Origin of the sequence: Enterobacter cloacae complex sp. 342H5 (genome assembly GCF_050030905.1) — a bacterium.
Classification (GTDB): domain Bacteria; phylum Pseudomonadota; class Gammaproteobacteria; order Enterobacterales; family Enterobacteriaceae; genus Enterobacter; species Enterobacter intestinihominis.
The window spans coordinates 3,379,177-3,435,228 of record NZ_JBLGVB010000001.1 but is presented as its reverse complement, the minus strand read 5'-3'; the positions used below and the strand labels follow the sequence as shown (position 1 = coordinate 3,435,228).

Below are 56,052 nucleotides of genomic sequence, written 5' to 3'. Positions count from 1 at the left end.
AAAACTGACAGGTAATTCGGGGTTATATTAACGGGATATTCTAAAACATTTACAATAATGTCAAAACGACAGAGTAGGTAGATATCAGAACAAAAATCAATTATTCTGTTGCCTGATTTATGTTATACACACGAAGAAAGGTTTCTCATTATTATGGCTTTAACGTTACAGAATCTTAATAATATCCGTACCCTCCGGGCGCTGGCGCGTGAATTATCCATGGATGTTCTGGAAGAAGTGCTGGAAAAAGTTCGGATTGTCACAGAAGAAAAACGCAGCGAGCAGGCTGAATTAGAGCGCCAGCGCGCTGAACAGCAGGATAAAATTAATGCTCTGCTGGAACTGATGAAGGCAGACGGTATTTCCCCGAGCGATCTGTTAGGCGGAGAACTGGCTCATGCGGGCCAGCCGGCTAAAAAACGTAAAGCGCGTGCGGCGAAATATCGTTTCATCGACGCGAACGGTGAAGAGAAAACGTGGACCGGTCAGGGACGTACGCCAAAGCCAATTGCGAACGCACTGGCAAACGGTAAATCGCTGGACGATTTCCTGATCTGATGCTTATTCGGGCGGTGTATTCCGCCCGATTATTGACTTAGCAGACGCCAAAGTCACCTTCTTCGGAGTACAGAACTACGTCCGCCGCTTTCAGGTGATATTTCTCGCCCTGCTCATTGCTGGCCTGCACGGCCACAATGTTTTCACCATTCACTTCGAGCACTTTCAGTTTCGGACCGCCCTGACGCGGTTGGACATAATCACCGACAGAAAACATAGCACCTCCTCATCATTGTCACGATCTTCACCATAGCCCACGTCCGGGGCGGGGTACAGCCTAATCTTTCAGATACCCCTTATCAGGTACGTCGGTTCCACGGCATCACTTTCAGCAGGCGCGCCATACCGCAAAAACCTGTCACTCCGGCGAACAGCAGCCCGGCGCCCACAAAACCGCTTAGCAGGAAAAAGCCGCTTGAGACGCTGTAACCCAGCACCACGCCGCAGAGAATCAGCAGCCCGGCGGCGATCTGCACCTGACGCATCAGCGGAAGCGGCTGCGATTTATCTTCAACGGTCAGCAGCCCGGCCTGCTTCCAGCCCTGAATGCCTCCCTCAACCACAAAGGCGTTCGCAGGGGACGCTGCCCGGGCAAGACGAGCATCATTGTTTGCGGTTCTTGCGCCAGACTGACAGTGGAAAATCACCGTTTCTCCCGGCGCTGCGTTAAGCCCGCCGGGTAACGAATCCAGCGGAATGGAGTGCGCCACTGGAATATGCTCGCGGGCATACTCGTCGGGGTCGCGAATATCGATAAGTTTGGCGCCTTCAGCAATAAGCGCGTTTGCCTGCTGCGGCGAAATAAGAGGAAGAGACATTGTGTTTCCTTACGGTCAATTTCAGAACAGTAGAGCATTTAAGGCAGGGTTTCAGCCAGTGTAAAGAGGGTAAAGGCAGGTAAAAGCGCGAGAGACGAATGGCAGTTACCCGTAAACTGGCTACGCTTAGAGAAGTGTCTTTTATAATTTTCAATTGGTTAGCTTGCACGGAGTTATTTATGGGTTTTTGGCGCGTTGTTTTTACGATTATTCTCCCGCCGCTGGGCGTGCTGCTTGGCAAGGGACTGGGCTGGGCGTTTATCCTGAACATCCTTCTGACCATCCTGGGTTACTTCCCGGGTCTTATCCACGCGTTTTGGGTTCAGACGAAAAGCTAGGTACGCCACAATAGATCACTGTAGATCCGGGTCAGCGCGCCCTCGGGGCCAAACTGCTGTTTGATCCAGCGCGTGACCTGACCGGTCGCCGCATGCTGCGTGGCGAGCAGCATGCGCGAATCCTGGCGCGGATTATTGATTCGCCGCGTTACCAGCAGCCCGTCCTCCATCGCCTCACGCGTCATATACTCCGGTAAAAATCCAATACCCTCCCCCAGGATCTGACACTGACACTTGGTGTTAAAGTCCGGTACCAGAATCGCCTCCTGACCGTGAAGCAGCCAGCCGACCTTCTTGTTGATGGTATGCGCGGTGTCCTCGACCATGATATTGGGATACAGACGCAGCTGACTTTCGGAAATGGGCTCCGGGGCGAACGCCAGCGGATGCGTGGGCGCGATGGCAAATACCCAGCGGATCGCGCCTATCTCGGTGTAATCGATGCCTCCGCCATCCAGCAGCGTATCCGGCGCGCCAATGGCGATGTTGGCCTGATTATTAATGATGGAATCCCAGACGCCGTTATACACCTCGGTCGTCACCGTGATTTGGCAGGTAGGAAACTGTTTTTTCAGCACCTGGAGCAAACGCGCGGTATGGCGTGGCGTATACAAAAGCTGATTAATGCAGATGCGCACCCGCGTCTCAATGCCCTGCGAAATGGTATCAATCCCGCGCTTGATGGCATGAAAGTCATTCAGCAGGTCGGTCGCTTTACGATAAAAATAAAAACCGGATTCGGTCAGCTCAATGCTGCGCGTGTTGCGTACAAACAGCACCACGTCCAGCCCGGTCTCCATACGTTTGATGGTGTAACTGATGGCGGAAGTGGTCACGCCCAGCTCGGCAGCCGCTTTGCTAAAACTGCCAAAACGTGCCGCGGTGGTGAAGGCCAGCAAATTCTCTTCGGTAAAGATGGAATTCATATTATGGCTCCTGGTTACCATCAGTTTTGAACATATTTTAACACCGGCGTTACATCATAGTTGATGTCGGTCACAGTTCTGGGTTTTTACGTAGAGCCGCGCTGTGTAAGGCTTTTTCATTCATAAGGATAATGCAGCCCGAGGCGCGTAAAAGCGGTAAAACATAAGAAAAAGGTTGCACAGACGCACGTTTTTGCCGGACTGTTGAATTTAACTCAACAATGAATTGCGTGTCGATGAATCATTTTTAAGCGGATTCTTTTATGACCAGGCTGTTGCTATTCTCAGGTCATCAGAAGTGAAACATAGGGAGTCTGAATATGTCTGCAACTGCACTGGTTACAGAATTTTTGCTGGCGGCAGAAGAGGGTAATATCGACGCGCTAAAAGCCTGCCTGGAAAAAGGCGTGGATATTAACGCGACCAACCGCCAGAAAAGAACCGCCATTATTATTGCCAGCCTGAAAAAGCATTACGCCTGTGTGGAATTTTTAATTGCCGCCGGGGCGGATATTGATAAACAGGACCAGACCTGTTTTAACCCCTTCCTGATCGGCTGCCTGACCAATGATTTAACCCTGCTGCGCATTGTCCTTCCGGCGGATCCGGATCTCGACCGTCTGACGCGCTTTGGCGGCGTGGGCATTACCCCTGCCAGTGAAAAAGGGCACGTTGAAATCGTGCGCGAGCTGCTGGAAAAAACCGACATTAACGTCAACCACACCAATTTTGTCGGCTGGACGCCGTTGCTTGAGGCCATCGTGTTAAACGACGGCGGCGCAAAGCAGCAGGAAATTGTGAAGCTGCTGCTGGATCACGGCGCGAATCCGCACATGACTGATAAATACGGCAAAACCCCGCTCGAACTGGCGCGGGAAAAAGGCTTCAACGCGATCGCAGACCTGCTGCTGGCGGCAGGCGCATAGCGCATTCGGTCAGCCTTCCCCTGGCTGGCCGTGAATCAAAAAACGCATTGTTACCGACGTGCATTTAGCACGACGGCGGCCCCCTTTTATCTTAAACAGGTGAAAATAATGCCAATCAAAATCGTCATAAAAAAGAATACGTATTTCGATTCGGTTTCCTTAATGTCGGTTTCCACCAAAGCCAATAAATTACCGGGCATCGAGCAGGCGTTTGTGGCGATGGCGACGGAAATGAACAAAGGGGTATTAAAAAACCTCGGGCTATTAACGCCGGAATTAGCGGACGCGAAAAACGGCGACCTGATGATCGTTATTAAAGGCGACGCGGCGAATGAGGAAACCCTTGCCGCCATTGAAGTGTTATTTACGCGTAAAGAGAGCGCTGGCTCCCATGAAGCACGCTACGCGACGATTGCCAGCGCCAAAACCCATCGTCCGGACAGCAACCTTGCGGTGATATCCGTTAACGGCACCTTCGCCGCCCGCGAAGCGCGCCAGGCGCTGGAAAACGATCTCAACGTGATGCTGTTTTCCGATAATGTGTCGCTCGACGACGAGCTGGCGCTGAAGCAGCTGGCGCATGACAAAGGATTGCTAATGATGGGGCCGGACTGCGGCACCGCCATTATCAACGGCGCGGGGCTGTGCTTTGCCAACGCGGTACGTCGCGGGCCGATTGGCATCGTTGGCGCCTCCGGCACCGGTAGCCAGGAGCTGAGCGTGCGCATTCACGAGTTCGGCGGCGGCGTGTCGCAGCTGATCGGCACCGGCGGGCGCGATCTCAGCGAGAAGATTGGCGGCCTGATGATGCTCGACGCCATCGACATGCTGGAGGCGGACGACGCGACCCGGGTGATAGCGCTCATCTCCAAACCGCCTGCACCCGCGGTGGCAGAGAAAGTGCTGGCCCGGGCACGCGCCTGCCGCAAACCTGTGGTTGTGTGCTTCCTGGGCCGCAACGAACCGCCAGCCGATGAAGACGGCTTGCAGTTTGCTCGTGGCACCAAAGAGGCGGCCCTGAAAGCGGTGCTGCTTACCGGCATTAAAAAAGACTCCCTGGATTTACATCCGCTCAACTGGCCGCTGATCGAAGAGGTGCGCGCCCGCCTGACGCCGCGGCAGAAGTACATTCGCGGCCTGTTCTGCGGCGGCACCCTGTGCGACGAAGCGATGTTTGCCGCGCTGGAGAAGTTTGACGATGTTTACAGCAACATCCAGCCGGATCCGGCCAGGCGTCTGAAGGACATCAGCGTCAGCCAGGCCCACACCTTCCTTGATTTCGGTGACGACGATTTCACCAATGGCAAACCACACCCGATGATCGACCCGACCAACCGCATCAGCCGCCTGCTACAGGAGGCGCGCGATCCGCAGGTGGGCGTCATCGTGATGGACTTCGTGCTTGGCTTTGGCGCACACGAGGATCCGGTGGGGGTGATGATCGAGGCGATCAAAGAGGCACAGGCAATCGCGAAAGCCGACAACCGTCCGCTGGAAATTCTCGGCTACGTGCTCGGCACCGATCAGGATCCGCAGTCGCTGGCCCAGCAGTGCCAGCTGCTGACCGACGCAGGCGTCATCTGGGCCAGCAGCAGCACCAATACCGGATTACTGGCACGCGAATTTGTCTGCAAAGGGGAGAGAGCATAATGACGACCTTATTCAACCAACCGCTGAACGTGATTAACGTCGGGATTGCGATGTTCAGCGACGACCTCAAAAAACAGCACGTTCCCGTGACCCAGCTCGACTGGACGCCGCCGGGACAGGGCAATATGCAGGTGGTGGACGCGCTGGACCGGCTGGCGGAAAAACCGCTGGCGGAGAAAATTGCCGCCGCGAACAACATTGCCCTTGAGCGCATTATTCAGTCCCATCCGGTGCTGGTGGGCTATGACCAGGCCATCAACGTGGTGCCGGGCATGACTCGCACCACCATTCTGCATGCCGGTCCGCCTGTTACCTGGGAAAACATGTGTGGGGCGATGAAGGGCGCGGTCACCGGCGCGCTGGTGTTTGAAGGGCTGGCGACGGATCTGGAGGACGCCGCAAGGCTGGCGGCTTCAGGCGACATCACCTTCTCGCCGTGCCACGAGCACGACTGTGTGGGCTCTATGGCGGGCGTCACCTCCGCGTCGATGTTTATGCACATCGTTGAGAACAAAACCTACGGCAACCGCGCCTTCACCAACCTCAGCGAGCAGATGGCGAAGATCCTGCGCATGGGGGCCAACGATCAGAGCGTGATCGACCGCCTGAACTGGATGCGCGACGTGCTCGGCCCAATGCTGCGCGACGCGATGAAGATTATCGGCGAAATCGACCTGCGCCTGATGCTGGCCCAGGCGCTGCACATGGGCGACGAGTGCCACAACCGCAACAACGCGGGCACCACTCTGCTTATTCAGGCGCTGACGCCGGGGCTGATCCAGGCGGGCTATCCGGTGGCGCAGCAGCGTGAAGTGTTCGAGTTTGTCGCCAGCAGCGACTACTTCTCCGGTCCGACGTGGATGGCAATGTGTAAGGCCGCGCTGGATGCCGCCCACGGCATTGAGTACAGCACCGTCGTCACCACCATGGCGCGCAACGGCTACGAGTTCGGCCTGCGCGTCTCCGGCCTGCCGGGGCAGTGGTTCACCGGCCCGGCGCAGCAGGTGATCGGCCCGATGTTCGCGGGCTATAAGCCGGAAGACTCCGGGCTGGATATCGGCGACAGCGCCATCACCGAAACCTACGGCATCGGCGGCTTTGCGATGGCGACGGCACCGGCAATCGTGGCGCTGGTGGGCGGCACGGTGGAGGAAGCCATCGATTTCTCCCGCCAGATGCGCGAAATCACTCTCGGCGAAAACCCGAACGTCACCATTCCGCTGCTGTCGTTTATGGGCATCCCGTCCGCCATCGACATCACGAAGGTCGCGGGCAGCGGCATTCTGCCGGTCATTAATACCGCCATTGCCCATAAGGACGCCGGTATCGGCATGATTGGGGCGGGCATCGTTCACCCGCCGTTTAGCTGTTTTGAAAAGGCGCTGTTAACCTTCCGCGATCGCTACGTTCTATAAGGTATGCATCCATGAAAAACATGAAACTGGAGTGGAAAAGAGGTGACTGGGCAGCTTATTTCGGGTTGATGACCAACAACCTGACCAATTTGCTGACCATGATGGGGTTGCTCATTTTTGTCGTCGGCATCCCGAAGGAGATTGTTTATGGACGCATCGCGCCAGCCTTCGGGCTGGCGGTGCTGGTGGCGAGTCTTTGCTATACGTGGTTTGGCCTGCAAATGGCGCGCGCCACCGGACGAACGGACGTCACCGCGCTGCCGTCCGGCCCGAGCGCGCCGTCGATTTTTACCGTGACCTTCCTGGTCTTAATGCCGGTTTACCAGCAAACCGGCGATGCGGATTTCGCGATTCAGATTGGCCTGGTGTGGTGCTTTGTGGAAGCGATGATCCTCGCGGGCGGTTCCTTCCTGGGGGAAACCATCCGCAAGATGATCCCGCGTACCGTGCTGCTGTCGTGCCTGTCCGGTCTTGGCCTGCTCCTGCTGGCGATGAACCCGATGTTGCAGGCGTTCGAAGCGCCGACCGTGTCGTTTATCGTCCTGCTGCTGATCTTCATTAACTGGTTCGGTAAAAAGCCGATTTTCGCCCGCATCCCGACCGGCCTGCTGTTGTTGATTGCCGGTACTCTGCTTGCGTGGATCTCCGGCCTGCAAAGCCCGGATGCCATTAAAGCGTCCATGTCATCCTTCGGCTTTAACCCGCCGGAAGTGCATGTGGACAGCTTTATGCAGGGGTTGCCGCACGCACTGCCGTATCTGGCGTCCGCCGTACCGCTGGGGCTGGCGAACTACATCTTTGACCTGGAGAACATCGAAAGCGCCCATGCGGCGGGGGATGAATACCCGACCCGCAAGGTAATGCTGGCGAACGGTCTGGCCTCCATGCTCGGCTGCCTGATGGGCAATCCGTTCCCGGTCACGGTCTACGTCGGCCATCCTGGCTGGAAAGCGATGGGCGCCAGTATTGGCTACACCCTGGCGTCCGGCATGACCATGTTCATCGTGCCGCTGTTCGGGCTGGGGGCCTTTATGCTCGCCATCATACCGATGACCGCCATCGTGCCGATTCTGGTGTTTATCGGCGTTGTCACCGCCAACCAGGTGGTGAGGGAAACCCCGAAAGTGGAAGTGCCCGTCATCTTCATCTGCCTGTTCCCGTGGATTGCCAACTGGGCGCTGACCATGATGAACAGCGTGATGAGCGCGGCGGGGACCAGCGCGGCGAAAATTGGCACCGACGTGCTGCACAGCAAGGGGATCTACTACGAAGGCCTGATGCATCTCGGCAACGGCGCGCCGCTCGCCAGCATGCTCTGGGGCTGTATCGCCATCTTCGCCATCATCAACAAACCGCTGCGCGGGGCCGTCGCCGCCGCAGGAGGCGCGCTGCTGGCGCTGTTTGGCGTGATCCACGCGCCGGTGGTGGGCTTTGCCGAGGGCAGTTCCCTGATGTTCGTCACGGCCTACCTGATGATGGGCGGGATGTTTGTGGTGAAGCATGTTCTCGATATCTCTGTTAATCCCCCTCTCCCAGTGGGAGAGGGCCAGGGTGAGGGCGCCAGAACGCACCTTCTAAAGGAAACAAAATGAAAGAGCTTATGGTCGTTGCCATCGGCGGCAACAGCATTATCAAAGACAACGCCAGCCAGTCGATTGAGCATCAGGCGCAGGCGGTCAAAGCGGTGGCTGAGTCGGTGCTCGAAATGCTGGCCTCGGACTATGACATCGTGCTCACCCACGGCAACGGCCCTCAGGTGGGGCTGGATCTGCGCCGCGCCGAGATCGCCCACGAGCGGGAAGGGCTGCCGCTGACCCCGCTGGCAAACTGCGTGGCGGATACCCAGGGCGGCATCGGCTACCTGATCCAGCAGGCGCTCAACAACCGCCTGGCGGCGCGCGGGGAACAAAAAGCGGTCACGGTCGTCACGCAGGTGGAGGTGGATAAAAATGATCCTGGCTTTATGCACCCGACGAAACCCATCGGCGCGTTCTTCAGCGAGGCGCAGCGCGACGAACTGCAACTTGCGCACCCGGACTGGCATTTTGTCGAGGATTCAGGCCGGGGCTATCGCCGCGTGGTAGCTTCACCGCAGCCGCGGCGCATTGTCGAGGCGGATGCCATCAAGGCGCTGACGCAGAAAGGATTTGTGGTGATCGGCGCAGGCGGCGGAGGCATTCCTGTGGTGCGCAGTGACCAGGGCGATTATCAGAGCGTGGACGCGGTGATAGATAAAGATCTCTCCACCGCGCTGCTGGCGCGCGAGATCGGCGCCGACGTGCTGGTGATCACCACCGGCGTGGAGAAAGTGTGCGTTAACTTCGGCAAGCCGAACCAGCAGGCGCTGGATACCGTCAACGTGGCGCAGATGACGCGCTACAGGGATGAAGGCCACTTCCCGGCGGGCAGCATGTTGCCAAAAATCGTCGCTTCGCTGGAATTTTTACGCCATGGCGGCAGGCGCGTGATCATCACCTCGCCGGACTGCCTGCCCGCAGCGCTGCGCGGTGAAACGGGTACCCACATTGTTAACGAAGGAAGATAAGATGAGTGAGAATAAAAGCCGCCGCGAGTTTATTAGCCAGAGCGGTAAAATGGTTACCGCCTGCGCGCTGTTTGGCGCCACGGGTTCCGTCGCGTATGCTGCCGATTCAGCTAAGGCAACCTGCGTGACGGGTAAACCGATGAACATCACCGCAAAACATTACTATCTCGACAACGTGCTGCTGGAAGCCGGGTTTAACTTCGACGGCAGCGTGGCGACAAGTACCCGCACCGAGCTGAAAACGCTTGAGATCAAAGACGGGAAAATCGTCGCCCTGCGCGATAACAACAGCCACGCCGATGCGGCCCTGCCGCACTTCGACGCGGGCAAAAAGCTGATGCTCCCGGCGATGCGCGACATGCACATCCATCTGGACAAAACCTTCTATGGCGGCCCGTGGCGCTCCCTGAACCGTCCGGCGGGTACCACCATTCAGGACATGATCCGCCTGGAGCAGAAGCTGCTGCCGGAATTACAGCCTTACACGCAAGAACGCGCCGAAAAGCTGATCGATCTGATCCAGTCCAAAGGGTCCAGCATCGCCCGCAGCCACTGCAACATAGAGCCGGTTTCCGGCCTGAAAAACCTGGAAAATTTGCAGGCGGTACTGGCGCGCCGTAAGCCAGGTTTTGACTGTGAAATCGTTGCCTTCCCGCAGCACGGTCTGCTGCTCTCCAACTCTGAAAAGCTGATGCGCGAGGCGATGCAGGCGGGGGCGCATTATGTGGGCGGGCTGGACCCAACCAGCGTCGACGGCGCGATGGAGAAATCCCTCGACACCATGTTCCAGATTGCGCTGGATTATGACAAAGGGGTGGATATCCATCTGCACGAAACCAGCCCGGCGGGCGTGGCGGCGGTGAACTACATGGTAGAAACCGTGGAGAAAACGCCGGCGCTGAAGGGGAAGCTGACCATTAGCCACGCCTTCGCGCTGGCGACGCTTAACGAACAGCAGGTGGATGAGATCGCCACCCGCATGGCGGCGCAGCAGGTGACCATCGCCTCGACCGTGCCGATTGGCACCCTGCACATGCCGCTGAAGCATTTACGTGAAAAAGGCGTGTTTGTCATGACCGGTACCGACAGCGTGATTGACCACTGGTCCCCGTACGGTCTGGGGGACATGCTGGAGAAAGCCAACCTCTACGCCCAGCTCTATATTCGCCCGAACGAGCAGACGCTTTCGCGGGCGCTGGGCATCGCCACCGGCGACGTGCTGCCGCTGAACGACAAAGGTGAGCGCGTGTGGCCTAAAGCGCAGGACGACGCCAGCTTCGTGCTGGTGGATGCCTCCTGTTCCGCCGAGGCCGTGGCGCGTATCTCTCCGCGTACCGCGACGTTCCATAAGGGGAATCTGGTCTGGGGCTCTGTGGGCTAATGTGGTGCCGGGTGGCGCTGCGCTTACCCGGCCTACGGTTCGGAGATTTTGTAGGTCGGGTAAGGCGAAGCCGCCACCCGACAATGCAGTATACTGCTATGCACATTCTTAAAGAGGGATCTGCCATGGCACAAAACATCTACGACAATCCGGCGTTTTTCGAAGGCTACGCCCAGCTTCCGCGCTCGGTTCAGGGGCTGGACGGCGCGCCGGAGTGGCCTGCGCTTAAGGCGATGCTGCCGGATTTAACCGGCACATCAGTTATCGATCTTGGGTGCGGCTACGGCTGGTTCTGCCGCGTGGCGCGCGAGCTGGGCGCTTGCGACGTCACGGGCGTCGATATCTCTGAAAAGATGCTCGCCCGCGCGGCAGAACTGACGGATGACACGCAGATCCACTATCAGCGTAGCGATCTGGAATCTCTTCAGCTTCGCGAAAACAGTCTCGATCTGGTCTACAGCTCGCTGGCGCTGCACTATCTGCCGGAACTGGACGCGTTATTCGCCAGGGTGCAGCGTGCGCTTAAACCCGGCGGCAGCCTGGTCTTCTCGATGGAGCACCCGATTTATACCTGCGCCACCCGTCAGGGCTGGCTCACCGACGACAACGGTGAGCGGTTCTGGGGCGTGAACCATTATCAGGACGAAGGCAAGCGCGTCAGCAACTGGCTGGCAGAGGGGGTAATCAAATACCACCGCACGCTGGGTACCACGCTTAACGCGCTGATCAAGGCCGGATTGACGATAAGTGAAGTCAATGAGTGGGGACCAACGCAGGCGCAGGTTGACGCCTGGCCCGCGCTGGCCGAAGAGGCGGAACGCCCGATGCTGGTGCTGATCGCCGCCCGTAAGGCTTAATAGCCGACTTTATATACCCGCCCGCTCTGTACCCCTTCCACGCTGCGGCGGTAGGCCTGCGCAACGGTCGCAGCGGGAACGCTTTCAAAGCCCGGGAAGAAGCCATCATATGCTTCGACGGATTCCGTCAGCACCGTCGGGCTGATCAGGTTAATGCGGATCCCGCGCGGCAGTTCACAGGCCGCGGCGCGCACAAACCCTTCCAGCGCCGCGTTTACGGTGGTGGCATTGACGCCCTGAGCAATCGGTTCGTGCGCCACAATCCCGCTTATCAGCGTGATCGAGCCGCCTTCGTTCAGGAAGTGCTGGCCGGTCAGCGCCAGACGAACCTGCCCCAGTAGCTTATCCTGCAAGCCCCGGTTGAACTCGCCGTCGGTCATGGTTGCGAGCGGGCCGAAGTGTACCCCACCGCTGGCGGAGACAATCGCATCCACCGGGCCGATCTTTTCGAACAGCGCCTGTACGCTCGCCTGCGAGGTGATATCCACCTGATGCTCGCCCTGCGTGCGACCCACGCGGATCGTCTCGTGGCGTTGGCTTAACTCTTCTGTGACTGCACGACCGACCGTACCGCTGGCACCAATAATGACGATTTTCATAGCAGACTCCTTATGTTGTGAGCCTTCATTCTTTAATAAATAAAAACTCAGATAAACTGGGCTAACGTTAGAAGATTACTAACCAGAGGTTTGGAATATGGATAAGCTTCGCGGGATGGAGACGTTCATCGCGGTGGTGGAAAGCGGCAGCTTCACCGGCGCGGCGGCCCGGCTGGAGATGTCGGCGGTGATGGTCGGGAAGTATATAGCGCTGCTGGAATCGCAGCTCGGCACGCGGCTGCTGGAGCGCAACACCCGTCGCCAGAGCCTGACCGACGCCGGACGCGTTTATTTCGAAGAGGCCAGGCGCGTGCTGGAGCAGGTCTCGATTGCTGAAAACGCAGTTGAACGTCTGCGAGCCACGCCCGCCGGCACCCTGCGCGTGACGGCACCCACCTCGTTTGGCGGCTGCGTTATCGCGCCTCTGACGGCCACGTTTTTACAGCGCTACCCGCAAGTGCGCATCGAACTGGATCTCACCAACCGAATGGTGGATCTGGTGGAGGAAGGGGTCGATCTGGCCATTCGCATCGGGGAGATCCGAAATGAGGATCTGGTGGCGAAATACCTGTGTCCCTACAACATGACGATCTGCGCCGCGCCGGAATATCTGGCGCGTCACGGTACGCCGCAAACGCCAGCCGATCTGGTGGATCACCTGTGTCTGTCGCACACGGTATGGACGGCGCGTAACGAGTGGCGGCTGCCGGGTGTGGAAGGCGAGGTGCGCTGGAAGCGTGATGCCGTCTTACGATGCAATGACGGCTACGGCTTACGCATGGCGGCGCGAGCCGGGGCAGGACTATTGCTGCAACCGGAAGTGCTGGTGGCTGAAGAGCTGGCAAGCGGCAGGCTGGTTCGGGTTCTGGAAGCGTTTACGCCCGCGCCGAGGCCGGTGCATTTATTGTGGCGCCAGGATTTGCGTCCGCTGCCTAAGCTAACGGAATTTATTGCCCATATTCTGCTAAGATTGGGCACAATATAAAAAAAGAAGGTAAGTAAAGAATGTCTGCAAACAAACTCGCCAGCAGCGCGCAGGGCCTGCAATCCTCTGCCATCCGTGAATTATTAAAACATAGCAAAATGGCAGGCGTGATTTCGCTGGGGGGCGGTATTCCAAACCCGGATCTGTTCGATCATGAAGGTTTAAAAATTGCCGCTGATGCCGTGCTGTCTCAGCATTTTGGCGAAGCGTTCCAGTACGGCCTGACGGAAGGCGTCCCGGGGCTGCGCGAAGAGATCCAACGCATCTGTGAAGGTCGCGGCATCGCCTGTAAAGCCGATGACGTGGTCATTACATCCGGCTCTCAACAGTCGCTTGACGTGCTGGCGCGTGCGTTAATTAACCCGGGCGATACGGTCGTCGTTGAGCGTCCGACCTACCTCGCCGCGTTGCAGGTCTTTGGCCTGGCACAGGCGAATTTTGAATCCGTCGGCACCGACGGCGACGGCATGAAAGTAGATGAACTTGAAGCGCTGGTGGCAACCAAAACCATCAAAGCGGTTTATATCGTGCCAACCTTTGGTAACCCGGGCGGCGTGACGCTCTCCGAGGCGCGTCGTAAACAGCTGGTGGAATTATCGAAGCGCTATGACTTCGTGATTATCGAAGACGATCCGTACAGCGAAATCAACTATACCGAGGAAGCGTTCCGCCCGCTGATTGCTCATGCCAAAGATATCGGCAATGAGGATAACGTGGTGTACACCTCCACCTTCTCTAAAATCCTCGCGCCGGGCACCCGCGTGGGCTGGGTGCTGGTGCCGGAGTGGCTGAAGCGTGCGGTGGTGAACCTCAAGCAAACCACCGATCTGCACACCAGCACGCTGTCGCAGCTGATGACGTACGAATATCTGAAAACCGGTCGTCTGGCGAATCAGATTAAAATGATCCGCGAAGCCTATCGCCAGAAATACCAGACCTTTGCCAGTGAACTGGAAGCGGAGCTGGGCGATGTGATGTCGTTCCACAAGCCAAAGGGCGGCATGTTCCTGTGGGCGAAAATGAATAACGGCATCAATACGACGAAATGGCTGGAAAAAACGTTGAGCAACGGCGTCGTGTTTGTGCCGGGTGAGTTCTTCTACTGCAACGAGCCGGACCACACCACGCTGCGCATGTCTTTCGTTACCCCAACGGATGAGCAGCTTAAAGAAGCGGTTCGACGTCTGAAAATTTCCCTGTAGGCGGATGCGCATAATGGCAGATGCCGTTATGCGCTGTTCCCGTGTGGGGTAAGGTTATTGCGTGGCGTGGGCGAGGGTGCGGTCAAATGCATCGCCGTCTGGCGCCTGTGTGACTTCATGGATCCGACAAATTTTCCCCTCGCGCAGCGTGGCAAACATATACACCTCTAATTCTGCCTGGCGACCATCCGGATATGTCACGGCCACTCTGTGCCGGTCTGCCACACATTCGTTATGGCAACATAACGCTTCCACGGTAAACGTAATCTCGCGGATCTGCGCACGCACATGGTTCAGGTGTTTCATAAATCCCTGATAATCAAGCATGTGACCGTCCGTAACCTGCTGATAATCGGGCGTAAACACCTCTGCCGGATCTACATTGCCATTGAATAAGCGGGTTAACAGACAGGCCATTTGCTCGCGCTGCGCGGTGTTGTCGGGCTGGTTTATCAGGGATGTAATGATGGTCATGTTAGCTCCTCGTGATGTTGAGCCGCTATTATCCTTGACAGCATAAGGCGTAGTTTCTGTAATAAGTCGAAGAATAACGATTTTCGGTCAAATTCATGCTGACAACTGAGAGGCTTGTTCATCCCGGCGGCTATCACACCCCGTGGCACAGCCATCATGCCGGCCAGCTCTGGCGCATTGCTGCGGGGCTACTGGTGATTGAGACGCCGCTGGGGCGTTCGGTGGTACCCGCAAAACATATCGGCTGGATCCCGCCTGGTCAGCAGCACGCTGCCTTTTCGGAAAGTGCGATTGAAGGTTGCGCTGACCTGCTCCCCGTTGATTAGTACACCCCGATGTTAGTAATGTCTTCATAAGCCACATGAGGACATCCCCATGAAGAAGCGTTTTTCCGACGAACAGATCATCAGTATTCTCCGCGAAGCCGAAGCTGGGGTACCCGCCCGTGAACTCTGCCGCAAGCATGCCATTTCCGATGCCACGTTTTACACCTGGCGTAAGAAGTATGGCGGTATGGAGGTGCCTGAAGTTAAGCGCCTGAAGTCGCTTGAGGAAGAGAACACCAGACTCAAGAAGCTGCTTGCCGAAGCCATGCTGGATAAAGAGGCGCTTCAGGTGGCTCTTGGGCGAAAGTACTGACGACAGACCAGAAGCGGGAAGCCGTGATGTTGATGTGTGATGCGACCGGTCTGTCGCAACGTCGTGCCTGCAGGCTTACAGGTTTATCCCTGTCGACCTGCCGCTATGAGGCTCACCGTCCGGCTGCTGATGCGCATTTATCAGGGCGCATCACTGAGCTGGCACTGGAGCGCAGGCGTTTTGGCTACCGTCGTATTTGGCAGTTGCTGCGCCGTGAAGGGCTTCATGTTAATCATAAGCGCGTGTACCGGCTTTATCACCTCAGTGGCCTGGGCGTAAAACGCAGAAGACGTCGTAAAGGGCTGGCAACAGAACGTCTGCCGCTGCTCCGTCCGGCGGCGCCCAATCTGACCTGGTCGATGGATTTCGTCATGGACGCACTTTCCACCGGTCGCAGGATCAAGTGTCTTACCTGCGTCGATGATTTCACAAAGGAATGCCTGACGGTCACTGTTGCCTTTGGGATTTCAGGCGTTCAGGTCACGCGTATTCTGGACAGCATTGCACTGTTTCGAGGCTATCCGGCGACGATAAGAACTGACCAGGGGCCGGAGTTCACTTGCCGTGCACTGGATCAATGGGCCTTTGAGCATGGTGTTGAGTTGCGCTTAATCCAGCCGGGCAAGCCAACGCAGAACGGATTTATTGAGAGCTTTAACGGACGATTTCGCGATGAATGTTTGAATGAGCACTGGTTCAGCGATATCGTTCATGCCAGGAAAATTATTAATGACTGGCGGCAGGATTATAACGAATGCCGCCCGCACTCCACGCTGAATTATCAGACACCGTCTGAATTTGCAGCGGGCTGGAGAAAGGGTCATTCTGAGAATGAAGATTCCGACGTTACTAACTGAGTGTTGTATCTAATCGTGGGGGCAGGTCAACGCCTTGTTGCCAGTCAGTGGCAAACTTAGGAAGCATTTCACCAATTAAACCGATGCAGTAGGCCGAAAACATATCTGCTGTACATGGAACGATAAAGTAATCGGAGCAGTAAAGAGCAGAACGAACTAATGTATTGAATGATGGCGGCAAGTCGATGAGAACATAATCGTAGCTAATGCCCGTTGTTTCCTCAGCAGCTTTCGAGATCAAATGAGGCATCAGGAAGCGATAAATACTTGTACCAGCAATAAGATCGGTACCAACGTTGAGTGTGTCTGAAAGATTGTTAAGCCAAAAATCTCCGGCAACGATATCTAGATGGCCAGATCCCTGAGGCATAGGATATTTAGGATGATTTATGACTACTTCAGGGGTTCTGTTTTGTTGAATGTAAGGCTGCCCGAAGGCTCTAATCGTTTGACCGAAAGGAGCCTGTGCGTTTGTGTGCAATAGACGAGCAAAGTTTGCATCACTCAGTGTTGCAATTGATAAGTTACACTGCGGATCAAAGTCGATCAGTAAAACTGATTTACCTTTGGCTGCTAAAGCAACGCTAAGGTTCCATGTAAGTGTAGTTTTACCTACACCGCCTTTGTTATTAAAAAGAGATAAAGTAACCATAACGTACTGTTGCCCCTAATTTTATCGTTTAGGGAATCACTTTAACATAAGCTCTTAACCGTGGAAGGGCATACCAATGGAATTCCTCTTTGAAATACGACTGTAATCAAAGAGGAGTCAGATTCATTCTCTAGTCGGTGATTACACCACGTTGCAGGATTACTCTCCGCTGCCACTACTTATCATTTTGAGCGTGAATTTTTTATCTGCTGTGTAGTTAATGTTGAACGCGATGCCAAGACTGGAGAATGTCAGACTGTTCACCCCATCATTATCCTCTGCTCCCATGAAGAACTTTGCCCTCCGCGTTCCGTTTGGGGTGGACAAGTCGGCCCAACCAACTTGTTCCTGCTGCTTGAGCGTGATGTCCACAGTGGTGTTGTTTTCACATGAGAGCTTTACAAATACGTTGTTGGCGGCTGTTGCCCTCAGATACGAAACGCTTCCTGAACCACCAGGTGTGGTTACGCTTGTAGAGGTAATGGGGAATGCTGTTTGATGGCATATGGTACACTCCTGAGTCACAGTTGTGCCACACGCCCAAAGAAAAACGGCCTGAAACTCTAAGAGAATCAGGCCGTTATATTTGGTGGAGCTGGCGGGAGTTGAACCCGCGTCCGAAATTTCTACATCCTCGGTACTACATGCTTAGTTTGTCTTTACATTCGCACGCCAGCTGCGGACAAACACGCCACTAACGAACTAGCCTGATTAGTTTTAACGCTTCAACCCCAGGCAGGGTTTCCACGCGATCTCTTTTGGGTTTGACCTCTCTTTGATCCCCGTCTTAAGAGCGGAAGCTAGGGAGAGAGGGCTCTTAGCAGGTTATTAAGCTGCTAAAGCGTAGTTTTCGTCGTTTGCGACTATTTTTTTGCGGCTTTTAACGAGGCAAACCGCCCCTCGGCATGCACCTTGGGTTTCGCAAATCCCGTCGAATCCAGAATCAGCCCCAATAGTGTTGAACTCAGTATACCAGATTTCACTTCCTCGATACCAGCCCGAAACGCTAACTTATTGAATAGTACAATAAGCGCGCAGAATCAACGTCCTGCGTTTTTCATGATACGTGCTTTGTCGAGCTGCCACTCGCGTGCTTTCAGGTCAGTACGTTTGTCGTGCTGTTTCTTACCTTTCGCCACGCCGATTTTCACTTTGCACCAGGCATTTTTCCAGTACAAAGAGAGCGCCACCACGGTGAAGCCTTCGCGGTTGATGCGTCCGTAGAGGGATTCCAGTTCGCGCTTGTTCAGCAGCAGCTTACGGGTGCGGGTTGGATCGCAGACGTAATGTGAAGAGGCGACGGTCAGCGGCGTAAAGTTCGCGCCGAACAGGAAGGCCTCACCGTCTTTCAGGATCACGTAGCTGTCGCCGATGTTGGCTTTCCCGGCACGCAGCGATTTTACTTCCCAGCCCTGCAACGCAAGGCCGGCCTCGAATTCTTCTTCGATGAAATACTCGTGGCGAGCACGCTTGTTGAGCGCAATGGTCGCCGAACCAGGTTTATGTGCTTTTTTCTTCGTCATAAGTGTCGTAAAGCCGTCGGTAATCTGATTTTAAAAAGTCACCTCATTGCGTCCTGTGAGGTCTAACGCGCTATCTTAGCACGAGATAAGGCTTAGCGTTTTTTTAACAGGTGATAAATGTTATTATTTGTCTGTTGTGTGACCATGGAAAATGCTATGCCTCAGATTAGCCGTACTGCGCTTGTTCCCTACAGCGCGGAACAAATGTATCAGTTAGTGAACGACGTTCAGTCGTATCCGGAATTTATTCCAGGATGCACGGGTAGCCGGGTGCTGGAATCTGGCCCGACGCAGATGACTGCGGCCGTGGATGTCTCCAAAGCGGGGATCAGCAAAACGTTCACCACGCGCAATACCCTGACGAGCAATCAGAGTATTTTGATGCATCTGGTGGATGGTCCGTTTAAAAAACTGATGGGAGGGTGGAAGTTTACGCCACTGAGCGCTGACGCCTGCCGCATTGAGTTTCATCTGGATTTTGAATTTACCAATAAGCTGATCGAACTGGCGTTTGGCCGAATATTTAAAGAGCTGGCCTCGAATATGGTTCAGGCGTTCACCACGCGCGCCAAAGAGGTTTACAGTGTCGCATAAGATTGCTGTTGAGGTGGTGTATGCGCTGCCGGAGAAGCAGTATTTGCAGCGCGTGACGCTTGAAGAGGGCGCCACCGTTGAGGCGGCTATCCGGGCCTCCGGCATCCTTGAACTTCGCCGTGATATTGACCTGGCGAAGAATAAAGTCGGCATTTATAGCCGTCCGGTTAAGCTCGGTGATGTGCTGAAAGAGGGCGACAGGGTTGAAATCTATCGTCCGCTGATTGCCGACCCGAAAGAGTTGCGCCGTCAGCGAGCAGAGAAATCCGGTAAGTAGCCAAATAAACATACACAAAAAAGGTGCTCATTGAGCACCTTTTTGCGTTGCTGACGCCTGATTATTTGGTCAGGGCAGGCTTGTTGTCGATGTTGGTCAGCACACCGGCACTGCTGAAGGTCAGCGTCAGGGTTTGCTGGGTCACATCTTCATGACCAGGCTGCTGGCGGAATACATAGAACCAGGTGTTTGTGCCGAACGGATCGGACATCATCGGGGTTCCCAGGGCATAAGCGACCTGCTGTTGTGTCATACCTACGCGGATTTTGGACACATCGTTAGGAGTAAGGTAGTTCCCCTGGTTGATGTCAGGACGGTAAACCACTTTCTCCAGAGTGGAACAGCCTGCGGTCAACATCAGAAGAACCGCTGCGGCAGCGGTCAGCGTTTTACAGCGCATAGTGATTTGATTCCTTTTCGGGCCCGAGCAGTACGCGGCTCATATGTAATATGCCGATGATAATAGACCTTGCCCCACTTTGAAACTGGTCTGGCGGCGTTTTTGTTGTTCTGTATGACCCTGAGATCCCGAAAAAGTTTATGCCGCCAGCAGTTCTTTCGCATTCGCGAGCGTATTACGGGTGACTTCACTGCCCCCCAGCAGGCGTGCCAGCTCCTGCAAGCGTGAGCGTTTATCCAGCGGTTTCATGTGCGTTTCCGTCATTTCGCCATCGGTTTCCTTGCTAACGATAAAGTGGTGATGACCACAGCCGGCGACCTGCGGCAGGTGAGTCACACACATAACCTGCGTCGATTCACCCAACTGACGCAGCAGTTTGCCGACAACGGCCGCGGTCGGGCCGCTGATACCCACATCCACTTCATCGAAAATCAACGCCGGGGTTTCCATTTTACGGGCGGTAATCACCTGAATGGCCAGGGCGATACGCGATAGTTCACCGCCGGAAGCCACTTTCGAAATCGCCTGTAAAGGCTGGCCTGGGTTGGTGGTGACGCGGAATTCTACGCGGTCTGCGCCTTCCGCCGTCAGGTGATGCTCTTCAAAGCGAACATCAATAGTGAACACCCCATGCGGCATCGCCAGCGTATGCATGCTGTCGGTAATATGCTGGCTAAGCTCCAGAGCATAGTGCTGTCGCACGTCGTGCAGCCGTTTCGCCGTTTCCAGCGCCTGCTGATGATGCAGATTAACCGCCAGAGACAAGGTTTCGAGGGAATCGGCTTGATCGTCCAGCTGCTGCTGTTCCTCCAGCAGAGACTGATAGTAATTCGGCAGCTCTTCCGGGGTAACGTGATGCTTACGCGCCAGTGAAATCTGACGGGAGATGCGTTGCTCAAGCTCGAACAGACGGTTCGGGTCGAGATCCAGACGTTCACAGTAGTGGCGCAGCTCATCCCCGGCTTCTGAAATCTGAATTGCGGCCTCTTCCAGCATTTCCAGTACGCCAGAAAGCTTATTGTCCATGCCGGTCAGTTCGGTCACAAGCTGACGCACGGTATATAGTTGGCTCTGCAAATTCACGTCTTCGCCATCCGCCAGCATGTTCAGGGCATTCTGACTGATGGAAAGCAGCTGACCGCTGTTGGCCAGACGCTTGTACTCCTCGTCGATTTGCTCAAATTCACCCGCCTGAGGGTTAAATTCGTTCAGCTCTTTCAACTGATATTCCAGCAGCTCGGCGCGCGCGGTACGCTCCTGGCTTTGCTGTTGATGCTGCGCAAGTTCGCGGCAGCTTTGATGCCACTGACGATAGTGCTCCGCCATGAGTTGAGTAAGCGCGTACTCACCCGCGTAGCCATCGAGCAGGGCTTTCTGCTGTTCGGGTTTGATTAGCTGCTGGTGCGCGTGCTGACCATGGATCTGGATGAGCAGCTGGCCCAGCTCGCGAAGCTGGGAAAGGGGAACCGCTGTACCATTGATAAAACCGCGGGAGCGGCCGTCACTGCTGATAACGCGACGAAGTAAACACTCACGTCCATCTTCCAGCTGGTTCGCTTCCAGCCAGCGCAGGGCGGCAGGCGTGTCTTTTAACGAGAAGCGGGCGCAGAGATCGGCACGGGCCGCACCTGTGCGCACCATATCACCCTCTGCACGACCCCCGAGGCACAAGCCGAGGGCATCAATGGCAATGGATTTACCTGCACCGGTTTCACCGGTAATCGCCGTCATTCCGCTATGGAAGTCGATCTCAAGCTCACGAACAATGGCAAAGTTGCTGATGGTCAGTTGTGCCAGCATAATTGTTTTCCTGTATGAAAAACCATAACTGTGTTTGTATACAGTATAAACTGGTTTTATATACAGTAAAGCGCTGGATGTAAAATCAGAACAATTTTTTTGACCAGCCGAGTTTTGAGCTTAATGTATTGAAATAACTGTAATCTTTTGGATGGATAAGATTCAGGTGATAATCGCAGCGGCGAATGAGGACATCTTCTCCTTCCTGAATGGGAAGCGCAATCTGGCTGTCGCAGCTGATCTCCAGGTCGCTGCGGCGATGGGAAAAACGCAGGCGGATGGTGCTGTCGCCGTTTATCACCAGCGGACGCGCCGAGAGCGTATGCGGGAACATCGGCACCAGGGTGATCGCATCCAGCGAGGGCGTCAGGATTGGGCCTCCGGCTGAAAGCGAATAGGCAGTTGACCCCGTCGGGGTTGAAATAATCAGCCCGTCAGACCGCTGCGAGAAAGCGAAGATTTCGTCGATATAGACTTCGAACTCGATCATGTGCGCCACTTTACCAGGGTGGAGAACCACCTCGTTAATAGCGGTGCTGATGCGCTTCTGGCAGTCCTGCTGGCAGACCTGGGCTTCAAGTAAAAACCGTTTTTCACTGATATAGTGACCTTCCAGCACGTCCGCCAGCTGCTGTTGCGCATTGTCCGGGTCGAGGTCGGTCAGGAAACCAAGATTGCCACGGTTAATACCAATAACCTTAATATCATAGCGAGCCAGCGTTCGCGCCGCGCCCAGCATATTGCCGTCGCCGCCGACCACCACGGCGAGATCCGCCTGCTGGCCAATTTCCGCCAGCGTGCCGGTTCTGACGCTTTTAAGCTGCAACTCCTGGGCGATCTGCTGCTCGACCATCACTTCATAGCCTTTACCACACAGCCAGCGATACAACATTTCATGTGTCGTCAATGCGGTAGGGTGACGCGGATGGCCGACGATCCCAATACACCTGAAATGATTATTCATTTTCTGGAGGTCCTTGTGCCTGATGAATGATGACAATCTGCCTTGTTCCCTTGAATCCAGGAAACTGATCCCCATAATAAGCGAAGTTAGCGAGATGAATGCAGAAAAACGCGGAGAAATTCATGAGTAGTAAAGAACAGAAAACGCCTGAGGGGCAAGCCCCTGAAGAAATTATCACGGAACAGCACGATGAAGTTGAGGCAGTAGAGCCAGACACGTCTGCTGAGCAGGTGGACCCGCGCGATGAAAAAATTGCCAATCTGGAAGCTCAGTTGGTAGAAGCGCAGAATCGCGAACGCGATGGCGTACTGCGTATCAAAGCGGAAATGGAAAACCTGCGCCGTCGTACCGAGCTGGACGTTGAAAAGGCGCACAAATTTGCGCTGGAGAAATTCGTCAACGAACTGCTTCCGGTGATCGACAGCCTGGATCGCGCGCTGGAAGTGGCGGATAAAGCTAATCCGGATAACGCGGCGATGATTGAAGGCATCGAGCTGACGCTGAAATCCATGCTGGATGTGGTGCGTAAGTTCGGTGTTGAAGTGATTGCCGATACGGATGTACCGCTGGATCCAAACGTTCACCAGGCCATTGCGATGGTGGAATCCGAAGACGTTGCCGCGGGTAACGTGCTGGGCGTGATGCAGAAAGGGTATACCCTGAACGGTCGTACTATTCGCGCTGCGATGGTGACCGTGGCGAAAGCGAAAGCGTAATTTGCCGACCCGTAGTGCCGGGTGGCGGCTTCGCCTTACCCGGCCTACAACATTACTCGGCGATACTTTCGCGTAAAGGTTTAACGGGCAGGACCTTCACCTGCTTAATCATGTTGTCCTGAACGTCTAGAATATCAATATCATACTGCTCAATGCGCACGCGCGTGCCTGCCGCCGGGATCTCTTCCAGCGCTTCCAGGATCATTCCGTTCATCGTCCGCGCTTCGTCTTCCGGCAAATGCCAGTTAAACGCTTTATTGATTTCACGAATGTTGGCGCTGCCGTCGATAAGCACTGACCCGTCGTTTTGCGGGGTGACTTCTTCTGCAAGGGAAGGCGACATTGACGTGGTAAAGTCCCCGACAATCTCTTCCAGAATATCTTCGACCGTCACCAGCCCCTGTATGTCGCCGTATTCATCCACCACCAGACCGACTTTCTTCTTGTTTCGCTGGAACTTCACCAGCTGCGTGCTGAGTGGGGTGCCTTCCGGCACGTAGTAAATTTCGTCGGCGGCGCGCAGCATCACCTCTTTGGTGAACTCGTTTTTCTCAGTCATCAGACGATAGGCCTCGCGCACACGCAGCATGCTGATGGCATCGTCGAGAGAATCGCGATAGAGGACGATACGCCCGTGCGGGGAGTGCGTCAGCTGGCGGACAATGGCCTTCCAGTCGTCGTTAATATCAATCCCGACGATTTCATTGCGCGGCACCATAATGTCGTCAACGCTGACCTTTTCCAGATCCAGCACCGACAGGAGCATGTCCTGATTGCGACGGGAGATCTGCGAGCGGGATTCGTTCACGATGGTACGCAGTTCGTCTTTGCTGAGCGCGCTACTGATGGTGACGTCTGCCTTTATACCAACCATGCGCATCAGCACCCGTGTCACCATATTCAGCAGCCAGACCAGCGGCATCATCAGAATAAGCAGCGGTGCTAACAGGAAGCTGCTCGGGTAGGCGACTTTTTCCGGGTAAAGCGCCGCGATGGTTTTGGGTAGCACTTCCGCAAACACCAGTACCACAAACGTGAGCACACCTGTGGCAATCGCCACGCCTGCATTGCCGTACAGACGCATCCCGACGATGGTGCCCAGTGCAGAGGCGAGAATATTGACCAAGTTGTTACCGATAAGCACCAGGCTAATCAGACGGTCCGGCTTACGCAGAAGCTTTTCGACACGACGCGCGGCACGGTTACCCTGCTTGGCGCGATGACGTAACCGGTAGCGGTTCAGCGTCATCATGCCGGTTTCAGAGCCAGAGAAATAAGCGGAGATGACCACCATGATGACCAGAATGACGATCAGCGTGGTGGTAGAGATGTGTTCCAGGGGGAACTCCTTTTGTTACTTAGCCAGCAAATTGCTGTATGAAGCGGCTACCAAAATAGGCAAGCGTGAGAATGCCCGCACCCGCAACGTTGAACCAGACCACGCGACGTCCGCGCCAGCCTTCATGATAATGGCCCCATAACAGGACAATATAGACAAACCACGCGATGATGGAGAGGACCGCTTTATCGATATTCTCCACGCTGAACAGGTTCTTCATATAAAACAAGCCCGTGCACAGCGTCAGCGTCAGCAAAACCACGCCGACCTGGGTGATGTGGAACATCTTACGCTCAATCACCATCAGCGGCGGCATTTCATGGTTAAACGCCAGCTTTTTATTTTTCAGCTGGTAGTCGATCCAGGCGAGCTGCATGGCGTAAAGGGCGGCGATGATCAGCGTCGCGTAGGAGAATAGAGACAGGCCGATATGCACCAGCATCCCCGGCGTGGCTTCCAGATGGGTAATAAACTCATTGGGCATGAACGTGGCTAACGCCAGGTTGATCAGCGCAAAGGCGTAGACTATCGGCAGCAGCAGCCAGCCACGATTTTTAGACGCGACAATGGTCATGACCGTACAGATCATCAGGCTGACCAGCGAGCCGACGTTCAGCACGCTTAGATTTTGCACGCTGCCGTCGCCGGGAATGATGCGTGATTCCAGCGCAAACGCATGGCTAATCAGTGCGATCACTGCCGAAAGAATAGCCATGCGCCGCCAGCCGCTGTTTTTTTGCAGCAGGCCAGGAATGATCAGCGCGAGGCTGACAGAGTAGGCAACAAGGGCGATCAGTGCGAAAACAGGCATATAGGCGTCGACAGTTGTCTTAATAAGAAAGAGAAGCAGTATAACGTTACGTGACGCCTGCTCCAACCGTTGCATAACAACAAAGGCGCCTTCATGTTATACTCCGGCAAAATTCTGTGTATGTGTCGCCCAGGCGACCTAACGTTTCTACCCCAGGCGAGAGACAATGTTTGATAATTTAACCGATCGTTTGTCGCGCACGCTGCGCAACATCAGCGGCCGTGGACGCCTCACCGAAGAGAACATCAAGGAAACGCTGCGCGAAGTGCGCATGGCGCTGCTGGAAGCAGACGTTGCGTTGCCGGTCGTGCGTGATTTTATCAACCGCGTGAAAGAGAAAGCGGTTGGTCATGAAGTTAACAAGAGCCTGACTCCGGGTCAGGAGTTCGTCAAAATCGTCCGTAACGAGCTGGTTTCGGCGATGGGCGAAGAGAATCAGGTGCTTAACCTGGCGGCTCAGCCACCGGCCGTCGTGCTGATGGCGGGTCTGCAAGGTGCGGGTAAAACCACCAGCGTCGGTAAGCTGGGGAAATTCCTGCGCGAAAAGCACAAGAAAAAAGTGCTGGTGGTTTCGGCGGACGTGTATCGCCCGGCGGCGATCAAACAGCTGGAAACGCTGGCCGAGCAGGTTGGCGTAGACTTCTTCCCGTCCGACGTGGCGCAGAAGCCTGTTGACATCGTTAACGCGGCGCTGAAAGAGGCGAAGCTGAAATTCTACGACGTGCTGCTGGTGGATACCGCCGGTCGACTGCACGTTGACGAAGCGATGATGGACGAAATCAAGCAGGTTCATGCTTCTATCAATCCGGTAGAGACCCTGTTTGTTGTCGACGCCATGACCGGTCAGGATGCGGCGAACACCGCGAAAGCGTTTAACGAAGCCCTGCCGTTAACCGGCGTGGTGCTGACCAAAGTCGACGGCGACGCTCGCGGCGGTGCGGCGCTGTCTATTCGTCATATCACCGGTAAGCCAATTAAGTTCCTCGGCGTGGGCGAGAAAACCGAAGCGCTGGAGCCGTTCCACCCGGATCGTATTGCCTCCCGTATCCTCGGCATGGGCGACGTGCTGTCGCTGATCGAAGATATCGAAAGCAAGGTTGACCGCGCGCAGGCTGAAAAACTCGCCAGCAAGCTGAAAAAAGGTGACGGTTTCGATCTGACCGACTTCCTTGAGCAACTGCGTCAGATGAAAAACATGGGCGGTATGGCAAGCCTGATGGGTAAACTGCCGGGTATGGGGCAGATCCCGGACAACGTCAAATCCCAGATGGATGACAAAGTGCTGGTGCGTATGGAGGCAATCATCAACTCGATGACGCTGAAAGAGCGCGCGAAGCCAGAAATCATCAAAGGTTCCCGCAAGCGCCGTATCGCAGCCGGTTGCGGCATGCAGGTCCAGGACGTTAACCGCCTTCTGAAACAGTTCGACGACATGCAGCGCATGATGAAGAAAATGAAGAAAGGCGGCATGGCGAAGATGATGCGCGGCATGAAAGGCATGATGCCGCCCGGTTTTCCTGGGCGATAATCGCTTTTGAGATTGCTTTTTGCCCGAAAATGAGTAAAATTTTCGGGCTTTTAATATGACACCCGGGCTCCGTTCCTCGATGGGGCCCGGTTGTTTTATTCACACAAGAGGATGTTATGGTAACTATTCGTTTAGCACGTCACGGCGCTAAAAAGCGTCCGTTCTACCAGGTTGTTGTGACTGACAGCCGTAATGCACGCAACGGTCGCTTCATTGAGCGCGTTGGTTTCTTCAACCCACTGGCCTCTGGCGCAGAAGAAGAAACTCGTCTGGATCTGGATCGTATCGCTCACTGGGTTGGCCAGGGCGCTACTGTTTCCGATCGCGTTGCTACGCTGATCAAAGCAGCAAACAAAGCAGCTTAATCTGTCACGGTGGTCATGATGAGCAATAAAGCACCTGTTGAACCGATCGTATTGGGAAAAATGGGTTCTTGCTACGGTATCCGTGGTTGGCTCAGAGTGTTTTCCTCCACTGAAGACGCTGATAGCATTTTTGATTACCAGCCCTGGTTTATCCAGAAAGCCGGTAAGTGGGAAGAGGTCGAGCTGGAAAGCTGGCGTCACCACAATCAGGACATCATCATCAAGCTGAAAGGCATTGACGATCGAGATGCCGCGAATGCGCTGACTAATTGTGAAATTGTCGTGGATTCGTCGCAGTTGCCGCAACTGGAAGAGGGTGACTACTACTGGAAAGACCTTATGGGTTGCCAGGTAGTGACCACTGAAGGCTACAGCCTGGGGAAAGTCATCGACATGATGGAAACCGGGTCAAATGACGTTCTCGTCATTAAGGCAAACCTGAAAGATGCATTTGGCATCAAGGAGCGGTTGGTCCCGTTCCTCGATGGACAGGTTATCAAGAAAGTCGATCTCACTACTCAAACCATTGAAGTAGATTGGGATCCTGGTTTTTAAATTCTCCGGATAAACGGTAAAAGACGGCGCTATGTGGATTGGCATAATTAGCCTGTTTCCTGAAATGTTCCGCGCGATTACCGATTACGGGGTAACTGGCCGGGCAGTAAAGAATGGCCTGCTGAGCATCCAGAGCTGGAGTCCTCGTGACTTCACGCATGACCGGCACCGTACCGTGGACGATCGTCCTTACGGCGGCGGACCGGGGATGTTGATGATGGTGCAACCCTTACGGGACGCCATTCACACAGCAAAAGCCGCGGCAGGTGAAGGCGCGAAGGTGATTTATCTGTCACCTCAGGGACGCAAGCTTGATCAAGCGGGCGTGAGCGAACTGGCGACGAATCAAAAGCTGATTCTGGTCTGTGGTCGCTACGAAGGGATAGATGAGCGCGTAATTCAAACCGAGATTGACGAAGAATGGTCTATCGGCGATTACGTTCTCAGCGGTGGTGAGCTACCAGCAATGACGTTGATTGACTCCGTCGCCCGGTTTATTCCGGGGGTTCTGGGCCATGAAGCTTCGGCAACGGAAGATTCCTTTGCCGATGGATTGCTGGACTGTCCACACTATACTCGTCCTGAAGTGTTAGAAGGGATGGAAGTCCCGGCAGTGTTACTGTCTGGAAACCATGCCGAGATACGTCGCTGGCGTTTGAAGCAGTCGCTGGGCCGGACCTGGCTTAGAAGACCTGAACTTCTGGAAAACCTGGCTCTGACTGAAGAGCAAGCAAAGTTGCTGGCCGAGTTCAAAACCGAACACGCGCACCAGCAGCATGAACATGATGGGAAAGCGTAATACGCTCCCGAATATCAGTTTACCCAGGATAAGAGATTAAATTATGAGCAACATTATTAAGCAACTTGAACAAGAGCAGATGAAGCAGGACGTACCTTCCTTCCGTCCAGGTGACACCGTGGAAGTGAAAGTATGGGTTGTTGAAGGTTCCAAAAAACGTCTGCAGGCATTCGAGGGCGTGGTTATCGCTATTCGTAACCGCGGTCTGCACTCTGCATTCACTGTTCGTAAAATTTCCAACGGCGAAGGCGTTGAGCGTGTCTTCCAGACTCACTCTCCGGTAGTTGACAGCATTGCTGTTAAACGTCGTGGTGCTGTACGTAAAGCTAAACTGTACTACCTGCGTGAGCGTACTGGTAAGTCTGCTCGTATTAAAGAGCGTCTGAACTAAGATTCGCTTAAGCGACATCCTGTCAGAAAGGGCTGGCCGAAAGGCTGGCCCTTTTTTTATCTCATCGCAACTCTCGCGTTAACCCTTCCGTCATAAATCATTTACAATGTTCGCCTCTTGGGTGGAGGGTAAGTGGATAACGTACTGCATCAGCATAGCTGGAAACGCGCAGCGGCATTGACCGCGCTGTTTGCGATCCTGCTGATCGTCGTGGCGCCGCTGATCTCCGTCTCGCTGCAAAAAGATCCCATGAGCGCCATGCCGGGCATGCACCATGACATGAGCATGATGTCGATGGACGAGCATCATGGGGATATGCCGCATTCCATGCCAGTTGACCATGCGGAAGCCTGCGGTTACTGCGTGCTGTTAGCGCATGTGCCGGGCGTGATGCTGGCGCTTATCGTTCTGCTCAGCGTGGTGTTGCAGCGGCTGCGCATGAAGCCGCCTCGTCAGGCGGTCAGCCACTGGCACTTTTTCCCCTGGCTTTACCCCGATACCCGCGCGCCGCCGCGTCGGTCTGCTTTCTCCCTTTAAAACAAAATCACTCACTTTTTGCCTTAAAAAGGAAAAGTATGACTACCTGCACTCCGCGCGCGGCATGGGGAAACCTGCTGCGTCGCCTCCATTTCTATATCGGGCTGTTTGTTGGTCCGTTTATTTTCTTCGCAGCGCTGACCGGTACGCTGTATGTCGCCACGCCGCAGCTTGAAAATGCGCTGTACCATCATGCACTCCACACGGATGCCGTGGGTGAGGCGCAGCCTCTTGCTGCACAAATTGCCGCGGCCGAAAAGGCCGTAGAATCAGATCTGCGTCTGCATGCCGTTCGTCCGGGGCTGGAAGAGGGCGAAACGACCCGCGTGATGTTTGCCGACCCGGCGCTGGGTCCCTCCGAGCATCGGGCTATTTTTATTGATCCCGCCAGCCTTGAGGTTCGAGGGGATATGACCGTATACGGCACCAGCGGGATTTTACCGCTGCGTCAGACTATCGATTATCTGCATACCTCGCTGATGCTGGGCAACCTCGGGCGCCTCTATAGCGAGTTAGCCGCCTCGTGGATGTGGGTTGCTGCCCTGGGCGGGATCGCGCTGTGGTTCTATACCCGACCGAAGCGCCGTATTAATAATCGTTTCCAGAATCGTCGTCGCCTGCATGTGATCTTAGGCTGGACGTTACTGGCGGGAATGCTGCTGTTCTCAGTCACCGGGTTAACCTGGTCACAATGGGCCGGTGGCAACGTCGATAAGCTGCGTGCAGAGATGAACTGGCTGACGCCGCAGGTAAACACCACCCTTTCCGGTGCGCCGGAAATGATGGATGAACACGCCGAACATCGTGGTCATCACGGCGGAATGTCGATGCCTGAAATGCCTGTTGAACTGTCGCTTTTTGACAGCGTATTGCAGGCCGCCCGCCAGTCAGGAATTGATGCGAACAACGTTGAGATCCGTCCGGCAAGCAGGGTCGACCAGGCCTGGACGGTGACGGAAATCGATCGCCGCTGGCCGACGCAGGTTGATGCCGTTGCCGTGGACCCCCACTCTCTGAAGGTGCTGGACAGGACTCGCTTTGGGGATTTCCCGCTGATGGCTAAACTCACCCGCTGGGGCGTGGATTTCCATATGGGGATCCTGTTTGGTCTGGCAAATCAGCTGCTGCTCATCGCGTTTGGCGTTGCGCTGTGCGTGCTGATTATCTGGGGATACCGGATGTGGTGGATGCGTCGTCCTGCGACGTCAGCCGCGAACCCGGTACAGACGCTCTGTCAAAGCTGGCTGGCATTGCCGCTGTGGGGAAGGGGAGTGACGTTCATGATAAGCCTCCTGCTGGGGCTGGCGTTGCCGGTAATGGGCGTCAGTCTGGCGGTATTTATCGTGATTGACTGGCTGCGCTGGCGAGCGGCTTCAGGCGTGTCGCTCGCCGGCACATCCGCTAAATAGCCTTAAGGCGTGCTGATAACTACCGCAACACGGCGGTTTTCAGCGCGCCCTTGCGCAGTACGGTTGCTGCTAAGAGGGTATTTTTTGCCTAAACCCCGCGTAGTGAGGTTGCTGCGCGGGATGTTCGCGCCCTTCGCCCAGGCATCCGCTACAACATTGGCACGTTTTAACGAAAGCGCTTCGTTGTAGCTCTCTTCGCCATAGTTATCCGTATGGCCGTCCATCCGGGCGTGATTCAGACCGGTTGCCGCCAGACGTGAGGCCATAGTCTGGATCTGCGTTTCACTTTCCGGACGCAGTCTGGCGTCATTTTTATCAAACAGGATCTTATCCGACAGGCCCAGGGACCAGTCGCCATTCAGTTCGTTAAAGCCGTAGGACTTCATGGCCGCGATTTGCTCTGGTGTGAATTTACCCTCCGGCGTCTGGCACCCGGACATAACCAGAGATGCCAGTAACAACGGCGCGATGTATCGCTTCAACATATCGTCTTCCTTTCAGGGTATTGTTTTCGAACGCTGGTTTTTGACCAGGTACATATTGCGATCGGCTTGCTCAAGTAATGCCTCGACGGAGGCATTTTCCCACGCCAGAGCAAAGCCAATGCTGAGTGACATTGATGCTGTGTGTCCGTTATGCAGATCAAACGGACGGATAAATTGCTGCGACAGCGCAGCGCAAATATATTCGACCTCACGCGCGGTGTGGACGCCATAAAGGATCATGGCAAACTCGTCGCCGCCAAGACGGTAAGACTGATGACGTTTTTCGCCAAATTCGACCATCCTTTTTGCGGCTTCGATCAGTACGCAGTCGCCCGCGGCATGGCCCCAGGTGTCGTTAATAAACTTGAAGTTATCACCATCCAGGAAGAGCAGGGCAGAATTGGTCTTTGCCGAAGCGTCATTCATTAAGGCCGCAATGTTGTTGCGAAACGCGGCGCGGTTTGCAAGCCCCGTGAGCGGATCGTGCATGGCGGTACGCAACAGTTGAGCGTTTTTCGCCTGTAGCTTGAGCTGCCACTCTTCCATTTCATCCAGCAGGCTGTTGAAGTCTTCACCAAACTGGTGGAACTCTTCGATGCGGCCTTCCGTTACCCGGCGAGAGAAGTTGCGGTTGGTACGGACGTCATGCACAACGTCAGTGATGTTTTGCATTTCAACAACCATGCCATGATGTAGCGAGCGGGTGATGGTCAATGCGACGGCAGAGGCAAAAAGAATGCAGCCGGTGAGGACCGCAAATGAGAGCCAGATAAAGTGGCTAATCAGGCTGTCTCGTGCGGTCAGACGAATTTCGCCAATCACATTACCGTTATGTATGATGGGCTGTGCGACAGGAACAGGGAACAACCACCGGTTGACCAGCGCGCCCAGCGTGTCGGTATTATCCGCCGGGTTCCACGACCACCAGGCAAACCGTTTATGATGTGCATTAAGCACTTCCGCCACGGCAAATTGCCCCTGCTTGCCGAGGGTCGCCAGCGTTTCATTTGCCGCCACGGCATCGTTGAACACCAGAGAGGCCTCAAGGCTGTGGCTCATGGTGGCGCCGGTGAGTTCGAGGTTTTTTTGCGCGTATTGCTTTAATGTCACCACGGAAGCGAAACACAGCAGCAACCATATAAACGTCATCGTTATAATGACGCTTATCATGCTGATTCGCCGCAACGTTCTTTTAAACGTCGGACGCGGTGTTGGTGTGACTTCCTTATTCATGCTTCTTATTCCGTGCGAGCATTAATACATCCGGATTGACTCTTACGCCACTGCGCGTCAGCGCATCCAGATTTACGGAAAACCTGACCTTGTTGTGCTCTATTATCAGACAAAATGCGCTGCCAATAACGCATTCAGGATTTTGCTCTGACATTAATAGCAACGCCTGGCCCTGATATTGATTTATTATTTCCTGTTGTTTTGCCGGTGATTCGCTCCCGAAATAGAGGGCATCGCACCTTGCTGTGAGTGCTTCCCGATCGCTATGCACAATGACAGGACTATAGGGCAACGGGTTATTTACATCTTCACTGCTGAGCGCCTGTCTGTAACGGGAAGAGGCATAAATACAGAGCTTAGGCTGGCCGGAAAGTGCTGGCCATCGGGTGTAGCTTACAATACCAGAAACAATCGAACGTACCGATTTATCCGTTTCCGTGAGCGAGCCTGCCCTTGCAGGGCTCACCAAAATGAACAGCATTAGCGCCAGGGGGAGGTGAAGCAAAGCGATCAAGAATGTATTTCTCATCAGAATCCGCCAAACCGCCCCGGAAATAGATGCCCTTATGAATTTCCGGCAGAATACCATTCTTTCTCAAAGCCGTCATTATGTCAGAAATATCCCTGTCTTGACCTAAGCTAAATCTTACAGAGCACGATATTCAAAGTAATTTAGGCAGGCTCAATTAAGTCTGCTGGAATTCATACTTTTATTCATTTTTTGTTGCCAGGATTTATGTAGCCACGCAACTTTCCCTCAATTCACCCGAGGATAATTAAGCTAACGGCCAGCGCCGGGATAGCGTGCCTGGTGTGAGCGTAGACTGGCGTTAAAAGTGCATGTGTAATTTTATGTTTACGATTTTAACCTGTGATTTGGCATTTAAATGGCTTCTGTAAAATAATCTGTACGTATTTTGGATTGAAATCTTTACTTGATGTGTTATCGTTGTGTCACCTCTTCGAGGAAAACCACTATCGCAAACGAGTTTTACAGGATCGCAATCATGCAAAAAGACGCGCTGAACAACGTACATATCACTGACGAACAGGTGTTAATCACCCCGGATCAACTGAAGGCGGAATTCCCGCTGAGCGTCGCGCAGGAAGCTCAGATTGAGCACTCTCGCCAGACCATTTCTGACATTATCGCAGGCCGCGATCCGCGCCTGCTGGTGGTATGTGGTCCTTGCTCCATTCACGATCCTGAAACCGCCATTGAGTACGCTCGTCGATTTAAAGCATTAGCGGAGGAGGTCAGCGATAGCCTCTATCTGGTGATGCGCGTCTATTTTGAAAAGCCACGTACAACGGTTGGCTGGAAAGGGTTGATTAACGATCCGCACATGGATGGCTCGTTTGATGTGGAAGCGGGCCTGAAGATTGCGCGTCGCCTGCTGGTGGAGCTGGTCAGCCTGGGGCTGCCGCTGGCAACCGAAGCGCTGGATCCGAACAGCCCGCAGTACCTCGGCGATCTGTTTAGCTGGTCTGCGATTGGGGCGCGCACCACCGAGTCACAAACCCACCGCGAGATGGCGTCTGGCCTGTCTATGCCGGTTGGTTTTAAAAACGGTACCGACGGCAGCCTGGCCACGGCGATTAACGCCATGCGCGCCGCCGCCATGCCCCATCGTTTTGTCGGGATCAACCAGGCGGGCCAGGTATGCCTGCTGCAAACGCAGGGCAATCCGGACGGGCATGTGATCCTGCGCGGTGGTAAAGCGCCAAACTACAGCCCGGCGGATGTCGCGCAGTGTGAAAAAGAGATGGAACAGGCGGGACTGCGTCCGGCGCTGATGGTAGATTGCAGTCATGGTAATTCGAATAAAGATTACCGTCGCCAGCCTGCAGTTGCAGAATCTGTGATTGCACAGATTAAAGATGGTAACCGTTCAATTATCGGCCTGATGATTGAAAGTAATATTCATGAAGGCAATCAGTCATCGGAACAGCCGCGTAGCGCGATGAAGCCCGGCGTCTCCGTCACGGATGCTTGCATCAGCTGGGAAACCACTGATGCGCTACTGCGTGAGATCCACAAAGATTTGAACGGCCAGCTGGCGACGCGTCTGGCATAAGAGGATAGTTATGGTTGCTGAATTGACCGCATTACGCGATCAAATTGATGAAGTGGATAAGGCGTTGCTGGACCTGCTGGCGCGCCGCATGGCACTGGTTGCTGAGGTCGGTGAAGTTAAAAGCAAATACGGCCTGCCAATTTACGTTCCGGAGCGTGAGGCCTCTATGCTCGCCTCCCGCCGTAAAGAGGCACAGGCGCTGGGCGTTTCACCGGACTTAATTGAAGATGTCCTGCGTCGTGTGATGCGGGAATCCTATTCCAGCGAAAACGACAAGGGCTTCAAAACTCTCTGTCCGTCGCTGCGTCCGGTGGTGATTGTCGGTGGCGGCGGCCAGATGGGGCGTCTGTTTGAAAAAATGCTGACGCTTTCTGGCTATCAGGTGCGCATCCTGGAAAAAGAGGACTGGCCGCATGCGCCGGAACTCATGAAGGATGCCGGAATGGTTATCGTCAGCGTACCGATTCATGTGACGGAGCAGATTATCGCGAAACTTCCTCCGCTGCCGGAAGATTGCATTCTGGTGGATCTGGCGTCCGTTAAAAATGGCCCTCTACAGGCAATGCTGGCGGCGCACACCGGGCCCGTGCTTGGGTTACACCCGATGTTTGGCCCGGACAGCGGCAGCCTGGCGAAGCAGGTAGTGGTTTACTGCGACGGTCGTCAGCCGGAAGCGTATCAGTGGTTCCTGGAACAGATTCAGGTCTGGGGGGCACGTTTGCACCGTATCAGTGCGGTTGAGCACGATCAGAACATGGCGTTTATTCAGGCGCTGCGCCACTTTGCAACCTTCGCCTATGGTCTGCACCTGGCGGAAGAGAACGTTCAGCTTGAACAATTGCTGGCGCTTTCCTCGCCAATCTATCGTCTGGAGCTGGCGATGGTCGGGCGACTGTTTGCCCAGGATCCACAGCTTTACGCCGACATCATCATGTCGTCTGAAAATAACCTGGCGCTGATCAAGCGCTACTATCAGCGTTTTGGCGAAGCGATCACCTTGCTGGAACACGGCGATAAACAAGCGTTTATCGACAGTTTCCGTAAAGTGGAGCACTGGTTCGGTGATTACGCCACGCGATTCCAGAGTGAAAGCCGCACGCTGTTGCGCCAGGCAAATGACAGTCGCCAGTAATCTGATGATGTATATACTAAAAGCCAGCAATGCTGGCTTTTTTCATATAATGGGTGAATGTGGTTTATCAATCATTAAAATTATCTCTAATAAAAACAGTAAGTTAAAAAAGCTGTAACCATCTGGAACCGTTTCAAATACCCCGAAGTGTGGACGCAATGTGGACACTCCGGGGGGGGAGAACCTACAGCGATATCCCTCCTGAAAGCGGATTCAATGTAACGTCATTTTGCAGGTACTCTGGTGACAAATGCGCATAAGTCATCGTCTGCTGGATGTTTGCATGACCCAGTATTTGCTGTAATGAATTGATGTTACCCCCGTTCACCATGACATGACTTGCGAAGGTATGACGCAAAATATGCGTTGCCTGATTTGCAGGAATATCAGGTTTAACCATCTTCAGCACTTTGCAAAAACTCACGTAATCGACGTTGAACAGATTCCCGCTGGTATTCTTCTTTATCAGCGATTCAAGCTCAGAAGAAATCGGTACAGTGCGCTTTTTTGCGTTTTTGATTTTCAGGAATGTCACGCGCCCGTTTACTATTTGTGCCGGTTTGAGTGTTGCCAGCTCTGACCACCGCCCGCCGGTACTAATCCCCAGCAGGGCAACCAGCAGATCCTCACCTGTAAATGACTTGAGCAGCAGCGCACTTTCTGCTTTGTTAAGGAAAGCCATTTCAGGGTTAGCCTCTGCCAATGGTGGCAAACCATGAACGGGGTGCACCCCAGCAAACTCTTAAAGTTGAATCAGCTTCGTGAACATGCCTGATACAAGAAAGAGGGTATACCGAAAACGCGTGTCAGTGAGGGTAACGAATGTTATCGATTTAACTGAGTGGGTGGCAAATTATGTAATGTTGAGTTTCCAGTTGATGCTGGATGACGCCGACTGCGGTATGACAATCATGAACTGGAAAGAACTAAGCGAGAAGGGGCTGGTTTTCAGAATTAATCACGAAATTTTACACCCGCCAGGGCTGGCTGTTGGATATGAAATGACTAACGGTGTTTCGGCTGGGGCTTCGTGGCTTATAACGGAGTCTGGCAATATTCAGACGAGCTTGTTGATGATGCTAAAAAAATGGGTGGTTAAAATGAGCCATACGCGAATAATGCCAGCACCGCCGGTGCTGAAATTTGCTTTCAGTGCCGGTGGTGTTGAACAACGAGCGCGGCGAGGCGTTAGCCTCTAAGTCGATAAAATCAGAGTCAGGAAAGTAGATTGAAGTAAAAACGTCCATTATGATGACCCCAAAGGTTAGCCCAAAAGGAAATTAGGACAATGAGCGTTGGATTAATTACGGACGAGCCAGGACGTTTCTACACCTTCCAGTCAACATTACCAGCCGGTGAATACTTCGAATTTCGCCCCCGCAATCCTCCACTGAATTCAAAACCCATTGTTGATGACGAAACCGGGATGTGTATTGGCTATTCAGTCTCTCAGGCTCCCGGTTTATGGCAGATTTATGATACCGACGGCATGTTTGTCAGGCTGGAAGAAGCGCCACTAGAAGCCCCCCTGATTGACCCAACAGACATCGTATTAATTGCCTTGGGTGCATTTCGTCTTTTTCGGGCTGGTAAAGCGTTACTGGAGAGTGGAGTTAAAACCGCTGTAACTGTGAGGCTCAGTGAGGCTACTATCAGCCTCTTACGTGGTCGGCTGAAAATGGGGTTATCTGCACGAACCCTTAAAATGACCGCAACTCCTGCTAAACATATGCTTAATCCCGCGCGATATGTGCCCTTGCAACTTCAGGAAAAAGTTATTCGCTACGGCAAAAGAACGCCTGATCCTCAAAAGGCTCAAGGTCTTTTTCGTTACGAATCTGAGATATATAAACTTGTTGAGAATCGGGCGAAAAAAGGAACCTATTATTATAAAAAATATATGATAGAAGTATTGGTGCGTGAGAAAGACTGGACAATAACTCATTTTTTATACAAGTGATGGGGGGAATATGATTGAGATAATTAGCGACAGGAAAATTTTACGGATTTCCCCCTTTGGGCGTGATAATACCCCTGACATACCAGAGTATGACTGGATACATACCTATGTGGAGTACGAACTACCCGAGCTTAAAACACAATATCAGGCATCCTTTAATGTCGGAGAGCTTAATGCTCTTAAAGCTAAACTCAGGGAGTTACATAGAAGTTTAGTTGATGGCACGAAGGCTCGTGAGGTGATTTTTGATAGCACAGAAAATCAGTTAAATCTTGTGTTTTCACCATCATCAACAGGGCGTGGGGTGCTTTTAACATTAACGCTAAGGCCGGAAAATCCTGCTGAAAGCGTCGTAGTCAGTGATAGTCTTGGAATGGATGAAAGTTATTTTCCTGCAATACTTTCCGGGCTGGACGAAATCATTAATTGGACGAGTTGATTCACAATTTTAGATGTGCATGCATCAGTGGATGAGTTTGCATTCAATTTTTATTCCAGTTTTTGCCAGCCAGTGACAGCGCTGGTGCGGCTCAAAGGCGCAGGCCATGCGCGCCGCACAGGCAAGGAGCTGTATCATCAGTGCACAAACATCATTTGCAGTTGCACGTTCATCACCACTGAGACGGTCGAGAGCTTTATCGTTTCGCCGGGTGAAGTAGTACCAGCGCCGCCGCACCCGACGCAATCAGGCCAGCAACAAATCCACTGGATGTGACCAAAAGAAAGCCCTGCACATGGCAGGGCTTTTTCGATGCGTGGACGACGTGTGGACATCGTCAGAAACAAATCCTTTTGTTTCAGCCTTTTGCGTCTAAAATTAAAACAGCAATGCTGGCTTTTTTCATTTTGGGGAACTGTCATGGCTGAACCGCAGCTGCTGTTGAACTATACCGGGCATCTGCCCGAATGCCCGACGTGGAGTGCTGAAGAGAAGGCGCTCTACTGGGCGGATATTCTGGAAGGGGAGATTCATCGGTACCATCTGCCCACCGCGGAACACTCGGTGCTCTCATTCCATGAAGAAGTTGGGTGTTTTGCCCTGCGTGAACGCGGCGGATTTATCGTCGCGATGCGAAACGCCATCTGGCTGACCGATAAACACGGCCTGCTCCAGCGTAAGGTTTGCGATAACCCGTCCAACCCGCAGCTTGCACGCTTTAACGATGGAGGCACCGACCATCAGGGACGGTTTTATGCGGGCACGTTCTGGGGGCCGGGAGATTATAACGGCGCCATGTTGATGCGTATCGACAACGACCTGACACCGAAAGTGATCCAGTGCGATATTCAGGGGCATAACGGTTTAGCGTTAAGTCCTGACAAACGGTGGATGTTTACTTCTGATACGCCGAACGGTGTGATTTACCGTACGCCGCTTGATGAGCAGGGGGAACCCGGTAAGCGCGAAGAGTTTCGCCGTTTTAGCGAGGGAGAGGGTATACCCGACGGAGCGGCAATGGATGAGGAAGGCTGCTACTGGAGCGCACTGTTTGACGGCTGGCGTATCGCACGGTTTTCACCGCAAGGCGTACAGCTGGAAGAATACCGGCTGCCGGTACGCTGCCCGACAATGGTCTGCTTTGGCGGCGACGATATGAAAACGCTGTTTATCACCACCACGCGGGAAAATATGGAGGCGGAGGAGCTGGCGAAATACCCGCTTTCCGGTGCCATCTTCACCCTGCCTGTAAATGTGGCAGGGATGAAGAAAAGCCGCTTTATCGAACATTAAGCCGGATCGACCGGGACCACGTTTTCGCTCGGATAGCAGCCCAGTACTTTCATGGAGCGTGTGATCTCGCCCAGTTCGCGCAGGGCTTTCTGCATGGATGCAGACTCCAGGTTGGCCTGAACGTCGAGATAGAACATCTCTTCCCACGGGTTGCCATGTATTGGGCGGGATTCCAGCTTCGTCATGATCAGGTTGTGATTACGCAGCACCAGCAGCGCTTCAACCAGCGCACCCGCCTGCTGGCCGGTCGCCATCAGCAGGGTGGTTTTCGCCGGGACCTGGTCCGACACGTTGATGGCCTTGCGGGCAAGAACCACGAAACGGGTGATATTTTGCGTCTGGTTGGCCAGATTGCGTTCCAGCACCTGTAAGCCATACAGCGCGCCGCCCGCTTCGCTACCGAGTGCCGCGACGGCAGGAGAGTTTGCCTGCGCCACTTTTTCCATCGCCGCCGAGGTGCTTTCGGTGTACTCAATTTTCCAGTGCGGATAACGGTTCAGGAACTGGCTGCACTGCTGGAACGGCTGCGGGTGGCTGTACACCGTTTCGATCTGACTCAGATCGGTTGAGCCAGAGACCAGCACGCAGTGATCGATAGGAATAGTCAGCTCACCGACCAGCGACAGGCTGGTGTGCTGGAGCAGATCGTAAACATCGTTGATGGCGCCGGAACTGGTGTTCTCAATAGGCACCACGGCGTAATCTGCCTGGCCGGTTTCGACCTGGTTGAAGATGTCTGCAAATTTTGCACAACCGCTCTCAATGAACTCTTCGAAATGACGGGCTGCGTACTGGCGAGCCGCCAGGTGAGAATAAGAACCTTTCGGGCCGAGGAAAGCGATCCGAGCAGAGTGCGGGTTGGTTTTGTTCAGATGCTGCTGGAGCAGGGCCTGTTGCGTCAGAACGGAATCTTCAATGATGAGCTGGAACAGGCGGGTGATGTAGTGGGCATCAAGATGATGCGCTTTGCCGAGCTGTATCAACCGTTCCAGTAAATCACGCTCGCGATCGATATCGCGCACCGGCCGATGAGAATCCAGCTTGGCTTTGCCCACTTCAATGGCGAGCGCGCGGCGCTCTGCCAGCAGGGCCAGTAACTTTTCGTCGAGTGCACTGATTTTTACGCGTAAATCCAGGAGCGGGTTTTCCGGTGTCATAGTGTTGTCTGTCTCATTTTATCGTTATCAATAAAAAAGGCCTCCCGGTGTGGGAGGCCTTGTTGTTCGTCTTCGCATTCTTTATCACACGACGAAACGCCTCCCGGTCAGGGGAAGGTAAAAAAGAATGCGAAGAAAAACGGCGTCTGTTTCATTAGGTCATCCTGAAATTGATAGGGTTAAAGTACCTGTACTGTTTTGATCCTGTCAATAAAAAACGCGCCCGAAGGCGCGTTGTCGGTACACTCAATTTAAAGGATTACTCTTCTTCAACTTCTTCCGCGAAGCTGGCGTCTTTCACCGATGTTGTGGCGCGACGGGCTTCACCTTTGTGTTGCACTTTATTGAGCTGCCGTTCCAGCTTGTTGATCAAATCATTAATTGCGGTGTACATATCCTCGTGTTTAGCGCTGGCGACCAGATGGCCGTTTGGAGTATTGATAGTTGCATCAGCGACGAAACCCTGCGGCTCCTTGGACAGGATGATATGTGGATTAATCAAATGTGTTTGCCATTTATCCAGTTTGGCGAGACGGTCTGCGACGTGCTGGCGGATTGCCGGAGTAATTTCCATTTGTTTACTGGTAATGTTCATTGTCATAAATTTTACCTCTTGTCTTTCCGTCTTGGTGATTCCAGCATACCCGACCTAATGTCAAAATGTGTGATTTAGATCACGTTATTTTGTCGGTTTTTGTCAGGGAATCTTTTTTGTGAGGCAGGGCAGGAAGAGGTGAGATTTACCTTGTCGAAGCCAGCAATTGCGGTCATAGTTGACTGGATGTGTTGAAGCTAAACCGCTTCAGCGTAAGTCTGAAAGAATAAAAAAACGGCAGCCTGCGGGCTGCCGTTATGCGTTGTAGCGGTATCAGGTATTGCTGCTGTTCGCGGCAATGATTTTCGCCACTTTGTCAGCCTGAGCCGTCATCTGCATCTGGCGATACGCATTCTCCATCAGCTTCAGGCCATCACGCGTGGCCTGGGTATCCGGATAATCACGCAGCATGCCTTCTACACGGTTAACCACGGCAACCCATGCGCCACGGCGAGTGTAGTATTCCGCGACGGAGTACTCGTATTTCGCCAGACGATCTTTCAGGAACACCAGACGCTTAGTGGCATCGGTAATGTACTGGCTGTTCGGGTAGCTACGCACCAGTTTGGAGAAGTCATTGAAAGCATCACGCGCATGTTGCGGGTCACGGTCAGAACGATCCACCCCGAAGAAGCCCTGCAATGCACTGTCATCCAGCGCCATGTTAGTCAGGCCGCGCATGTACATCACGTAATCGATGTTAGGATGGGTAGGGTTCAGACGCATGAAACGATCGATCGTTGCCTGAGCCAGCGGCAGATCGGCATTTTTATAGTAGGCGTAGATCAGATCTAACTGTACCTGCTGTGAATACGGACCAAACGGATAGCGATTATCCAACGCTTCCAGTTGCGTTATCGCCTGTTTCCAGTTACCGTCCTGCAACTTTTGTTGTGCAGTCGCATAGATTTCATTCGGCGGATTGTCAGGGACCTGTTCATTCGAACCGGAGCAGCCCACCAAAGCCAGGCTCAACGTGGCCGCTGCCACCAGATATTTCATGCGCGTCATGACGTTTTGACTTTCCTCAAATGTTTGTCCGGGAGAAACTCAGTTCCTGCTCCCGATTAAGACCAGCTACAATAGCACACTATATTAAACGGCAAAGCCGTAAAACCCAACGTTAAACGAAGAAGCAGTTTATGGCACAACGAGTAGAACTCACCGCAACAGTCTCCGAAAATCAGCTCGGTCAACGCTTAGATCAGGCTTTGGCCGAATTGTTCCCTGATTATTCGCGTTCACGTATAAAAGAATGGATCCTTGACCAGCGCGTGCTGGTAAACGGCAAGATCTGGGACAAACCAAAAGAGAAAGTGTTTGGTGGGGAAGCTGTCGCCATCAATGCTGAAATCGAAGAGGAAGTCCGCTTCGAGCCGCAGGATATCCCGCTGGATATCGTCTACGAAGATGACGATATTCTGGTCATCAACAAACCGCGTGACTTTGTCGTCCATCCGGGCGCGGGTAATCCTGACGGTACGGTACTTAACGCACTCCTTCATTATTACCCGCCGATAGCTGACGTACCGCGTGCCGGTATCGTTCACCGTCTGGATAAAGACACCACGGGTCTGATGGTGGTGGCGAAGACGATCCCCGCCCAGACTCGACTGGTGGAATCTTTGCAGCTGCGCGAAATCACCCGTGAGTATGAAGCGGTGGCGATTGGTCATATGACCTCTGGCGGCACGGTGGAAGAGCCGATTAGTCGTCATCCAACCAAGCGTACGCATATGTCCGTACACCCGATGGGTAAACCGGCGGTAACCCATTACCGCATCATGGAACATTTCCGTATTCATACGCGCCTGCGTCTGCGTCTGGAAACCGGGCGTACTCACCAGATCCGCGTGCACATGGCGCATATTACCCATCCGCTGGTGGGTGACCCTGTTTACGGCGGTCGTCCGCGTCCACCAAAGGGCGCATCGGATGAATTCATCTCCGTGCTGCGTAAATTCGATCGCCAGGCGCTGCATGCGACGATGCTACGTCTTTACCACCCAATCACCGGAATTCAGATGGAATGGCATGCGCCTATCCCACAGGATATGGTGGAACTTATCGACGCGATGCGCGCAGATTTCGAAGAACATAAGGATCACGTGGACTGGTTATGACCAAACTGATTGTCCCGGAGTGGCCGCTGCCTGAAGGCGTGGCCGCCTTTAGCTCGACCCGTATCGGTGGCGTGAGCCAGGGTGCGTGGGCGTCTTTGAACCTCGGTGCGCACTGTGGCGATAACCTGGAGCACGTCAAAGAGAACCGTAAACGCCTCTTTGCTGCGGGAAACCTTCCTTCAAAACCGGTCTGGCTTGAGCAGGTGCACGGTAAAGCGGTGCTGAAGCTTACGGGTGAGCCCTATGCGTCTAAACGCGCCGATGCTTCGTACAGCAATACGCCGGGAACGGTTTGCGCGGTGATGACCGCTGATTGCCTGCCGGTGTTGTTTTGTAACCGTGCCGGTACGGAGATTGCAGCAGCGCATGCGGGCTGGCGTGGCCTGTGTGAAGGCGTGCTGGAAGAGACCGTTGCCTGCTTCCAGGACGATTCTGCAAATCTCATCGCCTGGCTTGGCCCGGCGATTGGCCCGCAGGCATTTGAAGTGGGGCCTGAGGTTCGGCAAGCTTTTATGGAAAAAGATCCTCAGGCGGTTAATGCGTTTGTGGCGTCCGGCGATAAATATCTGGCCGATATTTATCAGCTTGCCCGCCAGCGCCTTAATAATGTCGGCGTGACCCAGATCTTCGGCGGCGATCGCTGTACATTCACCGAAAAGGGTGATTTTTTCTCCTGGCGCCGTGACAAGACGACAGGCCGTATGGCAAGTTTCATTTGGCTGATATAACCTAAAGAATCAAGACGATCCGGTACGCGCCGTTTTCTTTTCACATAATTCAGGTTATTAACCTTGAATAATTGAGGGATGACCTCATTTAATCTCCAGTAGCAAATTTGACCTGTTATGGGAGGAGTTATGCGTCTGGATCGTCTTACTAATAAATTCCAGCTTGCTCTCGCCGATGCCCAGTCCCTCGCACTGGGGCACGACAACCAATTCATCGAACCTCTTCATTTAATGAGCGCCTTGCTGAATCAGGAAGGGGGATCGGTACGTCCTTTGTTAACGTCCGCTGGCATTAATGCCGGCCAGTTACGCACCGCCATCGATCAGGCGCTGAGTCGTTTACCGCAGGTAGAAGGTACCGGTGGCGACGTACAGCCGTCACAGGATCTGGTGCGTGTACTGAACCTTTGCGACAAGCTGGCGCAAAAACGTGGGGACAACTTTATTTCGTCAGAGCTGTTTGTTCTGGCGGCGCTTGAATCACGCGGTACTTTAACCGACCTGCTGAAATCCGCCGGTGCAACCACCGCTAATGTGACCCAGGCGATTGAGAAAATGCGCGGAGGTGAAAGCGTGAACGACCAGGGAGCCGAAGACCAACGTCAGGCTTTGAAAAAATTTACGGTCGATCTGACCGAACGTGCCGAGCAGGGCAAACTTGACCCGGTAATCGGTCGCGACGAAGAAATTCGCCGGACTATTCAGGTACTGCAACGCCGTACCAAAAACAACCCGGTGCTGATTGGTGAGCCTGGCGTCGGTAAAACCGCCATCGTTGAAGGGCTGGCGCAGCGTATCGTTAATGGCGAAGTGCCCGAAGGGCTGAAAGGCCGTCGCGTACTGGCGCTGGATATGGGCGCGCTGGTGGCCGGGGCGAAATACCGCGGTGAATTTGAAGAGCGTCTGAAAGGCGTGCTGAACGATCTGGCGAAACAGGAAGGCAACGTCATCCTGTTTATTGACGAACTGCACACTATGGTGGGGGCAGGTAAAGCTGACGGCGCAATGGATGCAGGGAACATGCTGAAACCTGCGCTGGCACGTGGTGAACTTCACTGCGTCGGTGCCACTACGCTGGACGAGTATCGTCAGTACATTGAAAAAGATGCCGCGCTGGAGCGACGCTTCCAGAAGGTGTTTGTCGCAGAACCAAGCGTTGATGATACCATCGCGATTTTGCGTGGTCTGAAAGAGCGTTATGAGCTGCACCATCATGTGCAGATCACTGACCCGGCCATCGTTGCGGCGGCGACGCTTTCGCATCGTTACATTGCCGACCGTCAGTTGCCGGATAAAGCCATCGACCTTATCGATGAAGCGGCGTCCAGCATCCGTATGCAGATTGACTCGAAACCGGAAGAGCTGGACCGACTCGATCGCCGCATTATTCAGCTCAAGCTGGAACAGCAGGCATTGAACAAAGAGTCTGATGAAGCGAGTAAGAAACGCCTCGATATGCTCAACGAAGAGCTGGATGAGAAAGAGCGTCAGTATTCTGAGCTGGAAGAAGAGTGGAAAGCTGAGAAAGCCTCCCTCTCTGGCACCCAGACAATCAAGGCGGAGCTGGAGCAGGCGAAAATTGCCATTGAGCAGGCGCGTCGCGTAGGGGACCTGGCGCGGATGTCCGAGCTACAGTACGGCAAGATCCCTGAGCTGGAAAAACAGCTTGAGATCGCCACGCAGTCGGAAGGCAAAACCATGCGTCTGTTGCGTAATAAAGTGACGGACGCCGAGATTGCCGAAGTGCTGGCGCGCTGGACGGGGATTCCTGTAGCTCGCATGATGGAAAGTGAACGCGAAAAACTGCTGCGTATGGAGCAGGATCTGCATCAGCGCGTCATTGGCCAGAACGAAGCGGTCGAAGCGGTATCTAACGCCATTCGTCGTAGCCGTGCGGGGCTGTCCGATCCGAATCGTCCCATCGGCTCGTTCCTGTTCCTGGGGCCAACCGGTGTCGGTAAAACCGAGCTGTGTAAAGCGCTGGCTAACTTTATGTTCGACAGCGATGACGCGATGGTGCGTATCGATATGTCCGAGTTTATGGAGAAACACTCTGTCTCGCGTCTGGTCGGTGCGCCTCCGGGATATGTCGGTTATGAAGAGGGCGGTTACCTGACGGAAGCGGTTCGTCGTCGTCCTTATTCCGTCATCCTGCTGGATGAAGTGGAAAAGGCTCATCCTGACGTGTTTAACATTCTGTTGCAGGTGCTGGATGATGGACGCCTGACGGACGGGCAGGGAAGAACGGTCGATTTCCGTAACACGGTGGTGATCATGACCTCGAACCTGGGTTCCGATTTGATTCAGGAACGCTTCGGTGAGCTGGATTACAGCCATATGAAAGATCTGGTGCTGGGTGTGGTCAGCCAAAACTTCCGTCCGGAGTTCATCAACCGTATTGATGAAGTAGTCGTGTTCCATCCGCTGGGTGAGAAACACATTGCGTCGATTGCGCAGATCCAGTTGCAGCGTCTGTACAAGCGTCTGGAAGAGCGTGGGTATGAAATCCACATCTCGGATGATGCGCTGAAACTGCTGAGCGAGAATGGTTACGATCCTGTTTATGGCGCGCGTCCGTTAAAACGTGCAATCCAGCAGCAGATCGAAAACCCGCTGGCGCAGCAAATCCTCTCCGGGGAGCTGGTTCCGGGCAAAGTTATCCGTCTGGAAGCCAACGAAGACCGAATTGTGGCAGTGCAGTAAGTCACAAAACGCAAAAACGGGCCGCGTGCGGCTCGTTTTTGTTTAAAAACCAGGCAAGAATTAAGGTCTGAGATGTGTTTTGCCTGGAAAGTGAGCAGTCAGTAAATAATTTTCACTTTGCACTTGCAGCCTCAGAATAACTCCCTATAATGCGCCTCCACTGACACGGAACAACGGCACGCAAGCCGCCGGGTCAGCAGAGAAAAGCAAAATAAACGCTTGACTCTGAAGCGGGGAAGCGTAATATGCACACCCCGCGCCGCAGCGAAAACGTAGCGGCACTGCTCTTTAACAATTTATCAGACAATCTGTGTGGGCACTCAAAGTGACATGGATTCTTAACGTCCTCGGACGAAAAATGAATACCAAGTCTCTGAGTGAACATACGTAATTCATTACGAAGTTTAATTCACGAGCATCAAACTTAAATTGAAGAGTTTGATCATGGCTCAGATTGAACGCTGGCGGCAGGCCTAACACATGCAAGTCGAACGGTAACAGGAAGCAGCTTGCTGCTTCGCTGACGAGTGGCGGACGGGTGAGTAATGTCTGGGAAACTGCCTGATGGAGGGGGATAACTACTGGAAACGGTAGCTAATACCGCATAACGTCGCAAGACCAAAGAGGGGGACCTTCGGGCCTCTTGCCATCGGATGTGCCCAGATGGGATTAGCTAGTAGGTGGGGTAACGGCTCACCTAGGCGACGATCCCTAGCTGGTCTGAGAGGATGACCAGCCACACTGGAACTGAGACACGGTCCAGACTCCTACGGGAGGCAGCAGTGGGGAATATTGCACAATGGGCGCAAGCCTGATGCAGCCATGCCGCGTGTATGAAGAAGGCCTTCGGGTTGTAAAGTACTTTCAGCGGGGAGGAAGGCGACAGGGTTAATAACCCTGTCGATTGACGTTACCCGCAGAAGAAGCACCGGCTAACTCCGTGCCAGCAGCCGCGGTAATACGGAGGGTGCAAGCGTTAATCGGAATTACTGGGCGTAAAGCGCACGCAGGCGGTCTGTCAAGTCGGATGTGAAATCCCCGGGCTCAACCTGGGAACTGCATTCGAAACTGGCAGGCTAGAGTCTTGTAGAGGGGGGTAGAATTCCAGGTGTAGCGGTGAAATGCGTAGAGATCTGGAGGAATACCGGTGGCGAAGGCGGCCCCCTGGACAAAGACTGACGCTCAGGTGCGAAAGCGTGGGGAGCAAACAGGATTAGATACCCTGGTAGTCCACGCCGTAAACGATGTCGACTTGGAGGTTGTGCCCTTGAGGCGTGGCTTCCGGAGCTAACGCGTTAAGTCGACCGCCTGGGGAGTACGGCCGCAAGGTTAAAACTCAAATGAATTGACGGGGGCCCGCACAAGCGGTGGAGCATGTGGTTTAATTCGATGCAACGCGAAGAACCTTACCTACTCTTGACATCCAGAGAACTTAGCAGAGATGCTTTGGTGCCTTCGGGAACTCTGAGACAGGTGCTGCATGGCTGTCGTCAGCTCGTGTTGTGAAATGTTGGGTTAAGTCCCGCAACGAGCGCAACCCTTATCCTTTGTTGCCAGCGGTCCGGCCGGGAACTCAAAGGAGACTGCCAGTGATAAACTGGAGGAAGGTGGGGATGACGTCAAGTCATCATGGCCCTTACGAGTAGGGCTACACACGTGCTACAATGGCGCATACAAAGAGAAGCGACCTCGCGAGAGCAAGCGGACCTCATAAAGTGCGTCGTAGTCCGGATTGGAGTCTGCAACTCGACTCCATGAAGTCGGAATCGCTAGTAATCGTGGATCAGAATGCCACGGTGAATACGTTCCCGGGCCTTGTACACACCGCCCGTCACACCATGGGAGTGGGTTGCAAAAGAAGTAGGTAGCTTAACCTTCGGGAGGGCGCTTACCACTTTGTGATTCATGACTGGGGTGAAGTCGTAACAAGGTAACCGTAGGGGAACCTGCGGTTGGATCACCTCCTTACCTTAAAGAACCTGCCTTTGTAGTGCTCACACAGATTGTCTGATGAAAAGTAAATAGCAAGGCGTCTTGCGATTGAGACTGTACGTCCCCTTCGTCTAGAGGCCCAGGACACCGCCCTTTCACGGCGGTAACAGGGGTTCGAATCCCCTAGGGGACGCCACTTGCTGGTTCGTGAGTGAAAGTCACCTGCCGTCATATCTCAAAACTGACTTGCGAGTCATGTTTGAGATATTTGCTCTTTAAAAATCTGGATCAAGCTGAAAATTGAAACGACACACAGCTCATGTGTGTTCGAGTCTCTCAAATTTTCGCAATCGGAAGTGAAACATCTTCGGGTTGTGAGGTTAAGCGACTAAGCGTACACGGTGGATGCCCTGGCAGTCAGAGGCGATGAAGGACGTGCTAATCTGCGAAAAGCGCCGGCGAGGTGATATGAACCTTTGACCCGGCGATGTCCGAATGGGGAAACCCAGTGCAATCCGTTGCACTATCGTTAACTGAATACATAGGTTAACGAGGCGAACCGGGGGAACTGAAACATCTAAGTACCCCGAGGAAAAGAAATCAACCGAGATTCCCCCAGTAGCGGCGAGCGAACGGGGAGCAGCCCGGAGTCTGAATCAGCTTGTGTGTTAGTGGAACGGTCTGGAAAGTCCGACGGTACAGGGTGATAGTCCCGTACACGAAAGCACACATGCTGTGAACTCGAAGAGTAGGGCGGGACACGTGGTATCCTGTCTGAATATGGGGGGACCATCCTCCAAGGCTAAATACTCCTGACTGACCGATAGTGAACCAGTACCGTGAGGGAAAGGCGAAAAGAACCCCGGCGAGGGGAGTGAAAAAGAACCTGAAACCGTGTACGTACAAGCAGTGGGAGCCTCTTTATGGGGTGACTGCGTACCTTTTGTATAATGGGTCAGCGACTTATATTCTGTAGCAAGGTTAACCGTATAGGGGAGCCGAAGGGAAACCGAGTCTTAACTGGGCGTTAAGTTGCAGGGTATAGACCCGAAACCCGGTGATCTAGCCATGGGCAGGTTGAAGGTTGGGTAACACTAACTGGAGGACCGAACCGACTAATGTTGAAAAATTAGCGGATGACCTGTGGCTGGGGGTGAAAGGCCAATCAAACCGGGAGATAGCTGGTTCTCCCCGAAAGCTATTTAGGTAGCGCCTCGTGAATTCATCTTCGGGGGTAGAGCACTGTTTCGGCTAGGGGGCCATCCCGGCTTACCAACCCGATGCAAACTACGAATACCGAAGAATGTTATCACGGGAGACACACGGCGGGTGCTAACGTCCGTCGTGAAGAGGGAAACAACCCAGACCGCCAGCTAAGGTCCCAAAGTCATGGTTAAGTGGGAAACGATGTGGGAAGGCACAGACAGCCAGGATGTTGGCTTAGAAGCAGCCATCATTTAAAGAAAGCGTAATAGCTCACTGGTCGAGTCGGCCTGCGCGGAAGATGTAACGGGGCTAAACCATGCACCGAAGCTGCGGCAGCGACGCTTATGCGTTGTTGGGTAGGGGAGCGTTCTGTAAGCCGTTGAAGGTGTCCTGTGAGGGGTGCTGGAGGTATCAGAAGTGCGAATGCTGACATAAGTAACGATAAAGCGGGTGAAAAGCCCGCTCGCCGGAAGACCAAGGGTTCCTGTCCAACGTTAATCGGGGCAGGGTGAGTCGACCCCTAAGGCGAGGCCGAAAGGCGTAGTCGATGGGAAACAGGTTAATATTCCTGTACTTGGTGTTACTGCGAAGGGGGGACGGAGAAGGCTATGTCAGCCGGGCGACGGTTGTCCCGGTTTAAGCATGTAGGCGGAGGTTCCAGGTAAATCCGGTACCTTGTTAACGCTGAGGTGTGATGACGAGGCACTACGGTGCTGAAGTGATAAATGCCCTGCTTCCAGGAAAAGCCTCTAAGCATCAGGTAACACGAAATCGTACCCCAAACCGACACAGGTGGTCAGGTAGAGAATACCAAGGCGCTTGAGAGAACTCGGGTGAAGGAACTAGGCAAAATGGTGCCGTAACTTCGGGAGAAGGCACGCTGATAGGTAGGTGAAGCCCCTGCGGGCGGAGCTGAAATCAGTCGAAGATACCAGCTGGCTGCAACTGTTTATTAAAAACACAGCACTGTGCAAACACGAAAGTGGACGTATACGGTGTGACGCCTGCCCGGTGCCGGAAGGTTAATTGATGGGGTTAGCGGCAACGCGAAGCTCTTGATCGAAGCCCCGGTAAACGGCGGCCGTAACTATAACGGTCCTAAGGTAGCGAAATTCCTTGTCGGGTAAGTTCCGACCTGCACGAATGGCGTAATGATGGCCAGGCTGTCTCCACCCGAGACTCAGTGAAATTGAACTCGCTGTGAAGATGCAGTGTACCCGCGGCAAGACGGAAAGACCCCGTGAACCTTTACTATAGCTTGACACTGAACACTGGTCCTTGATGTGTAGGATAGGTGGGAGGCTTTGAAGCGTGGACGCCAGTCTGCGTGGAGCCAACCTTGAAATACCACCCTTTAATGGCTGGTGTTCTAACGTAGACCCGTAATCCGGGTTGCGGACAGTGTCTGGTGGGTAGTTTGACTGGGGCGGTCTCCTCCCAAAGAGTAACGGAGGAGCACGAAGGTTGGCTAATCCTGGTCGGACATCAGGAGGTTAGTGCAATGGCATAAGCCAGCTTGACTGCGAGCGTGACGGCGCGAGCAGGTGCGAAAGCAGGTCATAGTGATCCGGTGGTTCTGAATGGAAGGGCCATCGCTCAACGGATAAAAGGTACTCCGGGGATAACAGGCTGATACCGCCCAAGAGTTCATATCGACGGCGGTGTTTGGCACCTCGATGTCGGCTCATCACATCCTGGGGCTGAAGTAGGTCCCAAGGGTATGGCTGTTCGCCATTTAAAGTGGTACGCGAGCTGGGTTTAGAACGTCGTGAGACAGTTCGGTCCCTATCTGCCGTGGGCGCTGGAGAATTGAGGGGGGCTGCTCCTAGTACGAGAGGACCGGAGTGGACGCATCACTGGTGTTCGGGTTGTCATGCCAATGGCACTGCCCGGTAGCTAAATGCGGAAAAGATAAGTGCTGAAAGCATCTAAGCACGAAACTTGCCCCGAGATGAGTTCTCCCTGAGACTTTAAGTCTCCTGAAGGAACGTTGAAGACGACGACGTTGATAGGTCGGGTGTGTAAGCGCAGCGATGCGTTGAGCTAACCGATACTAATGAACCGTGAGGCTTAACCTTACAACGCCGAAGCTGTTTCGGCGAAGAGACAGACACGATTTTCAGCCTGATACAGATTAACAGAATTTGCCTGGCGGCTTTAGCGCGGTGGTCCCACCTGACCCCATGCCGAACTCAGAAGTGAAACGCCGTAGCGCCGATGGTAGTGTGGGGTCTCCCCATGTGAGAGTAGGGAACTGCCAGGCATCAATCAGGAAGAACCCCGTACCGGAAGGTGCGGGGTTTTTTGCTTTGTGCGCGGAAAAACATGCCGGATGGCGGCTTCCCCTTATCCGGCCTACAATTGTTAAAACGATTTTAACAATGGTGCCGCTTTGACTCGTCCTTTTGATTACCAACAAGATTTTGCAAATATAAATTTTCGCGAACATCCCGAACGGTATCAGGTTGGCCGGGGTGAGCAGGGCGTATTGATGGTCGAGCCTTATAAAAGCGAAATCCTTCCACACTGGCGTTTTAAAAATTCTGAAGTCGCAGCGCGTTCGGCACAAGAGATATACGCTCTCTTTGAAGAGTACCGCAGTAAAAACGATTTTGTAGGTATGGATATGGCGCGTAAATTCATACAAATGGGCTATACCCGCGCCCGGCGATACGCGAATCATAAGGGCGGTAAAAAGTATGATGCGGAACGACAAGTCAAACCCCTCGATCACGATCCAGTAAAAGCAGAAGCAGCCGCAGTCTTCAAAAAGTGGTGGGATAAAATTCGTGCAGACGAAGATTACTTGCAGCGAAAAAAGGCCCACCAGCAGTCCTGGGGATAATTACTGCGTCCGCTAATAATTAGATAGCTGATCGAGTTCACAAAACGCAATGAAACATATTGGAAACATTTTATTTACCTAACGATTCGTTTTAAATCCGGTTTTACTGTTTGTGGGCAAAGGCCCGCAATGTGAGACAGGGGATATTAAAATGACAGAAACCGTAGCCAGTGCAGATACGGATAACACCAATTTGGCAGGTAAGGATACTCGCCGTCGGGTTTGGGCAATCGTTGGGGCCTCATCAGGAAACCTTGTAGAGTGGTTTGACTTTTACGTCTATTCATTTTGTTCACTCTACTTTGCGCATATCTTTTTCCCGTCAGGGAACACCACAACTCAGCTTTTGCAAACCGCAGGCGTTTTTGCCGCCGGGTTCCTGATGCGCCCTATCGGTGGATGGCTATTCGGCAGGATCGCGGACAGGAAAGGGCGCAAGACATCCATGCTCATCTCTGTATGCATGATGTGCGTCGGCTCGCTGGTGATTGCCTGCCTGCCCGGTTATGAGACTATCGGAACATGGGCACCGGCGTTGTTGTTGCTGGCACGTCTGTTCCAGGGGCTATCGGTCGGTGGCGAATATGGCACCAGTGCGACATACATGAGCGAAGTGGCGGTTGAAGGGCGCAAAGGTTTCTATGCATCATTCCAGTATGTAACCCTCATTGGCGGACAGCTACTGGCGTTACTGGTTGTGGTGATCCTGCAACAAATCCTTAGCGATGAAGATTTGCGCGCCTGGGGCTGGCGCATCCCGTTTGCTATGGGCGCTGCCCTGGCGGTTGTCGCCCTGTGGCTACGCCGTCAGCTTGATGAAACCTCTCAACAGGAGGTCAGGGCGCTGAAAGAGGCGGGCTCGATGAAGGGGCTCTGGCGAAACCGCAAAGCATTTTTGATGGTGTTAGGTTTTACCGCCGCGGGCTCGCTAAGTTTCTATACCTTCACCACCTACATGCAAAAATATCTGGTTAACACCACGGGCATGCATGCAAACGTTGCGAGTGTCGTCATGACGGTGGCGTTACTCGTCTTTATGCTCATCCAGCCGATTGTCGGCGCGCTGTCGGACAAAATTGGTCGCCGTACCTCCATGCTGATCTTTGGCGGCATGCTAACCCTGGGTACCGTTCCGCTTTTGACGGCGCTACAGCATACAACCTCTCCGTATACCGCTTTCGCTTTAATCATGGTGGCGCTCATTATTATCAGTTTTTACACGGCAATCAGTGGCATTTTGAAAGCGGAAATGTTTCCCGCACAGGTGAGGGCGCTGGGTGTAGGCCTGTCTTATGCGGTCGCGAATGCCCTGTTCGGCGGTTCGGCGGAGTATGTCGCGCTATCGCTTAAGTCGTGGGGCAGTGAAACGACCTTCTTCTGGTATGTCACCGTAATGGGAGCGCTGGCGTTTATTGTCTCGCTGATGCTGCATCGCAAAGGAAAAGGTATCCGCCTTTAATAATGCGCCATCTGCCAGACGGCGTAGCCGGTTGTTGCCCCGGCTACGTCCCAGGCAAAATCTTTCCAGCTCCAGCCACTTCCCGAGGGGCGGCTATCCCAAAGTTCTTTTGATGCCCCCAGGCTGATGGAGAACATCAGGCCTATTGTGGCACTTCGATCCCTGCTATAACCCTGGTGCAGCGCATACTCATTACCCGCAGCGGACATCATTGCCGACGCCAGAAAGTGCTGAGCTTTATCCTGACCCGACCAGTTATCATTAGCCATATGGCTGCAACCTGTCAGCAAAAGAGGGATTATCAGGCAAGGCGTACGCATTAACAGGCTCCATAAAAAAGCCCCGTCGATGACAGGGCTCGTGTATTACAGAATGCGGCTGATGAGGCGATCGATACGGATCCGACGTAGACGGCGAATCAGCTTGCGAACTTTCACCGGGTAATCAGCGATGCTTTGCAGATCGCGATAATGACGAACCACTGTGGTATGCGTGCGTATAAGCTCCAGCTCACGATCGCGTTTCGCGGCTAACGCATGCTGAGGATCGTGAATAAGAATGGCGTTTTCCAAATCCAGACGCCAGGCGCGTGGGTTCAGGTTATTACCGGTCAGCAGAATCCACTCGTCATCAACCCACATTCCTTTGAGATGATAACTGTTATCTTCATCTTTCCAGAGGCGCACGACGAGCTGGTCCGTGTTCACATAGTACTGTAAACGGCTCAGAAAGCGGCGCAGGTTAATCTCATAGAGATAAGGCAGTGCGCCGATGATCTTGAAAGGCTGATCTTCCGGAATGAAAAAGTCGTTTGCCGTTTTATCCCCGACAATGATTTCCACCTTTTTACCATCACGCAGCAGCTGAATGATATTACGCACCAGAACGGCGGGAAGGTTGAAGTACGGGGTGCAGATGGTGAGCTTATGCTCCGCGCACGGCATCAAATGGAAGATAGTCTTGTTCAGGAGGCTGGATTTACCCAGGCCTACCAGAGGCGTAACGGACAGTTCTTCATTATTGGCATCACCCTGGAAACGATAAACCGCATCGCGCAGCTCCTGGCGGAAGGAGCGAACGTCGTTTTTGATTTCCGGGCTTTTCGGGCGATGAGGATCGTCAAGACGGTGCACACCCCGGCCATGAACCAGGTTTTTATCAACCCAGTTGAACATGATGTCGGTCATCTGCGGATTACGGATAAGATGGTAGCGATCGTAACGGTATTTATCGAGCTGATGGAGATACACATCATTCAGACTGGCGCCGCTATAAAGGACGCTGTCATCAATGATAAATCCTTTAAAATGAAGAACGCCAAGCGCTTCACGGGTATTCACCGGTACGCCATATACCGGGATATCAATACCCGGATTTTCCTGGGCCATGCGGCAATACCAGTCCGCATTGGTATTCGAGGCAGCCGCACCAATACGGCCACGCTGAGCACGGTGCCAGTCAACCAGCACGCGAACATCCAGTTCCGGACGCTGACGTTTCGCTTCATAGAGCGCGTTCAGGATCGCACGCCCACCTTCATCTTGTTCAAGATAGAGCGCCACAATGCAAATACGTCGCGTAGCGCTGGCAATCTTTTCAAGAAGCGTCTCCCGGAAATGAGCGGGAGCATAAAAGAACTCTACATCATCAACTGACTGAGAAATCTTCGGTAGTTGAGCAAGGTGTTGTTGATGTTTATTACGCTTAAATTTTGACAACATCACAGTGCGTTTCTTCTCTGTTCATTGAAGGGTTGTCTGTACCAGGCAAACAACATAAGCGGACAATGATACCCCAGTGCCGGGAAAAGTGGGTAACATTTCCAGCAGCTTACTCTTGTTTATCCGTCGAAGT

General features: G+C 53.7%; 58 protein-coding genes, 1 tRNA gene, 3 rRNA genes, 1 other RNA gene, 1 pseudogene and 1 other annotated feature (1 of these 65 only partly in view). Of the genes and pseudogenes, 39 read left to right on the top strand and 25 right to left on the bottom strand.

The features are described 5' to 3' along the window. Nucleotides 1-153: 153 nt before the first annotated feature. On the top strand, nt 154-558 hold the full coding sequence (gene stpA, locus ACQG03_RS16365) for a DNA-binding protein StpA (protein WP_022649126.1): 405 nt from the start codon (nt 154-156) through the stop codon (nt 556-558). A 37-nt stretch (nt 559-595) separates the two neighbouring features. Here the strand turns inward: stpA and ACQG03_RS16360 are convergent, their stop codons facing one another. Further along, a complete protein-coding gene (locus ACQG03_RS16360) occupies nt 596-775 on the bottom strand; it encodes a hypothetical protein (protein WP_006811690.1) in 180 nt (59 codons plus the stop codon). A gap of 82 nt (nt 776-857) precedes the next feature. After that, a complete protein-coding gene (locus ACQG03_RS16355; protein WP_032625926.1) occupies nt 858-1,376 on the bottom strand; it encodes a rhodanese family protein in 519 nt (172 codons plus the stop codon). 179 nt (nt 1,377-1,555) lie between these two features. On the opposite strand from ACQG03_RS16355, the gene ACQG03_RS16350 reads away from it, so the two are divergent. Beyond that, nucleotides 1,556-1,714, top strand: a complete 159-nt coding sequence (locus ACQG03_RS16350) for a YqaE/Pmp3 family membrane protein (protein ID WP_003862203.1) — start codon at nt 1,556-1,558, stop codon at nt 1,712-1,714. Here ACQG03_RS16350 and ACQG03_RS16345 read toward each other — a convergent pair. Beyond that, nucleotides 1,711-2,640, bottom strand: a complete 930-nt coding sequence (locus ACQG03_RS16345; protein ID WP_063163983.1) for a LysR substrate-binding domain-containing protein — start codon at nt 2,638-2,640, stop codon at nt 1,711-1,713. The genes ACQG03_RS16350 and ACQG03_RS16345 overlap by 4 nt on opposite strands. 320 nt (nt 2,641-2,960) lie before the next feature. Between ACQG03_RS16345 and ACQG03_RS16340 the strand changes: the two genes are divergently transcribed. The 7 genes from ACQG03_RS16340 (at nt 2,961) to ACQG03_RS16310 (ending at nt 11,414) form a co-directional block, all read left to right on the top strand. Beyond that, complete coding sequence (locus tag ACQG03_RS16340) at nt 2,961-3,566, top strand: ankyrin repeat domain-containing protein (RefSeq protein WP_022649123.1); 606 nt, start codon at nt 2,961-2,963, stop codon at nt 3,564-3,566. 108 nt (nt 3,567-3,674) lie between these two features. Next, the gene (gene fdrA, locus ACQG03_RS16335) at nt 3,675-5,216 is read left to right on the top strand and encodes an acyl-CoA synthetase FdrA (protein ID WP_063163984.1); all 1,542 of its coding nucleotides are present in this window, start codon (nt 3,675-3,677) and stop codon (nt 5,214-5,216) included. Further along, entirely contained in the window at nt 5,216-6,631 is a 1,416-nt protein-coding gene (locus tag ACQG03_RS16330; protein WP_058676728.1) for a DUF1116 domain-containing protein, read from the top strand. Before fdrA ends, ACQG03_RS16330 begins: the two co-directional genes overlap by 1 nt. A gap of 11 nt (nt 6,632-6,642) precedes the next feature. Further along, entirely contained in the window at nt 6,643-8,223 is a 1,581-nt protein-coding gene (locus ACQG03_RS16325; protein WP_063163985.1) for a hypothetical protein, read from the top strand. Further along, complete coding sequence (locus tag ACQG03_RS16320) at nt 8,220-9,176, top strand: carbamate kinase family protein (protein WP_023306797.1); 957 nt, start codon at nt 8,220-8,222, stop codon at nt 9,174-9,176. Before ACQG03_RS16325 ends, ACQG03_RS16320 begins: the two co-directional genes overlap by 4 nt. 1 nt (nt 9,177) lies before the next feature. Beyond that, on the top strand, nt 9,178-10,557 hold the full coding sequence (locus ACQG03_RS16315) for an amidohydrolase family protein (RefSeq protein WP_063163986.1): 1,380 nt from the start codon (nt 9,178-9,180) through the stop codon (nt 10,555-10,557). Nucleotides 10,558-10,682: 125 nt separating this feature from the next. Next, nucleotides 10,683-11,414, top strand: coding sequence for a class I SAM-dependent methyltransferase (locus ACQG03_RS16310; RefSeq protein WP_023298437.1), 732 nt, complete (start codon nt 10,683-10,685; stop codon nt 11,412-11,414). Here ACQG03_RS16310 and ACQG03_RS16305 read toward each other — a convergent pair. Then, nucleotides 11,411-12,013: a short chain dehydrogenase gene (locus ACQG03_RS16305; RefSeq protein WP_023298436.1), complete on the bottom strand. Its 603-nt coding sequence runs from the start codon at nt 12,011-12,013 to the stop codon at nt 11,411-11,413. The two genes, ACQG03_RS16310 and ACQG03_RS16305, sit on opposite strands and share 4 nt — an antisense overlap. A gap of 97 nt (nt 12,014-12,110) precedes the next feature. Between ACQG03_RS16305 and ACQG03_RS16300 the strand changes: the two genes are divergently transcribed. Continuing rightward, nucleotides 12,111-12,998, top strand: a complete 888-nt coding sequence (locus ACQG03_RS16300) for a LysR substrate-binding domain-containing protein (protein WP_045308444.1) — start codon at nt 12,111-12,113, stop codon at nt 12,996-12,998. A gap of 20 nt (nt 12,999-13,018) precedes the next feature. Next, nucleotides 13,019-14,200 carry a PLP-dependent aminotransferase family protein gene (locus ACQG03_RS16295; RefSeq protein WP_022649114.1) on the top strand — a complete coding sequence of 394 codons (1,182 nt, stop codon included), beginning with the start codon at nt 13,019-13,021 and terminating at the stop codon, nt 14,198-14,200. A gap of 54 nt (nt 14,201-14,254) precedes the next feature. Here the strand turns inward: ACQG03_RS16295 and ACQG03_RS16290 are convergent, their stop codons facing one another. Next, the gene (locus tag ACQG03_RS16290; RefSeq protein ID WP_023298434.1) at nt 14,255-14,674 is read right to left on the bottom strand and encodes a nuclear transport factor 2 family protein; all 420 of its coding nucleotides are present in this window, start codon (nt 14,672-14,674) and stop codon (nt 14,255-14,257) included. Between the two features lie 95 nt (nt 14,675-14,769). Between ACQG03_RS16290 and ACQG03_RS16285 the strand changes: the two genes are divergently transcribed. Beyond that, nucleotides 14,770-15,000: a hypothetical protein gene (locus ACQG03_RS16285; RefSeq protein ID WP_063163987.1), complete on the top strand. Its 231-nt coding sequence runs from the start codon at nt 14,770-14,772 to the stop codon at nt 14,998-15,000. A gap of 49 nt (nt 15,001-15,049) precedes the next feature. Further along, a protein-coding gene (locus tag ACQG03_RS16280; protein WP_085950818.1) for an IS3-like element ISSen4 family transposase occupies nt 15,050-16,170 on the top strand; the annotation gives its coding sequence in 2 pieces (ribosomal slippage) (nt 15,050-15,308 and nt 15,308-16,170; 1,122 coding nt in all). Here ACQG03_RS16280 and ACQG03_RS16275 read toward each other — a convergent pair. The 4 genes from ACQG03_RS16275 to smpB all read right to left on the bottom strand — a co-directional run bounded on the left by ACQG03_RS16275 (nt 16,163) and on the right by smpB (nt 18,345). Next, nucleotides 16,163-16,822 carry a ParA family protein gene (locus ACQG03_RS16275; protein ID WP_426726141.1) on the bottom strand — a complete coding sequence of 220 codons (660 nt, stop codon included), beginning with the start codon at nt 16,820-16,822 and terminating at the stop codon, nt 16,163-16,165. The two genes, ACQG03_RS16280 and ACQG03_RS16275, sit on opposite strands and share 8 nt — an antisense overlap. A 159-nt stretch (nt 16,823-16,981) precedes the next feature. After that, the gene (locus ACQG03_RS16270; RefSeq protein ID WP_193131795.1) at nt 16,982-17,194 is read right to left on the bottom strand and encodes a hypothetical protein; all 213 of its coding nucleotides are present in this window, start codon (nt 17,192-17,194) and stop codon (nt 16,982-16,984) included. Nucleotides 17,195-17,409: 215 nt separating this feature from the next. Then, nucleotides 17,410-17,773: a transfer-messenger RNA gene (ssrA, locus tag ACQG03_RS16265) on the bottom strand. 89 nt (nt 17,774-17,862) lie between these two features. Next, nucleotides 17,863-18,345, bottom strand: coding sequence for an SsrA-binding protein SmpB (smpB, locus tag ACQG03_RS16260; RefSeq protein WP_003863115.1), 483 nt, complete (start codon nt 18,343-18,345; stop codon nt 17,863-17,865). Nucleotides 18,346-18,501: 156 nt separating this feature from the next. On the opposite strand from smpB, the gene ACQG03_RS16255 reads away from it, so the two are divergent. Then, entirely contained in the window at nt 18,502-18,939 is a 438-nt protein-coding gene (locus ACQG03_RS16255) for a type II toxin-antitoxin system RatA family toxin (RefSeq protein WP_003863117.1), read from the top strand. After that, a complete protein-coding gene (locus ACQG03_RS16250; RefSeq protein WP_003863119.1) occupies nt 18,929-19,216 on the top strand; it encodes an RnfH family protein in 288 nt (95 codons plus the stop codon). The genes ACQG03_RS16255 and ACQG03_RS16250 overlap by 11 nt, the downstream gene beginning before the upstream one ends. A gap of 61 nt (nt 19,217-19,277) precedes the next feature. Here the strand turns inward: ACQG03_RS16250 and bamE are convergent, their stop codons facing one another. From bamE to nadK, 3 genes are all read right to left on the bottom strand, one after another. Continuing rightward, entirely contained in the window at nt 19,278-19,616 is a 339-nt protein-coding gene (gene bamE, locus ACQG03_RS16245) for an outer membrane protein assembly factor BamE (RefSeq protein WP_003863121.1), read from the bottom strand. 138 nt (nt 19,617-19,754) lie between these two features. Further along, nucleotides 19,755-21,416 (bottom strand): DNA repair protein RecN, encoded by a 1,662-nt coding sequence (gene recN / locus ACQG03_RS16240; protein ID WP_022649071.1) that lies wholly within the window; start codon nt 21,414-21,416, stop codon nt 19,755-19,757. Between the two features lie 85 nt (nt 21,417-21,501). Continuing rightward, nucleotides 21,502-22,380 (bottom strand): NAD(+) kinase, encoded by an 879-nt coding sequence (gene nadK, locus ACQG03_RS16235; protein ID WP_022649070.1) that lies wholly within the window; start codon nt 22,378-22,380, stop codon nt 21,502-21,504. A 122-nt stretch (nt 22,381-22,502) separates the two neighbouring features. On the opposite strand from nadK, the gene grpE reads away from it, so the two are divergent. Then, complete coding sequence (gene grpE / locus ACQG03_RS16230; protein WP_003863126.1) at nt 22,503-23,096, top strand: nucleotide exchange factor GrpE; 594 nt, start codon at nt 22,503-22,505, stop codon at nt 23,094-23,096. A gap of 52 nt (nt 23,097-23,148) precedes the next feature. Here grpE and ACQG03_RS16225 read toward each other — a convergent pair whose 3' ends face one another. Both ACQG03_RS16225 and ACQG03_RS16220 read right to left on the bottom strand, forming a co-directional pair. After that, nucleotides 23,149-24,435 carry an HlyC/CorC family transporter gene (locus tag ACQG03_RS16225; protein WP_026094274.1) on the bottom strand — a complete coding sequence of 429 codons (1,287 nt, stop codon included), beginning with the start codon at nt 24,433-24,435 and terminating at the stop codon, nt 23,149-23,151. Between the two features lie 19 nt (nt 24,436-24,454). Further along, nucleotides 24,455-25,246 carry a cytochrome C assembly family protein gene (locus ACQG03_RS16220; RefSeq protein WP_014832951.1) on the bottom strand — a complete coding sequence of 264 codons (792 nt, stop codon included), beginning with the start codon at nt 25,244-25,246 and terminating at the stop codon, nt 24,455-24,457. Nucleotides 25,247-25,412: 166 nt separating this feature from the next. On the opposite strand from ACQG03_RS16220, the gene ffh reads away from it, so the two are divergent. The 7 genes from ffh (at nt 25,413) to ACQG03_RS16185 (ending at nt 30,830) form a co-directional block, all read left to right on the top strand. After that, on the top strand, nt 25,413-26,774 hold the full coding sequence (gene ffh / locus ACQG03_RS16215; RefSeq protein WP_003863132.1) for a signal recognition particle protein: 1,362 nt from the start codon (nt 25,413-25,415) through the stop codon (nt 26,772-26,774). A gap of 116 nt (nt 26,775-26,890) precedes the next feature. Further along, complete coding sequence (gene rpsP / locus ACQG03_RS16210) at nt 26,891-27,139, top strand: 30S ribosomal protein S16 (RefSeq protein ID WP_022649067.1); 249 nt, start codon at nt 26,891-26,893, stop codon at nt 27,137-27,139. Nucleotides 27,140-27,154: 15 nt separating this feature from the next. Next, nucleotides 27,155-27,694, top strand: a complete 540-nt coding sequence (gene rimM, locus ACQG03_RS16205; protein ID WP_003863136.1) for a ribosome maturation factor RimM — start codon at nt 27,155-27,157, stop codon at nt 27,692-27,694. A 31-nt stretch (nt 27,695-27,725) separates the two neighbouring features. Beyond that, on the top strand, nt 27,726-28,493 hold the full coding sequence (gene trmD / locus ACQG03_RS16200; RefSeq protein ID WP_003863138.1) for a tRNA (guanosine(37)-N1)-methyltransferase TrmD: 768 nt from the start codon (nt 27,726-27,728) through the stop codon (nt 28,491-28,493). Nucleotides 28,494-28,536: 43 nt separating this feature from the next. Further along, entirely contained in the window at nt 28,537-28,884 is a 348-nt protein-coding gene (gene rplS, locus ACQG03_RS16195; RefSeq protein WP_002914145.1) for a 50S ribosomal protein L19, read from the top strand. A gap of 132 nt (nt 28,885-29,016) precedes the next feature. Then, entirely contained in the window at nt 29,017-29,421 is a 405-nt protein-coding gene (locus tag ACQG03_RS16190) for a DUF2946 domain-containing protein (protein WP_022649065.1), read from the top strand. 38 nt (nt 29,422-29,459) lie between these two features. After that, on the top strand, nt 29,460-30,830 hold the full coding sequence (locus ACQG03_RS16185) for a PepSY-associated TM helix domain-containing protein (protein ID WP_063163105.1): 1,371 nt from the start codon (nt 29,460-29,462) through the stop codon (nt 30,828-30,830). Nucleotides 30,831-30,832: 2 nt separating this feature from the next. On the opposite strand, the gene ACQG03_RS16180 is transcribed toward ACQG03_RS16185, so the two are convergent. From ACQG03_RS16180 to ACQG03_RS16170, 3 genes are read right to left on the bottom strand one after another with little or no spacing between them, the layout of a single operon-like run. Then, nucleotides 30,833-31,315 carry an OmpA family protein gene (locus ACQG03_RS16180; RefSeq protein WP_045308388.1) on the bottom strand — a complete coding sequence of 161 codons (483 nt, stop codon included), beginning with the start codon at nt 31,313-31,315 and terminating at the stop codon, nt 30,833-30,835. A gap of 12 nt (nt 31,316-31,327) precedes the next feature. Then, nucleotides 31,328-32,548, bottom strand: coding sequence for a diguanylate cyclase DgcN (dgcN, locus tag ACQG03_RS16175; protein ID WP_045308387.1), 1,221 nt, complete (start codon nt 32,546-32,548; stop codon nt 31,328-31,330). Further along, nucleotides 32,541-33,077, bottom strand: coding sequence for a YfiR family protein (locus ACQG03_RS16170; protein WP_032677312.1), 537 nt, complete (start codon nt 33,075-33,077; stop codon nt 32,541-32,543). The genes dgcN and ACQG03_RS16170 overlap by 8 nt, the downstream gene beginning before the upstream one ends. Nucleotides 33,078-33,555: 478 nt before the next feature. Between ACQG03_RS16170 and aroF the strand changes: the two genes are divergently transcribed. Both aroF and tyrA read left to right on the top strand, forming a co-directional pair. After that, a complete protein-coding gene (gene aroF, locus ACQG03_RS16165) occupies nt 33,556-34,626 on the top strand; it encodes a 3-deoxy-7-phosphoheptulonate synthase AroF (protein ID WP_063163106.1) in 1,071 nt (356 codons plus the stop codon). 10 nt (nt 34,627-34,636) lie between these two features. Continuing rightward, nucleotides 34,637-35,758, top strand: coding sequence for a bifunctional chorismate mutase/prephenate dehydrogenase (gene tyrA, locus ACQG03_RS16160; RefSeq protein WP_022649060.1), 1,122 nt, complete (start codon nt 34,637-34,639; stop codon nt 35,756-35,758). Nucleotides 35,759-35,942: 184 nt separating this feature from the next. Here the strand turns inward: tyrA and ACQG03_RS16155 are convergent. Next, nucleotides 35,943-36,545, bottom strand: a pseudogene (locus ACQG03_RS16155) (tyrosine-type recombinase/integrase); the annotation flags it as partial. Nucleotides 36,546-36,561: 16 nt separating this feature from the next. Between ACQG03_RS16155 and ACQG03_RS16150 the strand changes: the two are divergent. From ACQG03_RS16150 to ACQG03_RS16130, 5 genes are all read left to right on the top strand, one after another. Further along, nucleotides 36,562-36,957: a DUF7415 domain-containing protein gene (locus ACQG03_RS16150; RefSeq protein ID WP_426726140.1), complete on the top strand. Its 396-nt coding sequence runs from the start codon at nt 36,562-36,564 to the stop codon at nt 36,955-36,957. Between the two features lie 89 nt (nt 36,958-37,046). Continuing rightward, nucleotides 37,047-37,718: a hypothetical protein gene (locus ACQG03_RS16145; RefSeq protein WP_023298400.1), complete on the top strand. Its 672-nt coding sequence runs from the start codon at nt 37,047-37,049 to the stop codon at nt 37,716-37,718. Nucleotides 37,719-37,728: 10 nt separating this feature from the next. Further along, nucleotides 37,729-38,157: a WapI family immunity protein gene (locus ACQG03_RS16140; protein WP_023298399.1), complete on the top strand. Its 429-nt coding sequence runs from the start codon at nt 37,729-37,731 to the stop codon at nt 38,155-38,157. Nucleotides 38,158-38,229: 72 nt separating this feature from the next. Further along, entirely contained in the window at nt 38,230-38,433 is a 204-nt protein-coding gene (locus tag ACQG03_RS16135) for an ogr/Delta-like zinc finger family protein (protein WP_071788728.1), read from the top strand. Nucleotides 38,434-38,577: 144 nt separating this feature from the next. After that, nucleotides 38,578-39,450: an SMP-30/gluconolactonase/LRE family protein gene (locus ACQG03_RS16130; protein ID WP_426726139.1), complete on the top strand. Its 873-nt coding sequence runs from the start codon at nt 38,578-38,580 to the stop codon at nt 39,448-39,450. Here the strand turns inward: ACQG03_RS16130 and pheA are convergent. The 4 genes from pheA to bamD form a co-directional block, all read right to left on the bottom strand. Further along, entirely contained in the window at nt 39,447-40,607 is a 1,161-nt protein-coding gene (gene pheA, locus ACQG03_RS16125) for a bifunctional chorismate mutase/prephenate dehydratase (RefSeq protein ID WP_023306733.1), read from the bottom strand. The two genes, ACQG03_RS16130 and pheA, sit on opposite strands and share 4 nt — an antisense overlap. Nucleotides 40,608-40,637: 30 nt before the next feature. Beyond that, nucleotides 40,638-40,763: a sequence feature (Phe leader region), on the bottom strand. Beyond that, nucleotides 40,715-40,762 (bottom strand): pheA operon leader peptide PheL, encoded by a 48-nt coding sequence (pheL, locus tag ACQG03_RS16120; protein ID WP_100229775.1) that lies wholly within the window; start codon nt 40,760-40,762, stop codon nt 40,715-40,717. (Overlaps the previous feature by 48 nt.) Before the next feature lie 103 nt (nt 40,764-40,866). Then, nucleotides 40,867-41,208, bottom strand: a complete 342-nt coding sequence (raiA, locus tag ACQG03_RS16115; protein WP_006811628.1) for a ribosome-associated translation inhibitor RaiA — start codon at nt 41,206-41,208, stop codon at nt 40,867-40,869. Nucleotides 41,209-41,475: 267 nt separating this feature from the next. Continuing rightward, nucleotides 41,476-42,213: an outer membrane protein assembly factor BamD gene (gene bamD / locus ACQG03_RS16110; protein ID WP_003863164.1), complete on the bottom strand. Its 738-nt coding sequence runs from the start codon at nt 42,211-42,213 to the stop codon at nt 41,476-41,478. Between the two features lie 131 nt (nt 42,214-42,344). On the opposite strand from bamD, the gene rluD reads away from it, so the two are divergent. From rluD to ACQG03_RS16065, 9 genes are all read left to right on the top strand, one after another. Further along, the gene (gene rluD, locus ACQG03_RS16105) at nt 42,345-43,325 is read left to right on the top strand and encodes a 23S rRNA pseudouridine(1911/1915/1917) synthase RluD (RefSeq protein ID WP_022649057.1); all 981 of its coding nucleotides are present in this window, start codon (nt 42,345-42,347) and stop codon (nt 43,323-43,325) included. Further along, on the top strand, nt 43,322-44,053 hold the full coding sequence (gene yfiH / locus ACQG03_RS16100) for a purine nucleoside phosphorylase YfiH (protein ID WP_063163107.1): 732 nt from the start codon (nt 43,322-43,324) through the stop codon (nt 44,051-44,053). Before rluD ends, yfiH begins: the two co-directional genes overlap by 4 nt. A 129-nt stretch (nt 44,054-44,182) precedes the next feature. Then, nucleotides 44,183-46,756 (top strand): ATP-dependent chaperone ClpB, encoded by a 2,574-nt coding sequence (gene clpB / locus ACQG03_RS16095; RefSeq protein ID WP_063152616.1) that lies wholly within the window; start codon nt 44,183-44,185, stop codon nt 46,754-46,756. Between the two features lie 426 nt (nt 46,757-47,182). Next, nucleotides 47,183-48,724: ribosomal RNA gene (locus ACQG03_RS16090) — 16S ribosomal RNA — on the top strand. An 84-nt stretch (nt 48,725-48,808) separates the two neighbouring features. Continuing rightward, nucleotides 48,809-48,884 (top strand) — tRNA-Glu (locus ACQG03_RS16085). Nucleotides 48,885-49,066: 182 nt separating this feature from the next. Beyond that, nucleotides 49,067-51,972: ribosomal RNA gene (locus tag ACQG03_RS16080) — 23S ribosomal RNA — on the top strand. A gap of 69 nt (nt 51,973-52,041) precedes the next feature. Beyond that, nucleotides 52,042-52,157, top strand: a 5S ribosomal RNA gene (gene rrf / locus ACQG03_RS16075). The 16S, 23S and 5S rRNA genes sit together here with 1 tRNA gene alongside, the layout of an rRNA operon. Before the next feature lie 129 nt (nt 52,158-52,286). Next, complete coding sequence (locus ACQG03_RS16070; protein WP_032622345.1) at nt 52,287-52,739, top strand: DUF4385 domain-containing protein; 453 nt, start codon at nt 52,287-52,289, stop codon at nt 52,737-52,739. A gap of 151 nt (nt 52,740-52,890) precedes the next feature. Continuing rightward, the gene (locus ACQG03_RS16065) at nt 52,891-54,198 is read left to right on the top strand and encodes an MFS transporter (protein ID WP_022649054.1); all 1,308 of its coding nucleotides are present in this window, start codon (nt 52,891-52,893) and stop codon (nt 54,196-54,198) included. Here the strand turns inward: ACQG03_RS16065 and ACQG03_RS16060 are convergent. The 3 genes from ACQG03_RS16060 to ACQG03_RS16050 form a co-directional block, all read right to left on the bottom strand. Then, the gene (locus tag ACQG03_RS16060) at nt 54,195-54,518 is read right to left on the bottom strand and encodes a YfiM family lipoprotein (protein ID WP_022649053.1); all 324 of its coding nucleotides are present in this window, start codon (nt 54,516-54,518) and stop codon (nt 54,195-54,197) included. The two genes, ACQG03_RS16065 and ACQG03_RS16060, sit on opposite strands and share 4 nt — an antisense overlap. A 45-nt stretch (nt 54,519-54,563) precedes the next feature. Beyond that, entirely contained in the window at nt 54,564-55,919 is a 1,356-nt protein-coding gene (gene pssA, locus ACQG03_RS16055) for a CDP-diacylglycerol--serine O-phosphatidyltransferase (RefSeq protein WP_063163905.1), read from the bottom strand. Nucleotides 55,920-56,028: 109 nt separating this feature from the next. Beyond that, nucleotides 56,029-56,052: the 3' end of a bifunctional acetate--CoA ligase family protein/GNAT family N-acetyltransferase gene (locus ACQG03_RS16050; RefSeq protein WP_048966850.1), read on the bottom strand. 2,640 nt of this gene lie beyond the right edge of the window; the window shows 24 of its 2,664 coding nt (coding positions 2,641-2,664); its start codon lies off the right edge, out of view — the gene reads right to left on this strand; it ends in the stop codon at nt 56,029-56,031.

Coding starts and splice junctions, on each gene's coding strand:
- stpA (WP_022649126.1), top strand. CDS start 154: ATGGCTTTAACGTTACAGAATCTTAATAATATCCGTACCCTCCGGGCG.
- ACQG03_RS16360 (WP_006811690.1), bottom strand. CDS start 775: ATGTTTTCTGTCGGTGATTATGTCCAACCGCGTCAGGGCGGTCCGAAA.
- ACQG03_RS16355 (WP_032625926.1), bottom strand. CDS start 1,376: ATGTCTCTTCCTCTTATTTCGCCGCAGCAGGCAAACGCGCTTATTGCT.
- ACQG03_RS16350 (WP_003862203.1), top strand. CDS start 1,556: ATGGGTTTTTGGCGCGTTGTTTTTACGATTATTCTCCCGCCGCTGGGC.
- ACQG03_RS16345 (WP_063163983.1), bottom strand. CDS start 2,640: ATGAATTCCATCTTTACCGAAGAGAATTTGCTGGCCTTCACCACCGCG.
- ACQG03_RS16340 (WP_022649123.1), top strand. CDS start 2,961: ATGTCTGCAACTGCACTGGTTACAGAATTTTTGCTGGCGGCAGAAGAG.
- fdrA (WP_063163984.1), top strand. CDS start 3,675: ATGCCAATCAAAATCGTCATAAAAAAGAATACGTATTTCGATTCGGTT.
- ACQG03_RS16330 (WP_058676728.1), top strand. CDS start 5,216: ATGACGACCTTATTCAACCAACCGCTGAACGTGATTAACGTCGGGATT.
- ACQG03_RS16325 (WP_063163985.1), top strand. CDS start 6,643: ATGAAAAACATGAAACTGGAGTGGAAAAGAGGTGACTGGGCAGCTTAT.
- ACQG03_RS16320 (WP_023306797.1), top strand. CDS start 8,220: ATGAAAGAGCTTATGGTCGTTGCCATCGGCGGCAACAGCATTATCAAA.
- ACQG03_RS16315 (WP_063163986.1), top strand. CDS start 9,178: ATGAGTGAGAATAAAAGCCGCCGCGAGTTTATTAGCCAGAGCGGTAAA.
- ACQG03_RS16310 (WP_023298437.1), top strand. CDS start 10,683: ATGGCACAAAACATCTACGACAATCCGGCGTTTTTCGAAGGCTACGCC.
- ACQG03_RS16305 (WP_023298436.1), bottom strand. CDS start 12,013: ATGAAAATCGTCATTATTGGTGCCAGCGGTACGGTCGGTCGTGCAGTC.
- ACQG03_RS16300 (WP_045308444.1), top strand. CDS start 12,111: ATGGATAAGCTTCGCGGGATGGAGACGTTCATCGCGGTGGTGGAAAGC.
- ACQG03_RS16295 (WP_022649114.1), top strand. CDS start 13,019: ATGTCTGCAAACAAACTCGCCAGCAGCGCGCAGGGCCTGCAATCCTCT.
- ACQG03_RS16290 (WP_023298434.1), bottom strand. CDS start 14,674: ATGACCATCATTACATCCCTGATAAACCAGCCCGACAACACCGCGCAG.
- ACQG03_RS16285 (WP_063163987.1), top strand. CDS start 14,770: ATGCTGACAACTGAGAGGCTTGTTCATCCCGGCGGCTATCACACCCCG.
- ACQG03_RS16275 (WP_426726141.1), bottom strand. CDS start 16,822: ATGGTTACTTTATCTCTTTTTAATAACAAAGGCGGTGTAGGTAAAACT.
- smpB (WP_003863115.1), bottom strand. CDS start 18,345: ATGACGAAGAAAAAAGCACATAAACCTGGTTCGGCGACCATTGCGCTC.
- ACQG03_RS16255 (WP_003863117.1), top strand. CDS start 18,502: ATGCCTCAGATTAGCCGTACTGCGCTTGTTCCCTACAGCGCGGAACAA.
- bamE (WP_003863121.1), bottom strand. CDS start 19,616: ATGCGCTGTAAAACGCTGACCGCTGCCGCAGCGGTTCTTCTGATGTTG.
- recN (WP_022649071.1), bottom strand. CDS start 21,416: ATGCTGGCACAACTGACCATCAGCAACTTTGCCATTGTTCGTGAGCTT.
- nadK (WP_022649070.1), bottom strand. CDS start 22,380: ATGAATAATCATTTCAGGTGTATTGGGATCGTCGGCCATCCGCGTCAC.
- grpE (WP_003863126.1), top strand. CDS start 22,503: ATGAGTAGTAAAGAACAGAAAACGCCTGAGGGGCAAGCCCCTGAAGAA.
- ACQG03_RS16220 (WP_014832951.1), bottom strand. CDS start 25,246: ATGCCTGTTTTCGCACTGATCGCCCTTGTTGCCTACTCTGTCAGCCTC.
- ffh (WP_003863132.1), top strand. CDS start 25,413: ATGTTTGATAATTTAACCGATCGTTTGTCGCGCACGCTGCGCAACATC.
- rpsP (WP_022649067.1), top strand. CDS start 26,891: ATGGTAACTATTCGTTTAGCACGTCACGGCGCTAAAAAGCGTCCGTTC.
- rimM (WP_003863136.1), top strand. CDS start 27,155: ATGATGAGCAATAAAGCACCTGTTGAACCGATCGTATTGGGAAAAATG.
- trmD (WP_003863138.1), top strand. CDS start 27,726: ATGTGGATTGGCATAATTAGCCTGTTTCCTGAAATGTTCCGCGCGATT.
- rplS (WP_002914145.1), top strand. CDS start 28,537: ATGAGCAACATTATTAAGCAACTTGAACAAGAGCAGATGAAGCAGGAC.
- ACQG03_RS16185 (WP_063163105.1), top strand. CDS start 29,460: ATGACTACCTGCACTCCGCGCGCGGCATGGGGAAACCTGCTGCGTCGC.
- ACQG03_RS16180 (WP_045308388.1), bottom strand. CDS start 31,315: ATGTTGAAGCGATACATCGCGCCGTTGTTACTGGCATCTCTGGTTATG.
- dgcN (WP_045308387.1), bottom strand. CDS start 32,548: ATGAATAAGGAAGTCACACCAACACCGCGTCCGACGTTTAAAAGAACG.
- ACQG03_RS16170 (WP_032677312.1), bottom strand. CDS start 33,077: ATGAGAAATACATTCTTGATCGCTTTGCTTCACCTCCCCCTGGCGCTA.
- aroF (WP_063163106.1), top strand. CDS start 33,556: ATGCAAAAAGACGCGCTGAACAACGTACATATCACTGACGAACAGGTG.
- tyrA (WP_022649060.1), top strand. CDS start 34,637: ATGGTTGCTGAATTGACCGCATTACGCGATCAAATTGATGAAGTGGAT.
- ACQG03_RS16145 (WP_023298400.1), top strand. CDS start 37,047: ATGAGCGTTGGATTAATTACGGACGAGCCAGGACGTTTCTACACCTTC.
- ACQG03_RS16140 (WP_023298399.1), top strand. CDS start 37,729: ATGATTGAGATAATTAGCGACAGGAAAATTTTACGGATTTCCCCCTTT.
- ACQG03_RS16130 (WP_426726139.1), top strand. CDS start 38,578: ATGGCTGAACCGCAGCTGCTGTTGAACTATACCGGGCATCTGCCCGAA.
- pheA (WP_023306733.1), bottom strand. CDS start 40,607: ATGACACCGGAAAACCCGCTCCTGGATTTACGCGTAAAAATCAGTGCA.
- raiA (WP_006811628.1), bottom strand. CDS start 41,208: ATGACAATGAACATTACCAGTAAACAAATGGAAATTACTCCGGCAATC.
- bamD (WP_003863164.1), bottom strand. CDS start 42,213: ATGACGCGCATGAAATATCTGGTGGCAGCGGCCACGTTGAGCCTGGCT.
- rluD (WP_022649057.1), top strand. CDS start 42,345: ATGGCACAACGAGTAGAACTCACCGCAACAGTCTCCGAAAATCAGCTC.
- yfiH (WP_063163107.1), top strand. CDS start 43,322: ATGACCAAACTGATTGTCCCGGAGTGGCCGCTGCCTGAAGGCGTGGCC.
- clpB (WP_063152616.1), top strand. CDS start 44,183: ATGCGTCTGGATCGTCTTACTAATAAATTCCAGCTTGCTCTCGCCGAT.
- ACQG03_RS16065 (WP_022649054.1), top strand. CDS start 52,891: ATGACAGAAACCGTAGCCAGTGCAGATACGGATAACACCAATTTGGCA.
- ACQG03_RS16060 (WP_022649053.1), bottom strand. CDS start 54,518: ATGCGTACGCCTTGCCTGATAATCCCTCTTTTGCTGACAGGTTGCAGC.
- pssA (WP_063163905.1), bottom strand. CDS start 55,919: ATGTTGTCAAAATTTAAGCGTAATAAACATCAACAACACCTTGCTCAA.